Source organism: Arthrobacter sp. NicSoilB11, from assembly GCF_019977375.1.
In the GTDB taxonomy this organism is placed as follows: domain Bacteria; phylum Actinomycetota; class Actinomycetes; order Actinomycetales; family Micrococcaceae; genus Arthrobacter.
On sequence record NZ_AP024659.1, the window covers coordinates 57672 to 115342 of the forward strand.

44 protein-coding genes and 4 pseudogenes (1 of these 48 only partly in view) are annotated in these 57671 nt (G+C 60.6%); 32 read left to right on the plus strand and 16 right to left on the minus strand.

Translation table 11 applies throughout. The features are described 5' to 3' along the window. Window positions 1–791, minus strand: the 5' portion of a protein-coding gene (locus tag LDO14_RS20980; protein ID WP_223917583.1) for an IS110 family transposase. 427 nt of this gene lie to the left of the window's left edge; only the first 791 of its 1218 coding nucleotides appear in the window; its start codon is at window positions 789–791; its stop codon lies off the left edge, out of view. Window positions 792–1381: 590 nt separating this feature from the next. Here LDO14_RS20980 and LDO14_RS20985 point away from each other — a divergent pair. The 3 genes and pseudogenes from LDO14_RS20985 to LDO14_RS20995 form a co-directional block, all read left to right on the plus strand. Continuing rightward, window positions 1382–1876 (plus strand): annotated as a pseudogene (locus LDO14_RS20985) (ParB/RepB/Spo0J family partition protein); the annotation flags it as partial. A gap of 116 nt (window positions 1877–1992) precedes the next feature. Continuing rightward, complete coding sequence (locus LDO14_RS20990) at window positions 1993–3072, plus strand: tyrosine-type recombinase/integrase (RefSeq protein ID WP_223995560.1); 1080 nt, start codon at window positions 1993–1995, stop codon at window positions 3070–3072. Further along, window positions 3069–5183 carry a tyrosine-type recombinase/integrase gene (locus tag LDO14_RS20995; RefSeq protein ID WP_223995535.1) on the plus strand — a complete coding sequence of 705 codons (2115 nt, stop codon included), beginning with the start codon at window positions 3069–3071 and terminating at the stop codon, window positions 5181–5183. Before LDO14_RS20990 ends, LDO14_RS20995 begins: the two co-directional genes overlap by 4 nt. 65 nt (window positions 5184–5248) lie before the next feature. Here the strand turns inward: LDO14_RS20995 and LDO14_RS21000 are convergent, their stop codons facing one another. From LDO14_RS21000 to LDO14_RS21675, 3 genes are all read right to left on the minus strand, one after another. Continuing rightward, window positions 5249–5836 carry a beta/gamma crystallin domain-containing protein gene (locus LDO14_RS21000; RefSeq protein WP_223995561.1) on the minus strand — a complete coding sequence of 196 codons (588 nt, stop codon included), beginning with the start codon at window positions 5834–5836 and terminating at the stop codon, window positions 5249–5251. Window positions 5837–5990: 154 nt separating this feature from the next. After that, window positions 5991–6317, minus strand: a complete 327-nt coding sequence (locus LDO14_RS21005) for a hypothetical protein (RefSeq protein ID WP_223995536.1) — start codon at window positions 6315–6317, stop codon at window positions 5991–5993. A 160-nt stretch (window positions 6318–6477) separates the two neighbouring features. After that, on the minus strand, window positions 6478–6783 hold the full coding sequence (locus LDO14_RS21675; RefSeq protein WP_346656256.1) for a hypothetical protein: 306 nt from the start codon (window positions 6781–6783) through the stop codon (window positions 6478–6480). Window positions 6784–7000: 217 nt separating this feature from the next. Here LDO14_RS21675 and LDO14_RS21015 point away from each other — a divergent pair, with 217 nt between their 5' ends. Next, a complete protein-coding gene (locus LDO14_RS21015; RefSeq protein WP_223995538.1) occupies window positions 7001–8182 on the plus strand; it encodes a tyrosine-type recombinase/integrase in 1182 nt (393 codons plus the stop codon). Window positions 8183–8339: 157 nt separating this feature from the next. Then, window positions 8340–10580: a site-specific integrase gene (locus LDO14_RS21020; RefSeq protein ID WP_223995540.1), complete on the plus strand. Its 2241-nt coding sequence runs from the start codon at window positions 8340–8342 to the stop codon at window positions 10578–10580. 205 nt (window positions 10581–10785) lie between these two features. On the opposite strand, the gene LDO14_RS21025 is transcribed toward LDO14_RS21020, so the two are convergent. The 3 genes and pseudogenes from LDO14_RS21025 to LDO14_RS21035 form a co-directional block, all read right to left on the minus strand. Beyond that, a complete protein-coding gene (locus tag LDO14_RS21025; protein ID WP_223995543.1) occupies window positions 10786–11133 on the minus strand; it encodes a hypothetical protein in 348 nt (115 codons plus the stop codon). A gap of 8 nt (window positions 11134–11141) precedes the next feature. After that, window positions 11142–11621 (minus strand): hypothetical protein, encoded by a 480-nt coding sequence (locus LDO14_RS21030; RefSeq protein ID WP_223995545.1) that lies wholly within the window; start codon window positions 11619–11621, stop codon window positions 11142–11144. Between the two features lie 483 nt (window positions 11622–12104). After that, window positions 12105–13533: pseudogene (locus LDO14_RS21035) on the minus strand (IS1380 family transposase). 169 nt (window positions 13534–13702) lie between these two features. Here LDO14_RS21035 and LDO14_RS21040 point away from each other — a divergent pair. From LDO14_RS21040 to LDO14_RS21080, 8 genes and pseudogenes are all read left to right on the plus strand, one after another. Further along, a pseudogene (locus LDO14_RS21040) lies at window positions 13703–14086 on the plus strand (chromosome partitioning protein ParB); the annotation flags it as partial. A 229-nt stretch (window positions 14087–14315) separates the two neighbouring features. Beyond that, window positions 14316–15449 carry a site-specific integrase gene (locus tag LDO14_RS21045; RefSeq protein ID WP_168225750.1) on the plus strand — a complete coding sequence of 378 codons (1134 nt, stop codon included), beginning with the start codon at window positions 14316–14318 and terminating at the stop codon, window positions 15447–15449. 71 nt (window positions 15450–15520) lie between these two features. Further along, complete coding sequence (locus LDO14_RS21050; protein ID WP_141160616.1) at window positions 15521–17761, plus strand: site-specific integrase; 2241 nt, start codon at window positions 15521–15523, stop codon at window positions 17759–17761. 2451 nt (window positions 17762–20212) lie between these two features. Then, window positions 20213–20497 (plus strand): glutaredoxin family protein, encoded by a 285-nt coding sequence (locus tag LDO14_RS21060; RefSeq protein WP_223917551.1) that lies wholly within the window; start codon window positions 20213–20215, stop codon window positions 20495–20497. Continuing rightward, a complete protein-coding gene (locus tag LDO14_RS21065; RefSeq protein ID WP_223917550.1) occupies window positions 20494–20802 on the plus strand; it encodes a hypothetical protein in 309 nt (102 codons plus the stop codon). The genes LDO14_RS21060 and LDO14_RS21065 overlap by 4 nt, the downstream gene beginning before the upstream one ends. 82 nt (window positions 20803–20884) lie before the next feature. Continuing rightward, entirely contained in the window at window positions 20885–21391 is a 507-nt protein-coding gene (gene ssb, locus LDO14_RS21070) for a single-stranded DNA-binding protein (protein WP_223917549.1), read from the plus strand. Between the two features lie 136 nt (window positions 21392–21527). Then, complete coding sequence (locus tag LDO14_RS21075) at window positions 21528–22148, plus strand: DNA-binding protein (RefSeq protein ID WP_223917548.1); 621 nt, start codon at window positions 21528–21530, stop codon at window positions 22146–22148. After that, window positions 22141–22407, plus strand: a complete 267-nt coding sequence (locus LDO14_RS21080; protein WP_223917546.1) for a hypothetical protein — start codon at window positions 22141–22143, stop codon at window positions 22405–22407. Before LDO14_RS21075 ends, LDO14_RS21080 begins: the two co-directional genes overlap by 8 nt. Window positions 22408–23202: 795 nt before the next feature. On the opposite strand, the gene LDO14_RS21085 is transcribed toward LDO14_RS21080, so the two are convergent. Further along, on the minus strand, window positions 23203–23511 hold the full coding sequence (locus LDO14_RS21085) for a hypothetical protein (protein ID WP_223917544.1): 309 nt from the start codon (window positions 23509–23511) through the stop codon (window positions 23203–23205). A 693-nt stretch (window positions 23512–24204) separates the two neighbouring features. Between LDO14_RS21085 and mobC the strand changes: the two genes are divergently transcribed. From mobC to LDO14_RS21100, 3 genes are read left to right on the plus strand one after another with little or no spacing between them, the layout of a single operon-like run. After that, window positions 24205–24597: a plasmid mobilization relaxosome protein MobC gene (mobC, locus tag LDO14_RS21090; protein WP_223917542.1), complete on the plus strand. Its 393-nt coding sequence runs from the start codon at window positions 24205–24207 to the stop codon at window positions 24595–24597. After that, window positions 24597–26168 (plus strand): relaxase/mobilization nuclease domain-containing protein, encoded by a 1572-nt coding sequence (locus tag LDO14_RS21095; RefSeq protein WP_223995549.1) that lies wholly within the window; start codon window positions 24597–24599, stop codon window positions 26166–26168. The genes mobC and LDO14_RS21095 overlap by 1 nt, the downstream gene beginning before the upstream one ends. Before the next feature lie 18 nt (window positions 26169–26186). Continuing rightward, window positions 26187–26975: a hypothetical protein gene (locus LDO14_RS21100; RefSeq protein ID WP_223917539.1), complete on the plus strand. Its 789-nt coding sequence runs from the start codon at window positions 26187–26189 to the stop codon at window positions 26973–26975. 174 nt (window positions 26976–27149) lie between these two features. On the opposite strand, the gene LDO14_RS21105 is transcribed toward LDO14_RS21100, so the two are convergent. Then, entirely contained in the window at window positions 27150–27533 is a 384-nt protein-coding gene (locus LDO14_RS21105) for a hypothetical protein (RefSeq protein WP_223917538.1), read from the minus strand. Between the two features lie 470 nt (window positions 27534–28003). Here LDO14_RS21105 and LDO14_RS21110 point away from each other — a divergent pair, with 470 nt between their 5' ends. Further along, entirely contained in the window at window positions 28004–28801 is a 798-nt protein-coding gene (locus LDO14_RS21110; RefSeq protein ID WP_346656257.1) for a PDDEXK nuclease domain-containing protein, read from the plus strand. A 1-nt stretch (window position 28802) separates the two neighbouring features. Here the strand turns inward: LDO14_RS21110 and LDO14_RS21115 are convergent, their stop codons facing one another. Both LDO14_RS21115 and LDO14_RS21120 read right to left on the minus strand, forming a co-directional pair. Further along, a complete protein-coding gene (locus tag LDO14_RS21115) occupies window positions 28803–31097 on the minus strand; it encodes a tyrosine-type recombinase/integrase (protein WP_223995551.1) in 2295 nt (764 codons plus the stop codon). Further along, window positions 31094–32170, minus strand: coding sequence for a site-specific integrase (locus tag LDO14_RS21120; protein WP_223995552.1), 1077 nt, complete (start codon window positions 32168–32170; stop codon window positions 31094–31096). Before LDO14_RS21120 ends, LDO14_RS21115 begins: the two co-directional genes overlap by 4 nt. A gap of 330 nt (window positions 32171–32500) precedes the next feature. On the opposite strand from LDO14_RS21120, the gene LDO14_RS21125 reads away from it, so the two are divergent. The 6 genes and pseudogenes from LDO14_RS21125 to LDO14_RS21150 form a co-directional block, all read left to right on the plus strand. Beyond that, on the plus strand, window positions 32501–33550 hold the full coding sequence (locus LDO14_RS21125; protein ID WP_223995553.1) for a PDDEXK nuclease domain-containing protein: 1050 nt from the start codon (window positions 32501–32503) through the stop codon (window positions 33548–33550). Window positions 33551–34414: 864 nt separating this feature from the next. Beyond that, complete coding sequence (locus tag LDO14_RS21130) at window positions 34415–34744, plus strand: hypothetical protein (protein ID WP_223995554.1); 330 nt, start codon at window positions 34415–34417, stop codon at window positions 34742–34744. Then, a complete protein-coding gene (locus tag LDO14_RS21135; protein WP_223995555.1) occupies window positions 34741–35424 on the plus strand; it encodes a DUF3800 domain-containing protein in 684 nt (227 codons plus the stop codon). The genes LDO14_RS21130 and LDO14_RS21135 overlap by 4 nt, the downstream gene beginning before the upstream one ends. Window positions 35425–35683: 259 nt before the next feature. Next, entirely contained in the window at window positions 35684–36403 is a 720-nt protein-coding gene (locus tag LDO14_RS21140; RefSeq protein WP_223995556.1) for a hypothetical protein, read from the plus strand. Continuing rightward, window positions 36393–37559 carry an XRE family transcriptional regulator gene (locus LDO14_RS21145; RefSeq protein ID WP_223995557.1) on the plus strand — a complete coding sequence of 389 codons (1167 nt, stop codon included), beginning with the start codon at window positions 36393–36395 and terminating at the stop codon, window positions 37557–37559. The genes LDO14_RS21140 and LDO14_RS21145 overlap by 11 nt, the downstream gene beginning before the upstream one ends. Window positions 37560–37653: 94 nt before the next feature. Then, window positions 37654–37971: pseudogene (locus LDO14_RS21150) on the plus strand (PDDEXK nuclease domain-containing protein); the annotation flags it as partial. An 878-nt stretch (window positions 37972–38849) separates the two neighbouring features. On the opposite strand, the gene LDO14_RS21155 reads toward LDO14_RS21150, so the two are convergent. Further along, window positions 38850–39167, minus strand: coding sequence for a tudor domain-containing protein (locus LDO14_RS21155; protein WP_223995410.1), 318 nt, complete (start codon window positions 39165–39167; stop codon window positions 38850–38852). A 512-nt stretch (window positions 39168–39679) separates the two neighbouring features. Then, window positions 39680–40009, minus strand: a complete 330-nt coding sequence (locus tag LDO14_RS21160; protein ID WP_223995412.1) for an Lsr2 family protein — start codon at window positions 40007–40009, stop codon at window positions 39680–39682. A gap of 375 nt (window positions 40010–40384) precedes the next feature. On the opposite strand from LDO14_RS21160, the gene LDO14_RS21165 reads away from it, so the two are divergent. The 3 genes from LDO14_RS21165 (at window position 40385) to LDO14_RS21175 (ending at window position 44757) form a co-directional block, all read left to right on the plus strand. Continuing rightward, window positions 40385–41317, plus strand: a complete 933-nt coding sequence (locus LDO14_RS21165) for an ATP-binding cassette domain-containing protein (protein ID WP_223995414.1) — start codon at window positions 40385–40387, stop codon at window positions 41315–41317. Continuing rightward, the gene (locus LDO14_RS21170; RefSeq protein ID WP_223995417.1) at window positions 41317–42555 is read left to right on the plus strand and encodes an ABC transporter permease; all 1239 of its coding nucleotides are present in this window, start codon (window positions 41317–41319) and stop codon (window positions 42553–42555) included. Before LDO14_RS21165 ends, LDO14_RS21170 begins: the two co-directional genes overlap by 1 nt. Before the next feature lie 1101 nt (window positions 42556–43656). Continuing rightward, window positions 43657–44757 carry an ImmA/IrrE family metallo-endopeptidase gene (locus LDO14_RS21175; RefSeq protein ID WP_223995419.1) on the plus strand — a complete coding sequence of 367 codons (1101 nt, stop codon included), beginning with the start codon at window positions 43657–43659 and terminating at the stop codon, window positions 44755–44757. Window position 44758: 1 nt separating this feature from the next. Here the strand turns inward: LDO14_RS21175 and LDO14_RS21180 are convergent, their stop codons facing one another. The 3 genes from LDO14_RS21180 to LDO14_RS21190 form a co-directional block, all read right to left on the minus strand. Continuing rightward, on the minus strand, window positions 44759–45712 hold the full coding sequence (locus LDO14_RS21180; protein WP_223995421.1) for a hypothetical protein: 954 nt from the start codon (window positions 45710–45712) through the stop codon (window positions 44759–44761). Continuing rightward, window positions 45696–46679: a thymidylate synthase gene (locus tag LDO14_RS21185; protein WP_223995423.1), complete on the minus strand. Its 984-nt coding sequence runs from the start codon at window positions 46677–46679 to the stop codon at window positions 45696–45698. Before LDO14_RS21185 ends, LDO14_RS21180 begins: the two co-directional genes overlap by 17 nt. 546 nt (window positions 46680–47225) lie before the next feature. Continuing rightward, window positions 47226–47831 carry a TetR/AcrR family transcriptional regulator gene (locus LDO14_RS21190; protein WP_223995424.1) on the minus strand — a complete coding sequence of 202 codons (606 nt, stop codon included), beginning with the start codon at window positions 47829–47831 and terminating at the stop codon, window positions 47226–47228. A gap of 113 nt (window positions 47832–47944) precedes the next feature. Here LDO14_RS21190 and LDO14_RS21195 point away from each other — a divergent pair, with 113 nt between their 5' ends. Genes LDO14_RS21195 through LDO14_RS21220 form a run of 6 tightly spaced genes read left to right on the plus strand, consistent with a single transcriptional unit; the run spans window position 47945 to window position 57642 of the window. After that, on the plus strand, window positions 47945–49483 hold the full coding sequence (locus tag LDO14_RS21195) for an ABC transporter substrate-binding protein (RefSeq protein WP_223995426.1): 1539 nt from the start codon (window positions 47945–47947) through the stop codon (window positions 49481–49483). Between the two features lie 49 nt (window positions 49484–49532). Next, window positions 49533–50474: an ABC transporter permease gene (locus LDO14_RS21200; protein WP_223995429.1), complete on the plus strand. Its 942-nt coding sequence runs from the start codon at window positions 49533–49535 to the stop codon at window positions 50472–50474. Next, the gene (locus LDO14_RS21205; RefSeq protein ID WP_223995431.1) at window positions 50471–52258 is read left to right on the plus strand and encodes a dipeptide/oligopeptide/nickel ABC transporter permease/ATP-binding protein; all 1788 of its coding nucleotides are present in this window, start codon (window positions 50471–50473) and stop codon (window positions 52256–52258) included. Before LDO14_RS21200 ends, LDO14_RS21205 begins: the two co-directional genes overlap by 4 nt. After that, window positions 52255–53100 (plus strand): ATP-binding cassette domain-containing protein, encoded by an 846-nt coding sequence (locus tag LDO14_RS21210; RefSeq protein WP_223995439.1) that lies wholly within the window; start codon window positions 52255–52257, stop codon window positions 53098–53100. Before LDO14_RS21205 ends, LDO14_RS21210 begins: the two co-directional genes overlap by 4 nt. Before the next feature lie 4 nt (window positions 53101–53104). Further along, window positions 53105–54889 (plus strand): glycoside hydrolase family 3 N-terminal domain-containing protein, encoded by a 1785-nt coding sequence (locus LDO14_RS21215; RefSeq protein WP_223995448.1) that lies wholly within the window; start codon window positions 53105–53107, stop codon window positions 54887–54889. A 50-nt stretch (window positions 54890–54939) separates the two neighbouring features. Continuing rightward, window positions 54940–57642 (plus strand): alpha-L-rhamnosidase, encoded by a 2703-nt coding sequence (locus LDO14_RS21220; RefSeq protein WP_223995450.1) that lies wholly within the window; start codon window positions 54940–54942, stop codon window positions 57640–57642. Window positions 57643–57671 lie beyond the last annotated feature (29 nt).

Sequence of the window (57671 nt, forward strand, 5' to 3'; positions counted from 1 at the left end):
AGCGAAGCGAATTGGGCTTCGTTGCCCAGCCGGTCCGGGTTGTCCCCGAAAGTGATCAAGAGCTGGCTGGCTACTTCGGTCCCGACTCCTGGGAGATCACAGAGCAGCGGAGCGTAGCTGTCGAGGATTTCCTTGAGGGCCGCGTCGGCAGCCTCGATTTCTGCTCCCAGTGCTTGGCAGCGTGTTGCCAATGCCTTGAGGGTCATTAGGGTCACGTACTCGGGGTCTGCCAGGTGCCCGGAAGGTCTCGTGCGCTGCAGGGCAGTAATCAGCGCTGAGGTAGCCATCGCCCTGTATTTCGCCCGGATCTTGTCCGGGGCCGAAACGAGGAGCGCCTTGATCTGGTTGATGGCCGCGGTGCGGGCTTTGATCGCTGATGCGCGTCCGGAACGTATGATCCGTAGGCATTCCACGGGGCCGTCTTTGGCCTTCGGGATCGCCTTCGTCCGCCCCTCAAGCACGGATTTGGCGGCCTGGTAGGCATCCAGCGGGTCGGACTTCCCGTTGAGCCGGCGGGCGGCCCGGTTGGGGCGGTTTACCTCCAACACGGTCAGCCCTTCACCGCGGAGGGTTCGGGCGAGTTCGGCACCGTAGGAGCCGGTTCCTTCGACCCCGACGGCCAGGACTGTGCCGTAGGAGGTGATGAAGTCGATGATTTTCCGGTATCCGGATCCCACGGCCAGGAATTCCTTGTCCGCGAGGGGTTTGCCGTGTTCGTTGATCACGGCGACGTGGTGTGTGTCGGCGTGGGTGTCTATGCCCGCGATGACTTTTGTTGGTTTGCTTGCCAAGATGGAAATTGCCCCTCAGTCGCGTCGAATGCTGATTGCTCGGGCGCGGGCCAGGTGGGCAGACAAAACGGTAATGGGACTGGTCGTATCAGGCTCCTATGAGGTCATGTCCGCCTGGCTCGACACCCCTTTTAACGGACCTTGAGCCGGCGGACAGATCGTCGGGAAGACAGTGCCGCCTGGTACGTCAGTTTTTGGCTGGGTCACGCCGGCTCAAGGACTGTTCCAGTATTACCGTTTTGGCTGCTGTCCTGACGGATTGTACGTGTCCGCTCCGGCCGGTCTAGCCCCTCCTTCGTCGGGGCCTGCGGCGCGGGAATTTCCCTGCGGCGCTCCTTCGTCGCTGATTTCCTCCGGGAATTTCCCGCCCCTTGCCCTCACGGGTAGACAGGCCTCCGTCGGTCACAGCTCCGCAAGCTTCGCCAGCAGCCAAAACAACAACGGGGGGGAGAGGGGAAGCTGGCCGGTCACCACGGACCGCGTCGGCACCCGTTTTCACCCGCTTGACAGACATAGAAGCGTCGGGGGAGAGGGGAAGCTGGCCGGTCACCTACCGCCCCACACCCCACGTCTCTGCAAGGACAAAAACCATGACAGCAACGCCCACGCTTGAAATGCTCGATCCGGCAACCCTGACCGTCGATATTAACGTCCGGAAAGACGCGGCCCTGACCGCTGATTTCGTTGCCAGCATCAAAGAACACGGTGTGATGGAACCCGTGATTGCCCACCGCAAGGAGGACGGCACCCTGCACGTCCTGATGGGCCAGCGCCGGACCCGCGCCGCTGTACAAGCCGGACGGCCCCTGATCCCGGTCATGATCATCGAGTCCCCCGAGGAGGCCGAGCGCATCGTCACCCAGGTAGTGGAGAACATCCAGCGCGCCGAACTGAGCGAAGCTGACGAGGCCGACGCCTACCACCAGCTTTCCCTGATCGGTGTCTCGGCGGCCGCGATCGCCAAGAAGACCGGACGGACCAAGACCACCGTCGAGTCCGCCCTCAAGGCCAAGTCCACCGAGACCGGAGCCGCCGCCCTGGGCAAGGGATACACGATCGAAGAAGCCCTCATTCTGGCCGAATTCTTTCTTATGTGGACACTGCGCGCCTCACTGTCGAGTGGGCTAAGGGGTGTTGCACTGGAAAGGTGACGCAGATGCGGGTTGTTACGACCAAGTCATCCGGGACGGTTTCCGCTGTTATGCTTCTGGATCCAGACGGGGCCGCAGTGGTCCCAGTCTGCAGGTTTTTGCAACATATCCTGGATTCCGGATGCAGTCCGAACACTGCATCTGCCTACGGCTTTGACCTAAAGAACCTGTTTGAATTCCTTGAGGAGACGGGCACGGACTGGGTCGAATTCCGCCCTGCTGTGGCCTTGAACTTCTTGGGCTGGTTGAGGAGGCGACCGAGTCGGAGACCGGCACAGCGCCTTGGTCTTGCCATGACCGTCCCCGAGGGTCGGCTACTGGCCGCAGCCACCGTGGCCCGTGTGCTGGCGGCCGTTTCGAGCTTTTATGAGTGGGCCATTGTCGCCGAGATGTTCGACGCTGAGAACCCGATGCGACAGCAACCTGATCGGTCGCTGTCGATGGTGAGTGAGCGGCACCGCCCTTTCACAGGAGGTGCAAGCAGGCAGCAGCCGATGCGGCGGCAAATCAGGGTCAAGTTGCCTCTAAGACTGCCGCGTCCCTTGGCGATACCGGAAGTCGAGGCCCTGCTGGACAGCATGACCTCCCTGCGGGATCTGGCCATGGTCCTGCTGATGCTTGACGGAGGACTGCGCCCAGGGGAGGTGTTGAGCCTGCACCTTGAGGACGTATCGTACGGGCACCGGCGCGTCACTATCCGCAAACGTGACGATCATCCACGCGGCGCGAGGGGGAAATCCCGCCGAGAACGCGTTGTTGATGTGCTCGAACCCCGCACCTTGGACGCCGTCAACCGGTATGTCATGCGTGAACGCCCATCCCAATCAAACAGCCCCTTCCTCTTCCTGGTGGGCGGCCGCGGTGCCCGATCGTGTGATCCGCTGTCGTACGACGCGCTGGTACGGATGTTCGCCCGCCGGCTGAACAGGCTCGGATTGCGGGCACCTGAGAAGACACCGCATGCACTGCGTCATACGCATGCGACCCTGATGTGGGAAGCGGGCATGCGTGAGTTGGCACTCCAACAACGCCTGGGCCACGCGTCACCGGAGTCGACCCGGATCTACACCAGGGTGTCGGACTCACAGGTTCGCGACGAGTACCGCGCAGCCTTGGGTGCTCTCCAGTGAACGCCGTTCGAGGGGCAATTGCACGAGATGACGTTCCGAGGGAACGGCGCCATGCTTCGGAGGCGGATTACGGCGCGTGGGTAAAGGCGTTTATTCCGCACGACGCGGCCCGCTACGAGCGGATGGCGGCCTACCGCCGGTTTGTTCAGGCGTGGCCCGATTTGGAGGACTGGTTCCGAGCGCCTCTTCTGGTTCGGGCCGGCTTCACCGGCGGACCCCTTCGCGCCACCGGGCGCACGGGCACGTTCAGCGCCAGCGGATATTTGGTTTATCTGGCCTTCGTGCACGGCATCGGGCTGGACTACGAGTTCCTGTTTGTCCGCAAGTACGCCCGGCTCTTCAGCATCGAGGCCGGCGGCAAGGGGCTCGGAGTGGACCTGGATCTCTTTGAGGCCCACGTAACAAGGCTGGATGAGTTGGGATACAGCCCAGATTCTGCACGGACGAACCTCACCTGGGCGATCGGTCGTCTCCTTCTGCACCGCGGTGACCCCGACATTACGGCAATCACTGCCGAGGACCTGTTTGATATGGCTGAGCAGATACGGTCCTTCGGTCAGCGGGAGGACTTCGCCCAGCTGCGGGCCGCTCTCTATCAGCAGTCCCCTTGGCAGATGACCGGCGAGAACGCCGGCGAACGCTTCACCAGAGCCCATCTGGCGAAAGTCCACTGCCTGCACGTCCTGCTTTTCAACATCGGCCAGGTCACCAGCCCGCCGATTTCCGGCACCAGGCGCCGCAAGAGCTGGGAAGAAAACCTGCTCCCGGAAACCTGCCCACCCCGAATCCGGACAGTCGTTGAACGCTACCTCCTCACCCGCCTTGAAGCACATTTCGACCGACCACAAACCGTCAGGATCGCGAGGGAAGGCCTACGGCGTTTCGTGAACTGGCTCGGACGCGAACACCCAGACATCACATCCATGGCTCAGCTTAACCGGACCTTGATCGAGGAATACCTCCGCTGGCTACCCACCTACCCGAGCCAGAACACAGGGCAACCTTTGCATGTGACCACCCGCAAGCACGAGATCAACGCCATCGGCGCATTCTGCCGCGATACCAGCATGTGGGGTTGGGACGACGCTCCTCGAGGCCCACTTCTCACGGCCCGGGACGCACCCCGCAGGCAGGAGACAATGCCCCGGTACCTACCCCGGCACGAGGTGGACACTCTGATGAGCGCGATAGAAGCGCTCACCGACCCGTTGCAGCGGACGGCATTGTTGCTGCTTCGGTGGTCTGGCGCGAGACGGGATGAGATCCGGCGGCTCACCTGGGACTGTCTCGACACCTACGCGAGCGGCCACCCTCGCCTTCGCATCCCAGTCGGCAAAGGCCATTCCGAACGCCTCATCCCTCTCCACGCCGACGCCGCAGTTGCCCTGCAGGAGACAATCAACCAAGCCAGGGCAATGAACGCAGTGGCGCGACGCGATCCCACCACCGGCCGGTTGGAGAACTACATCTTCGTCCGCAAGGGCAAACTCTTATCGTCGGCGACCCTTTTCGATGACGCCTTCGAGAAGGCCTGCACCGAGGCCGGTCTCGTCGATTCCAAGGGAACCAGGACCGTCAGCGCACACAGGCTACGCCACACCCTCGGCACACAGCTCGCCGAAGGGGGAGCCAGAATTCAAACCATCATGACGATCCTCGGGCACAAAAGCGCGTCGATGTCCATGATCTACAGCAGGATCTCCGACCCTGTAGTCCGTCGACAGTATGAGGAGGCATTGGCTTCAGGTACCCGGATTGCCGGTCCGGCAGCGGAGGCGCTAATAAAAGGAAGGCTTGACGACGAATCCGTTCACTGGCTGCAAACCAACTTCCTCAAAACCGAACTCGAGCTCGGACACTGCCTGAGACTGCCAGCAGAAGGTCCTTGCGAATGCGAGCTGATGCTTACCTGCCCTAAGTTCCTCACAACCAGCGAATATGCTCCCCGGCTTGAGGCGCGACTTGGACGGGAAGAAGAACTTATAACTGATGCTGAAGCCCGTGGGTGGCAACGTGAGGCCGAACGTCATCAGGCCACACGGCAGCGCATTTTGAAGCTACTTAAAGAACTGAAACCAGATGCGCCGGAGGAGATACCGGCGCAAAGCTAGAGGGGTCAAGGCTCAGCCTTGACCCCTCTGAGACCTACTCCATGCCTTCGGGCAAGGAAAAGGGACTAGTTAATCGTTACGCTCCAAACATCCACATTTCCGCTGAAGAAGAAGCATGTGTCTCTCGGCCAGACGGGGCCGCGGTCCGGGCTGGCATAATAAGCGCCCAGCGAGCCCGAGTAGTACCAAACATGCCCGTTGTTGTTTCCCGGGCAAAGTTTATAGATCCCGGGCATGTAAAAACTCATCGTCCCCGCGTTTGCAAAACAATATTCCTTGTTATCGCCTGCCCGGACGATGCTATAGAAATCCACGTTGTTGCAGATTGGATTCGTGATCATGAGCGTCGGAGTGGAGGACGCTTCGCGCTCGATGCGCTTGACCTCATTCGCGGTTGTTTCCGGATAGTACTTTTGGATTTCTTTGAGGCTTGAGCCGCGCAGAACAAAGTCTTTGACACTGAAGGCGTTGCGGACCTCCTCAGCCGAGAGGAGCCGGCTGTTCTCGGGCGTGATCACCTGGCCGCCGTCGATCGTCTCTCTGGCGACTGATTCACCTCCGTAGACGATGGCCCCTGATGAAGAACTCACAATCGGTGCTTGGTCTGCTTTGTTCTTCGGTGACGCGTTCGCCGCGACCAGACCGGTACTCATGAGCACGGCGAGAAGAGCCCCAGTGAGCCTTAATGATTTGCGAATATTTCGCACTATTCCCCCATTAATATTATGTTTTGGATTTTGTGGCGCGCGAAAGTATGGATGCCGCGTAAGTCGTTACGACATCCATACTTGGCCGCGAGGCCGATACTTAAGGAGCGGGAGTGTATTCCGGGTAGTACTGCCGGATAGTTTCCGGACTCATCCCGTTTTTGGCCATTTCTTGGCTGCTAAATTGGGACCTAACGTCATCCGCCGTCAGGCGCTTGCTGTTCCACTCACCGATTGTCTTATAGCAGAAGTCACTAGGATCGTTGGCCTTGGCTTCGTCATAGCATTCTGGATGAGCTTCACGGTCCGACACAGAAGCAGACTTCGATGGCGCAGAAGGTTCAAGCGCACCGTAGGCAACGGCTGCGCCTGCCATCAGAAAGCCACCAGCAATCACCATGGACACGGATGCTTTGAGTTTCTTCATCTTGATTCCCCCAAATCTCTGACTTCCCTGAGTCAGTAAAGTAAAAAGTAACACATTTCGTTCTACGAACTCCCCCCGCGCATCTCATGCAGAGGGTAAACCATGGCCCAATGCTTAGGCTGCTGAAAGTGAATCTGGAACACGTCGCCATTGACTCCGGCTAGATGTCCACATAATTGATGCGGACGAGGAAGCGACCGCCGAGCTTGAATCGGTCATCATGGACGAACCTGACATGCTCCTGCACGTCGCCCAGCAGCTGCGTGACAAGCGCGACCGCGCCGCCGCGCTGGCTGCCTTCACCGCAGAGCTGGAAGCAGCGGGAACCATCGTTGTTCCCGAATGCGGGTACGGGGAGGACAGCGAAACCCTCCGCGTCACGTCCCTGAAAAGGGCAGATGGGGAACCGGCCACCGATGAGGACGGAAACGCCGTCTACATCGAGACGGACTATCGCGGCCAGCACTCCGCCGTCGCCGTCGTCACCGGTTGGAAAGACGCGGGCTTCACCCTCCGCTACTACAGCGGCTACGGCACGTCCTCGGCTCCGAAAGGCCCCATGACCGACGAGCAGAAGGCCGAGCGGAAGACCCTGATCGAGAACAACAAGCTGATGCAGTCAGTCCTGTTAACTGAACTTCATCGTAGAGTCTGGATCAGGGTTCTCCGGAGAGGTGGTACTCATGGACGACGTGCGGCTCAAACTGCTCGAGGGACGGACTGGCCTACTGGCAATAGGCGCCGTGGTCCCAAGAACGGACGGCCTCTTGCCCTACGTCGTCATCGACGACAAAGGGCAAGAGATCGAGGACTTCTCAGTGTTCCTCCGGGATCTCGTTCTGAGCGATATGAGCCCTTTGACCGTCCGCTCCTATGGCAATGACCTGCTCAGGTGGTGGCGCGTTCTTAGTCTGCTCGGCAGTGGATGGGAGCAGGCGACCCGCGCCGAAGTCGAGGTCCTCGTGGGATGGATGCGGTCCGCAGTGAACCCTCAGCGGCGGAGGACCGGTAGCCGGGGCAGGAATTCGCGCACCGGTAAGCGTCCCCTGGCCGGGGGCTATGCACCGGCAACTATCAATCACGCCCTCTCGGTAATCTCGTCTTTTTACTCCTACCACGCACGCTTCGGTCGTGGACCCCTGATAAACCCGGTCCCTGAAGCTGCCGGCCGGAGGCGCATGGTCCACCGAGGCCGGATCGCAACAGCGCCACGGGAAAATCGGGCTCCTCTGCGGCAAAAGAAGTCCGAATGGCTGCCCCGTTCCATCCCGGATGACCTTTTCGACGATTTGATGGAGGCTCTGCGGACCAACCGCGATCGTGCCCTGGTGAGTATGTATGTCTCCTCCGGAGCCCGCGCGAGTGAACTGCTCGGCGTCCACGGCGATCAGATCGACTGGGCCGGGCAACGTGTATGGGTCGTATCAAAAGGATCCCGTCTCCTGGAGCCGGTGCCTGTCTCACCGGAATCCCTGCAGTATCTGACCATGTACTTCCACGAGCACGGAAGTCCACGGCCCGATGAATTAATCTGGCGTGCACTCCATGGCAAACCGCGGCCGCTCACGTATCACGCTGCCCGCCGAATGCTGCAACGGGTGAACGCAGTGCTGGGCACGGACTGGTCACTACATGACTTCAGACACACGACCATCAATCGCATGGTCGCTGACCCTAATCTGACCTTGCCTGAAATCATGGCCGTCAGCCGGCACCGACAAGTCTCCTCGATGACTCCCTATCTACGGCCTCGGATCGATGAGGTCTTCCAAAAAGTACAAGAGCACATGGCATCCCCACGGCCCCAACCAACGCTGACCCCAGGCTACGATCCCGACGACTTCTCAGTGGTGTTCGGTGCCTAAGGCCCTTAAACGACCACAACAGCGGCCGGTAAACGCAGCTGTTCCCGGGAGAACCCGGAACCAGACCGTCATCATTGCTGCTCCGGCGGCGCGACCGGAAATTCCGCCATGGCCTCGCGGTGATCTGGACACCGCAAGTCCCGAGAGCATCATCGCCTTGACCGACACGATATGGCCACGCAGTCAGCCACGTGAATCACTGCGCCATCACGGGCTGAAATGGCTGCTGTCTTATCTCGTAAGACACTCCGGACGGACCTGGCAGGAGAAATGGATCTCGTCAGGATTCAACGATGGTCACCGCAAGATGCGCGAGTTGGCCACCGGAAATTTCCGTCTTGACGGTGAACTCGGACATTCGCTGATGCTCCTGTGCTGTCTACGTGTCATTCGCCCTTCGCTGGAAGCCTTCAAAATCAACTCGTTCGTCCGCTACCACGAGCATTTTGAGCAAGCACAAAACGATCCCGATCTCGCCCGCTTCCTTGCCCTCGTTGAACAACAGGACACATCCAACCACTTCAAACGCTGCGCTCGGATGGATGTGGCATCAGCACTTACGACGCAGGGAATCCGGTTCGCTGACCTGAGCGCGGAGGCGTTACTTCACTACGCCGTAGCCACGCGCGAAGGGGGATGGGGCGGCGGTTATGAGACGCACGTCGGTTACCTTGCCTGGCGGGTGATGTCCGAATCCGGGCACTTTCCTGCCCAGGTCCCGCCAACTCTCCGCGCGGCGATGCGATCCCCGGCTCAGACGCCGGCTGAGTTGGTCGACAAACATAACATCATCAACCCGGACATCCGCGACGTCTTCGTTGCTTACCTGACCCGGCGCAGCCACGACATAGACTTCGCCACCCTGCGCGACCTTGCAGCGGACATTTGCGGAAAGTTTTGGAACGGTCTCCAACAGATCAACCCTGGCCAGGCGACTTTCATCATCTCCCAAACGGACTACGAAAGCTGGCGCGCCGTGGTGGCCCTCCGCCGCGACGGAAAACCACGCCTTCAGCTCGAAGCCATCATGACGAACATCAGGGCCTTCTATCTCGACCTGCAGGGCTGGGCGGCCGAAGAACCCGAACACTGGGCCCGATGGGTAGCGCCTTGCCCGATCGCTGGCAGAGAGACCCGGACGGCGGGCAAAGCGGCCCGCCGGGCAAAAGAACGCATGGACTCCAGAATCCGCCTCCTCCAGCCAGTACTCCCGGCTTTCATCGCCGCTGCCACAGAACGGAAAGATCACTTCCAGGAACTTCTGAAAGTGGCCGCCGAAACCCGCAAAGACGAGGTCATCACCATCGGCGGGAAGAAGTATCAACGGCTATACACCGAAGGAGACGCCAGGCACCGCCGCTTCCACGGAGTATCCAACGTCCGCGTGCTTGACCTATCCACCAACCGCAAGATCAACGTGACATTCACCGAGGACGCCGTCTTTTGGCAGTGGGCAGCCGTGGAGACCTTGAGGCACACCGGCCTTCGGTGCGACGAATTGCTGGAACTGTCTCAGCTGAGCATCCGTCAATACATCCGACCGAACGGCGAAATTGTCGCACTCTTGGTCGTCGCTCCCTCAAAGAATGATCGGGAACGCGTCATCCCCATGACCCCTGACCTTTTCCACGTCATCGCCACGATCATTCGACGCCTGACCAGGAACAGGGAAGGCGTGCCACTGGCGACTCGATTCAATCCCTACGACAGAGTCACTAGCGAGCCGCTGCCGTTCCTCTTCCAGCGCACCATCGGACAACGCACCGAAGTGATCAACGCCGGATCGCTTCGTGATGAACTGGCCAAACTCAGCGAAGCCGTCGCCATCGATCATCCCGAGCTGGGTGGTTGCCGCTTCACACCGCACGACTTCCGCCGCCTACTGGCCACGGACCTGGTCAATAACGGTCTGCCTATCCATATCGGCGCCGCACTCCTGGGACACCTCGATATCCAAACAACCCACGGCTACGTCACCGTCTTCCGCGAAGACGTGGTCCGGCACTACCAAAAACACCTCGCCGAGCGGCGCGCCGCGCGTCCAGCCCGGGAATACAAATCTCCAACCGATACGGAATGGGCTGAATTCGAAGAACACTTCGACAAACGGAAAGTCGAGCTCGGGAACTGTGCACGCCCCTACGCCACCCCCTGCGAGCATGAACACGCCTGTATTCGCTGTCCCATGCTCCAAGTCGACCCCGGAATGCTCGGTCGGCTCGACGAGATCCATTCAGACCTGATGGCCCGACGTGAGCTCGCTCAGACGAAGGGGTGGTTGGGGGAGATAGAAGGCATCGAACTGACCGTTCAGTTCCTCAAACAGAAACGCGCCGACGCTCACAGTGCTGTCCAGCGCGGACAGGTAGACCTGGGTATCCCGGCTGTCCGTCGCTAACGGGTAATTAGTTGGCACGGCCGAACGCTGTCTGATCTTCCCAGGGCCGATTGGGAATCAATTTTCCCCTCCTGCCGGTTACACGCGTCTGGCCACGGGCTCCTTGCCCGCGGCAACCGGCAGACCCGGGACATGTGAAGAGCATGAAAAGGTCCCCGGTTCAACCGGGGACCTTTTCATGCTCAGAGTTCACGCAGCCACCCTGTCAGGGGCTGCGCGTGCTGCTTTGATTTCTGGTCTCCCATTCTTCTGACTCGAAAAACTCTTCTAGCTCCGCCCGCTGACCTTCGGATACTTCAGCGCCATCATCAGCCAAATCAAACAAAGGTAAATAACCTTTCTGCTTGGCTAAGTCGTTGGCAATGGCCAGAGATGCTTTGTCTTCCGCAGAAACTTCTTCATCTCGAAGAATGCGTTGGGCTGCGTGCTCACCTCCGGAGACCTGCAATATCACCATGAGATCGAAATTTCTTAGTTCATGACGCTTCCAGATGCTTTTCAGTTCAAGTGGTCCGTAGGTTGTTTCGCCTGCCCTGTATTCCTGACTGTTCATTCAGACCCTCACTTGTAGCACTCCGTTGTATGCCGTCCTACTTCGCTTCCGTCCTTCTTAAGGTACATCGTTGCGGTGTAACGACCCGATCCATGATTGGCCGCGTAGAACGTGGAAGTGGTCAGGAAGCCGCTGCTGCTCGCTTGCAGCGTCTGACGGGGCCAGTTGTCGTACTCGCCGGTGCCGTCTGGGAAGGTTACGGACCACCAAGTCTCATAATATGCGCCGCCCTGAAGGTCCCATGCCGCGCCGCTGTATGCAAAAGAACTTCCGGAGCACCCTACATAGACGTCAACCTCTGGCCACCACAGACCGGACGGACTGGCTTGGTCATTGTCCGGCTCTTCTTTATTGAGCGACGGCGAAGGCGATGGCAAGGTGGTGGAAGCATAGCTCGGTGCAGCGACCGAGAATAAGGCCAGCATAGTCGCAAGAACAAGTAGTGCTTTACGGACAAAATTCATTATTCCCCCAATTTTCATTCTCATGATCAAACCTCAACTCGTAAGGCCTCCCGGTTTATGGCAGCCCAACAGAGCAGTAGAAGTGATCATTCCCCCAACTTGAGACCCCGGGGATTAGCCGGTTGCGATGAGTCTAGGGCTGGCGCATAGGATTATTCAAGACCTTAGATAAAGGATTGGCGCTGTGGGGCTGTGTATAGAACAGCCAAGGGTATTGGGGTAGGCGCGCGGGCATCTCTTCTTCAAATAGGCATGCTTTTGCAAAAAGGCATCAAAGACAGTTGTGAGCATCTCTTCCGCCGGCGTATATATCGATCAGGTGAAGTAGCGCGTACTAACCCCGATTTTTCATAGTGGTGCGTGAGGGTCGCTGCGTTGAGTGGCTGGTTGATCGGTGATTGTTTTCTGTTTTCGGGCAGGCTGGTGTGGCCCGTTGGTTCGCCTCGGGCTTGGCGCCGGTTCCACTTCCGGTTGTGTGCTGGTCGTCGGGACACGATCAGCCGCGGTTCAGCCGGGAGCGGGCAGGAGTTGTTTGAGGCGGCCGGTGTTCTCCAGTAGTAGTTTCAGAAGGTCCCTTTCTGGCGCTGACTCGGGTAGCAGCAGCTGGTTCCGGCGGGCGCGGGTGATGATTTTCCCGGCGATGGAGAAGACCCGGTAGCGCCAGCGTTTGATGTCCCAGGCCTTGGCGTGATGGCCGTCCGGGAGGGCGGCGAGTTGGACCCAGGAGACCAGGTTGAAGGCGAGGGCGGCGAGGTTCGCCCAGGCCTGGTTGGCGGCGAAATCGAAGAACGGCAGTTTTCCCAGCCCGGTGTTTTTCAGGGTTTTAATCCGGTTCTCGCACCTGCCGCGGGCGCGGTGCCGGGCGTCGAGGAATGGTCCGTGCCAGCGCGGTGAATTGGTCAGCAGCGCGGTGATGCGGTGCCCGTCGGTATCGAGCAGGCTCGGCTGCGCGCCGGGGTGCAGCGGCTCGGCCCGGAGGAACAGTTTCGTGCCCGGCGGGTAATCGGTGAGCGGGATGACGTCGGTGGCGTTGATGACCCACGCGTCGGTGCGTTCGTGCCCGTGCTGGTCCACGGCCGGCTGCCAGTACTGCTTGTCGGTGATCCAGTCGATCATGTGGGCCTTGCCGAACGGGAGGGTGTAGCTGGTGGAGAACTGCACGCCGAGGCTGTGCAGGTGCCAGAGGAACTTCCTGGACGCGCCGGCGCTGTCGGTGCGGACCAGAACCTTCTCCCCGGCCAGTGCCCCGGTGTTGTCGAAGAACTTTTCGGGCAGTTGGGCGATGGCGGTGTCGAAGACCCGGATGTGGTCCTCGGCGCTGTTCGCTCCGGCGTTTCCCGGGCGCAGCACGCAGGCAAGGATTTCCCCGGAGCCGTTGCCTGTGCCGTAGTCACAGGAGGCGATAAAGGGGGCGAACCCGTAGCCGCCTTTGTAGGTGCCGGCGACGTTTTCCTTATCGGAGTGCGAGGTCACCAGGGTCGCGTCGATGTCGACGATAAGCGGATCCGCGGCTGTCGCGGAAAGGGCCGGGTCCCGGTTCCCGGCGGCGTCCCAAGCCCGGGTGCGCAATTCCCGGGTGAGGGTTTCAAAGCCGTAGCTGAACAGCTCCGGGTTGGTCACGGTGCGTTCGAAGAACCGGGACGGCGGTCGCGTTCGAGGGCACCTGACCGAAGAGCCCGGGTGATGACCTGAGGATGTCCAGGTCCGAGGCGTGTTCGCCGCCGGCGGCGAGCATCGCGGCCAGGGAACCGAGGATCTTGCCGCAGCGGTGCTTCGCGCCGGGAGGAACGAACTGGCCGAGGCGTTCCTCGCACAGCCTGCCAAATCCCAGCGCGTCCATGAAGCCGGTAAGGACCTTCACCCCGGAGTGGGAGATCAGCGACTGGCCGGTGAAAGAGACCGGGACGGACGGGAAAACACGGCTAAGATTAGACACCGGAAGGGTGCTCCTTCGCTCGGCAGAATAACGGTCTCGACAACCACTATTTTCCCAGCTCAGAGCACCCTTCCCCTGTTTAAACACGCGCCCAGGAACAGCGCCTCATGAAAAGCCGAGGCTAATCGTTGGGATCGGAGCGTACGCGGCGGTTGCAAAGTGCAGAGAAGCGACCACCGTCCGCCGCGAATGGGTCAAGGCCCTGCTGTCAAGGAAGCAGGCCCCCAAGGGCTGGCAGTACTTCACCCTCCACGCGATCACCCACCACCCCGAAACCGCCAGCGGCTACGAGGGCAAGGTGGCAGCTGACATGGTGGGCGCGAAGGTCGAGGAATCCAACCAGTGGGCGTGGAACCCGCTCAGGGACCACGTCGCCAAAACGACCGCCCGCCCGGAGTTCGGCCTGATTGCGCTGGTCTGCGCCGGCTATGAAAAGACCATCCAAAAGGACTCGTGGCGCTCACCGTCCCAAACCCACCGGGACTACCTGAACCAACTGGTTGTTTGGGGATATGTTGACCGGACTAAGGCAGGCGTCTCCTCCCTGGCGTAGGCAAACGGATCACGGGGACTAAGACACTGCAGCCCGGAGGTAATGAAATGTCAGTGCTCCGCGGCAGCATGATCCTTGTGAAGTAAGGATCTGTCAGACCCTGAGGTTGCTGGCCTCGGACGACTGAGCCAACGGAGGCTGCAGTATGGGTATTCAGAATCAGGGCATCGTGGGTGACCTCCCATCCGTTGGCAGGGTTAGAGCCTTGCCAGTATCTCCGTATTGGGAAATGTTGGACCGTGATGATGCGCGCGTGCCCAGTGTGGAGCGGTATTTGCAGGACTTCTGGGCGCGGGGGATGAGCTCGTCGAGTGTTGAGTCTTATGCGCGGGACCTTTTAAGGTGGTTCCGCTTTTTATGGGGTTCCGGCAAGGAATGGAACCGCGTGACCCGCGATGACATACGGGAATTCGTGACAATGCTTCGGGCATCGACGAAGAAGCCGGCGCGGCCACGGCGGCCGGTGCCGGCTATTAACGAAGTGTCGGGCAAGCCCTATTTGAGCGCCCAATACTCGCCACGAACTATCAATCACAACCTGTCAGTGCTCTTCGCGTTCTATGACTTCCACCGAAGAGCATTGACCGGGCCATTGCGGAATCCAGTGCCGGAGCGGGCGGGACATTACGGTCGTTTTGGGGCGCACCACAACCCAGAAGAGGAATACCGACAAGGACCTCGAGCTGACTACCGCCAAAAAGTTCCCGTCCAGGCGCCCCGCTCCATTCCTGATCAGGCCTTCGAGGACCTGTTCACCAGGCTCGGCACGGACAGGGACAGAGCCTTGGTCGCCTTCTACGTCTCTAGCGCCGCCAGACCCTCGGAGCTTGTCGGACTAACCAACGGCATGGTCGATGTGGGGCAACAATGCATCTCCGTCGTGCGCAAGGGTTCCGGGGCGGTCCAGCGGATCCCCGCGTCTAACGAGGCCTTCACGTGGTTTCGGCTTTACCAGGACTCGTTGCCCGAAGATCTCATCCAGGCAGGGTCCGCCGCCTGGTGGACTTTACGAAAGCCCTACCGGCCGCTGAACTACGAAGCCGCCAGAGGCATTCTTCGGCGTGTGAATACTGTTCTGGGTGCTAACTGGACCCTCCACGACTTCCGCCACACAGCCGCCATCCGCATGGCACGAGATCCGAACGTCTCCCTCACGGATATCCAGGCGGTTCTCGGACACGTCCACATCACCACAACCGAGAACTACTTGCGGCTCCGCGAGGACGAAGTCATCGAACGGGTGAATCAGCATTTCATCTCGCGAGCGGCAGCGAAGAGGAGTCCCGGGGCCCCTCCTGATCGTCCATCGCCGTACTCGGCTGCAGACATGACCGAACTTTTTGGAGGCAGCCAGTGGCAATAGTTCGCGATTACGTCCCCTCCTCGCCTGTTCCCATCGCACCTCCAACGCCGGAAGTCGACCCGCAAGACTGTATGCCACGCCTCTCCTCGATAGCCCAGGACGAGCTGATTGAACGCGCCAAAAGCCTCACCGGCGCCGATGCGGTTACTGTCCGGGGCGTCAGGGTCATTCTGAAAGCGTTGACTGAATTCGAGGGGCAAACATGGCAGCAACGGTGGCAAAACGCTGGCTGCCAAGACCCTGGCCGTGACTGGAAAGACCGGCTCGGCAGCCCCTGGAAAGGGATCTATCTTAACCGGGCAGCCTTCGAATCCGCGAACGGAATCGCAGACCTCATAGCGCTGGACGCGATCCGCCCCAGTTACACCTGGCTTCGAGAAGGATCACCAAGGCTTCACCGAATTCGCTTGAACAGGCACCCGGACTTCTTCACTCAGATGACCGAACATGGGCTAGGGCTGCAGGTGAGACCTTCAAACATCGAAAACGGCCTCACGGTCATGACGAAAGTACTGGCCCACACCGGCGCGCACTTGCAGGAGCTACGACCAGAACATCTGCTGGGATTCCGGGATTACCAGATCGGGCGGGGCAAGACACCGGACGGGCTCACCTATGCCTGGGCCGCGCTGAAAGATCTCGGGATCTTTGGCTCCACCACACCAGGACTATTGCAGGCAGTCGCCGGCCGACGGCCCTCCGTGTCCGAAATGGTCGACTCCTACGGCATCCGAAACCAACCGGTAAGGGACATGCTGGTGCGCTACCTCCAAATTCGAGAACCCTCGGTGGACTACTCCACCCTTCGCTGGATGGTCTACGAACTCGTCAAGAACTTCTGGCTCGATATTGAAGCTCACAACCCCCAAGCTAACAGCCTGCGTATCAGCTTCGAAGAAGGCCGAGCGTGGCTCAGCCGATTCACGCACGGATCCATCTCGACCAAGCACCGCACGCTGTTTATCGTCAGGGGCCTTTACCTGGACATCGCATCCTGGGCCACCGATGACGCCTACTGGGCCCAATGGGCCGCCCCTTCATTCCTGACGCGGGAAGATACCTCCGGGGCCACTAAACATAAGCGTCGGACCCAAGCCCGAATCCATCAAAGAATCCGGGACTTGAGCCCGATTCTGCCGAAGTTGCTGACCAGCGCCGCCCAGGAACTCAAGGATGCTCAAGCACTATTAGCCGCAGGAACAGCCGTTGATCAAGGAGAGGAGTTTGAACATCAAGGAATCACCTACCGCCGCATCGAGCTGAGGCGGCGAACGATTAATGCACCGCGAGGTTCAGGCCGCGTCTGGGTCATTGGCGGCCGCTATGAACGCCGCTTTGACCTGACTCAACTCGAGGACAACTGCTTCTGGAGTTGGGCTCTGATTAATACACTGAACGAGACAGGAGTAAGGATCGAGGAACTGGTCGAGATCACCACTCATGCGTTCTCCATTTACCGACTTCCCGAAACCGGGGAGGCGCTTCCACTTCTTCAGATCGTCCCCTCCAAGACCGACAGGGAACGGATACTCCTCATCTCTCCCGAACTCGCCCATGTCTTCGCACTCGTGAAGAGGCGGATTGCCACCGCTGACGGACGCGTTCCCCTGGCAGTCCGCTACGACGACGCAGAGCGTGTCTACAGCCCGCCCCTACCGCACCTGTTCCAGTTACACACCGGAAGCGAACGCCGAACGATGTCACCCGCCTGGGTCAGGATCGCCATCAAGGACGCGATTAGCAGGGCCGGCCTCAAAGACGAGAACGGGAACGACTACAAATTCACGCCACACGATTTTCGAAGGCTCTTCGCCACGTCGGCTTTATCTGCAGGGCTGCCCATCCACATCCTCGCCAAGCTCATGGGCCATCAAAACATCTCCACAACCCAGGGGTACGCAGCCATCCACGACGAGGAAACCCTCCGTAACTTCCGCAGTTTCCTCAACAGGCGCAGGTCCCTGCGGCCAGCCGACGATTATCTCGAACCGACGGAAGCAGAGATAAGCGAGTTCCACGAACACTTCAAAAAGAGAAAGGTCGAGCTGGGTAGCTGCGCACGAGCCTACGGGACCCCCTGCATCCATGAACACGCTTGCATCCGTTGCCCGGTGCTGCGCCCCGACCCATCACAACGCTCTCGCCTGGAAGACATAATCGAAGCCCTCGAGAGCAGGAAGATCGAAGCCGAGCAGCGCGGATGGCTCGGCGAACTCGAAGGGATAGAGATCAGTGTGAATGCGGCCCGTGAGAAGCTGGGCCAGATGGTGAGGCAGGTGTCGCTTGGAATGCCTCGCGTTTCACGCGCGTAGAGGCAAGTAATTGCAATTTCAGCTCGGATGTATCTCTAAAATCAGTTGGCACTTCTGGGGTGCGGGTTTAGTTTAGGAGCACCATTTCGCGCTGCGCTGGGGGGCTACGCGAGAACAGTATGAAAGCATGTTTGCGGATCCAGTAAGCCCAGCCGTTATCTAACGAAAGGGCGGGCCGCTGCCTTCGGCGCGGTCCTGACTGTTTGGGAATCTGCTTTAGGGGAAATCATGCTAAATCGCACCAGATTAATAACCAAATCTTTGCTAAGTGTCGGCCTCGCTTTAGTTCTTTCACTCCAAATAACCGTACCTTCCATTGCTGCGGGCGAGTCAGACAGTCCAGGCAACGGGAAGTCTTCCGCTGGGGAACGCGTGCGGCCAGGTCTTCAGCCCTGCGTCGACATGGCCCTTCAGATGAAGCTTCAGCAGTGGGTCTGCAATGCCGAGGGCCTCACCATCAACAAGGATGCCGCGGGGCAGCACTCGGAGAAGTTTATAGCGATGAAGTCAACCGACTACTATGCAAACCGGCCCGCGTCCGGCAGCGTCTCCCTTCTGGCGGCAGACGATTACGATAGTTGGTGCGAGTTTGGCACTATCTGCCATCGAAATATCAGCAGTTATATATCCGAGACTAAAGGTAATGCGGCCTATGGCAATGAGTATGGAGTTATAGGCAACTACGACGCAATCCTCAGGACGAATTTGAACGGTCGTTCGGCCCAATGGAGGGCGGTCGGCATTTGGGACAACGGGCCGCAGCTATATTTCTCATCCACCCAAGTGCAATGCATCGAAAACACGGCATTTCCTATCGTATGTGGAAATCATGGATTGCCTAACGTAACGCTAACGACGTATTCACCGACTTGGCGCTATGACTACAGCACCGTATACGGAAATTACTTGAGCAACAGCAACTACTACCACGGAGCCTTCCAAACTTTGTTCACGCCAACCGGTTACCCTACGTACAGGGCCGCCAATCTTGCGACGCTTTCCTTTAACTGCCCAGGGACGCAGAACTGCTACTTCTAATAGATGCGAGTCTGGGGTTATACGTCAAAGGAAGTTGATGTATAACCCCAGAGATCTAACAACAGGAGGAGTCCATGTGGGAGAGCGGATCTAACAACAGGAGGAGTCCATGTGGGAGAGCGTCGCGATAGCTGAGCCATCTGACCGTTGGGCCGAGTTGGACGAGACGGGTTGGGACGCCCTGATCGCTTGGGCCGCCGGACCACAAAATCTGCGTCGGTATCCGAACTCGGACGCGAGTCGCACTGTTTCAACGACGCGGGCCCGAGGTGACGCCACTGATCACTTCGATGAGCCGTTTACCGAAACCGACCGCCAAATCGTGGATGACTCCGTAGATGCATATTTAGCTGATGCTGGGATCCCCGCGAGGCCTAGAGGCTATCGTTGGTTTCTCCGCGTGCCGGATGCCTACGAGTCTGCCCACACCTTTCACCGCGAGGTCCACGCCGCTATCAACTCGGTTGAACCACCCAGTCATCCGCATCCTAGAAATTGGCGCCCCCTAATCGAGGAAGTCATAGCTGCGCTGTACTCCCTTCCAGAGGGGACGGACGCAGACCAACGACGAAAGGGCGATGACCGTTGACTGCGCTAGTCCGGAGAAGCTACACCGCATCGGAGACTGAGCAGATCATCATCGACAGCGGCAAACCGGTCGAGGACGAAACAGCGGCATAAAGACCCCTTGCCGGGCGGAACGCCGCCCGGCAAGGCCCCAGCCAATCACCACAGGCAGGGACGGAACCTTTCAGAAGTAGGGTGGTCCGCCGTCCAGGGAGAACCACAGCATCCATTCACCAGCGGCGGACCGCCGTAATCGCACCATCCAGAATCCAAGACAAGAGTCGCGCTACAGCAAAGACGCTGGCAAAAACGGCCAACATTTCAGCTAGACTGACCGTAGATTTCTTGCAGAGAAACCAGAAAGGAGCCGGCCGACGCCGGTTCCTTTTTGGGTTAAAGCGCAGACTGTCTTCCCGAGCCCAGCGGGTGCTGCGCTTACAGAACGCCCCACCTTTCCCATGGACCAGGACCTCCGCGACCCGCGCCACCTTCCCAAGGGGCATGGGATTCTTCAGGCAGGGACCACATCTGTTCATCGGGGAAGCCAATTGCCCGCAGCCCATCCAACCCCGCCTAAGGGGTCCGGGATGCAGGCACAAGGGCTGCCGCGGGCGGGAACCTGCGGAAATGACCGCAGTCGCCGGCGGTGCCAACAACCGTCAGTCCCCGCTGGTACCAGGGGATCCTTTGCAGCCCCGAAGCACCCAAAAACGGCAGAAACGAATGCAAAAAATCCCTAGAACAAGCGGCCAAATGGCTTTTCATTCAGTTGAATGATTGGTAGAATTGAAGCAGCAAGTCAGCCCGACGAACGAAACTCTTTTGATACGAAACCAGGTGCTGAAAATGACTGCAACACCGGCCGCTTACACGGTCTACACCAAGCCCGACTGCAGCAACTGTGAGAAGACGAAGGACTACTTCGACTCCAAGGGCATCACCTACACGGCCGTTGACATCACCGAAGTGCCGGCAGCGCTGGAATACATCACCGCCGAACTCGGCTACTCCCAGGCGCCCGTCGTCGTGAACAACACCGATGACCAGGACCACTGGTCCGGCCTGCGCCGCGACAAACTCGTCACCGCCGCCATGAAACACCACCACGCCCGGGAAGGGGCCACCGCATGAGCATCAGCACCGACACCATCACCGCGATCTTCGACCGCCACGACGTCCAGCACGAGTACCGACAGGACCCCGAACTCCTCGGCGCCGCCTACGCGCTGGCCTTTCTGGAGGAACCCGACGGGGGAGCGGAACAACGCTTCTACGACGCCCGGACCACACTGCCCGGCGACACCCCCGACGAGCTGTCCTACGAGATGCCCAACCGGGCGATGCTCACCGAAATCTACGACGACCGCATCCTCCGCCGCAGCCACATCCTTGAAATGGAAGACCTCATGGCAGAGGCCGATCCAACCCGCTCTTAACCCTCACCCGGCACCCCCACCCGCCGGGGGTGCCGGGACCCGTACCCGCCATACGAAACCAGCAGAAAAGGGATACGAAACCATGTCAGGCGAAACCACCACCACCGTGATCGGCAACCTCACCAGCGACCCCGAACTGCGCCAGGCAGGCGGGGCCGCGGTCGCGAACTTCACCATCGCTTCCACCCCCAGAACGTTCGATGCCGAAAGCAAGGAATGGAAGGACGGCGACACGCTGTTCCTCCGCTCCACCGTCTGGCGGGAAGCAGCCGAACACGTCGCCGCGTCCCTGACCAAAGGCAGCCGGGTCGTCGCCACGGGGCGGCTCAAGCCCCGCACCTACGAAACAAAAACGGGCGAAAAGCGCACCACCATCGAATTCGACATCGACGAAATCGGAATCTCCCTCCGCTATTCAGCTGCCACGGCTACAGGAAGCAAGCTGCCACCCACGGCCCAGGAACCCCGACTCCAGGATAAAGAACAGACGCGCGATGACCAGCCGGCACACCAGGAGACACCGCGCATCGGGTGGCGGGACCGGCTCAAAGCCCAGCAGGAAGCCGCTGCCGCCGAAGCCGCAGACTAACGCCGACGACGACTCCCGCTTCGGCAAAAACGCGGGCGTCCGCCAGTCACCACCGCGGGCCCAAAACGATCTTGCGCTCCGCGTAGTAGGCGTAGTAGTTTTACTACTACTCCTACTACTTTTTAAGGATGTCGCCGTGCCTTCGAGTGCTAAAGACCGGGTTTTTGCCGCCGCCGAGCAGATCAGCGCTGAGCGCCGCCCTACCGTGTCCACGGTCCGCGCGGCCGCCGGGGTCAGTAACGCCGACGCCACCCGCTATTTGAAGGAGTGGACCGAGGAGAAGCAGGCCGCCGGTGGCCAGGTCGCGGCGACCCCACCGGCCATCCTCGAGCAGGCCGCACGCCTGGCCGGGGCGGTCTGGGCTGAAGCGTCCTCCGCAGCGCAGGAGCGGCACGCCGCTGCCGAACAGCAATGGGCTCGTGAGAAAAAAGAGCTGACCGAAGAGGTCGCCGAGCTCGTCGCTGACCTCGACACCGTCACCACGGAGAAAGAGTCCGCCGTCGCGGCACTCACGGGCCGGGTCGAGGACCTGGAACGCCGGCTGGCCGCCACCGCCGAGCAGCTCGAGCAGGCCCGGGCAGCCGGGCAGGAAGCAACGGCCGCGGCCGCGACGGCAGCGACCCGGACCGCGGCCGCTGAAGCCCGGGCAGCCGCACTTCAGGAAGCCCACGACGCCCTGCTGCAACGCATCACCCCCGAGCAATCCACAGAGCAGTCGGGGGAGCAGTCGCCGCGCGCAGGGGAGCCACGTGCCTAAGCCCAAAAAGGTCCCGGCTTTCACCCCGTACTTCACCGAGGACCAGGCCGATCAGGTCAGGGCCGCGTTCCAGGAAACCGGCGAAGCGGAAGGCGACGCGAGCGTCTCGGACTTCATCGTCTATGCAACGATGCGTGAGGTGAAGCGCCGCCAGCGCAAGTACAACGGTGGTAAGCCGTGGCCTCCGGTGAAGGCCGGCGGGCTGCGCCGCGGCCAGCGAACGATGGACGAACTGCAGCACCGGCGCGAGGACGCCTAACCGATAGCCACGCCTATCCATTAACGCGACCGGTGACGCCGCGCATGAAGCCAGGGACTGCCCGCGGATGCTGACGCTGGATCAGGTAGAGCAGGTCCTGAATCCGGGCAAGCGTCTCGTCTACGCGCTGGTGCGCGCCGGCGGGCTGCGGACCGCCCAGTAACGGCGGCCGGGGATGTCTGGCGGGTCCGCGAAGACGACCTGATTGCGTACATTGACGCCGCGTACGCGAGGGCGGCCGAGCGGATCGCCGCGGGCCTGGTCAGCAAAGGCGATGCCTCGCTGAAGACTACCGCCGGAACCGGGAATACGCGGCCACCTTCCGTCACCTTTTCCGGGTGACTGGATCCGGTATTTTCGAGGCCGCCTCGAGATGGCCTTGGAGTACTTCCGGGTGAGCTTTGTGCCCCCCGCTTGGATCATAATGATCTGCTGGCAGCGGGTGTTGCTTGGGTGCCGTCCGGCTGCTTGTGATTGTCTCTGCCCTGTCCCGGCTCCGGGGAGTCCTCTTGTGCCACTGGAAGCCGTTCAGACTGTGGTTCCTGCGCTCCGGCTCCCTGCCCGCCGCGGCCCGGGATACGGGCCCGCGCTGCCGAAGGAAATCGGTTTTGTGGGGTCCCCTTTGCGAAGCGGCCGGTCCGTGCACGTGCCGGGGCGGTGCATAGCGTTTCTTGTCCCGCTCGTGCCACACGTACAAGGGAGGACCGACATTACGTCGGTCCTCCCTTGTGTGCAGCTACTGGGTGGCGTTTTTGCCGGCGTTGCGTGTGTGCGACGCGGTGTCGGTTGCCCTGGTTACTGTTCGCTGAGGGAGGTAAGCGCCTCTTGGCCGGTTTCCTGGTCCGGGCCGGTGGAGCGCTTTGCCGCGCGACGGCGTTTTACCGCCGAGGGTTCGAGGCCCAGTTTTTTGAGTTCGTCTGCGCTCCATCCGTCCCGCGTGGCTTGGACGTAGGCGCGCTTGTCGTCGCGTTCGGCGGCGACCAGCTGGTCCCGCAGGTCGTTGATCCGCTGGCGGCTCTTGACGAGGGCAGTGACGGATTCGATGCGGGAGTCCAGCAGCGCGCGGGCCTGGTTGCGTGTCTGTTCGATGTCGAGGGTAGCCATGGGATCCAGCCTAACGATCACGCCCGCAGGGACGGGACGTTGACGCGACTGTCGGGGCGCGCGATTCCGGCGATCCTGCGCGTGCGCCGGCCAGCAGGCCCGCGTTGCCGGGGTCGTTGAACCAGTCCCGCAGATAGTCATCGCAGTAGCTGATGGTCCGTGTCGTGAACTGGAAATAGTCCGGGCCGATACCTTGCCGTCGCCACCGACGCAGCTGCGTCGGGGAGACTCCGTATTGCCTGGCCACTGTGGGAGGTGAGATGAGAGCCAAAACTGTACCTTTCGCTAACCCTATGCCGCGTTCCTTTCGGCACGCTTGCCGAAACTTGGCCGGTGAGGGAATTGGCCAGTCGGAGTGGCCGGACCGTGGAATACCGGAGCGCAGCGAGGATATGCCGCGAAAGCCGGCCGCGCAGACTTGCCAAGGAAGGACCGGGCAGTAGCCTCACCCAGCCGAAACGGAACGACGCAGTCGTTGCTGAGCAGATCAGACGCGCAGCGTCGTCCAGGGCAGTACCCGGCCACACCCGGACGCTCTAGATTCCTGTGCTGGCAGTTTGCCGGAGCAAGCTATGTGGTTATGTGCCATAACCAGCGTGTCGATCCACGGCCCGCGGTCGTTGATCGGCGACACTGGGTGGTGTCGGCCCGGAGATTCCGGGGCGCTGCGCTGGGCATGGGGAGGGGGTCGGGATGACTGAAGAGCCGAGGCCGTCCCGCCGGTTCGCCCGTCGCCGCCGTGCCAACATTGATGGTGAGACCCAGTACGTTCGGGTGTCGATGTCGGAGTTTGAACGCGCGAAGTTGAAGGTCCTGGAGGAACGGACCGGGCGGAGCCCGTCGGAGATTTTGGTCAGCGCCGCCCTGTACGCGGAGAACTCTGAATCGCTGGCTGAACGGCGGGCGATGGCAGTGGAGTTCATTGCCGCGCGTCGTTACCTTGCTGCCCTGTCGAACAACGTCAACCAGCTGGCCCGGCACGCAAATGCCACGGACGAGTTCCCGGAAGCTGCCAGGACCGTGCTGACCCGTGTGAGGGCGGTCGCTGACCGGATCAATACGATGCTGGATGCGATGGTGCGCTGATGATTCCGAACATCACCAAGGGCACCCGCATGCATGGGTTGATTGCTTACCTTGCCGGCCCGGGAAGGGCGAACGAGCACAGCGACCCGCACCTGGTCGCGGGCTCCCCGTCGATCATGGCCTGGCACAACGATGATGAACTCAACGCCGACGCGGCCGGAGCGATTGCCAAGGAGCTTGACCGCGCCCGGAGCGTTCTGGGAGTGGAGATTCCCGGCGGCCATGTCTGGCATTGCTCCCTGTCGCTGCGTGCCGAAGAAGGCGATCTCACCGACGATAAGTGGGCGGCTATCGCCCAGGACTTCATGGATGAGATGGGTTTCACCGAGGCCAGCGGCCGCGCTCCGGCACAATGGGTCGCGATCCGTCACGGACACAGCAAAGCCGGGAACGACCACATCCATATTGCCGCGTCCATGGTCCGCGAGGACGGCACTAAATGGAGCAGCTGGCGCGACTTCCCCCGCGCGCAACACGCGGCCCGGGAGCTGGAGAAAAAGTACGGCCTGGAAGAACTCTCACCGACCCATTCCACCCGAGGGCTGCGCCCAGGGGAACGCGAAGCATCCGCACGCCGCGGCGCGCCCGAACCGGAACGCCGGTCCCTGGAACGGAAGGTCCGCGCCTGCGCGACCGCAGCCGCCGATGAAGCCGAATTCATCCGCCGGATTCGTCGCACCGGGGCGCTGGTGCGGCCACGGTACTCGTCCGGACGCGATGACGTCGTCGTCGGCTACAGCGTCGCCGAACGAGCCCCCAAGGGTGGCCGACCGGTCTGGTTCGGCGGCGGCCACCTCGCCAAAGACCTGGCCCTGCCCAAGCTCCGTGCCGAGTGGAACGACACCCCGCAAGCGGCGACCGAAGCCGTTGCCGAATGGCAGGCAGCAGCCCGCGGCCGGCGCCCGGTCACCATCGGCCGTGAAGCCCATGAACCGGACCCGCAGATGTGGGAGCACTACAGCGATGAAGTCGCGCGGCTGCGCGAGACCCTGCGGTCCGTTCCGCTGGATGACCACGCCACCTGGGCGCAGGTGGCCCGCGAAACCTCCGGCGCGTTCGCTGCCTGGTCGACGGCCACGGAACCAACCCCTGGACCCCTGGCAGCCGCAGCAGATGAACTCTCCAAGACAGCGCAGCTGCGCCGCTACCCGGCCCGGCCGATCCGCAGTGCCGGCCCGTCGGCCCGGGGCGCCTCGCTGATGCTCATGGCCGCGACCATGGGCGGGGCGGGAACAGCGGCCCAGGCCATCATGCTGCGCCAGCTGCTCAACGTCGCCAAAGCCGTCCACGACATGCATAAAGCATCCAACGACCTGCGCAGGGCACGCCAAATCAGTCACATGGTGAAGCACCACCTGAGCCAGGTCGCCGCAGCGCTGCCGAGTGCTCCTTCACCCGCCCCCGCGACGTCACCGGTCGTTGATAGCGAAGCAGCGGAGGCTGTTCGCACGAGCACCACCGGCCAGACCCAGGCACGCTTCGCCGGATCAGTACTGCCACCACAGTACGAGCAGGCACGCACCCACGCGACTACCCGTGGCGGGACCACCCGCCCGGACATTGAAAGATAAACACCAGGAGGGGGAACCATGAGTGAATCTGACGGCATCGAGGAAGCCATCGAGTCAATGTCCCGCGTCGGACTGACCGTCGCCGGACGGCTCGGTGAGCAGCTGGCCAGGACACGCGAACAGGAGCTGCGCCGCGCCCAAGCGGCCGAAGAACAACAGGCCCGGGAACTGCAGGCCCGCTTCGACGCGGAGCGGGCCGCGGCGCGCGCCCAACTCGCCCCGGTCATGGACAACCGCTGGTGGGATACCGCCAGCGGCCGCGACATCGAACGCGTGCACGAAACCGCAACAGCGTGGAAGGACCACGACCCGGCAGCCCGCGACGCGGCCGAGGTCATCCGCGACCAGGTGCAGCGCCGCTACGGCCTGGACCTGGAGCACCTGGGGGCCGACGAAGCATCCGTCACCGATGCCCTGGCAAGGGCCGAACAAAACCGCGAACAGGCCGAACAGGAACGCACCGCCGGCCGGGACGGGACCGCCCAAGCCATGGCCCTCCTGGCCGAAGCCGACAGGGAAGACAGGGACCGCGCACACGGCGTCGCGGAAGAGAATCGCCATCCCGAGACGCTGCGGGAAGAGGCCGCCTCCGAATACGACTCAGCCGAACGGCGTCAAGAGCTTGCAGCAAGCCTGGACGGTGTCGCCGACCGCGAAGCCGTACAGGCCCGTCTTAGCGCAGACCAGGACCAAGCCACCCCACCCACGGCCGCCGTCGCCAAGGCACCCGGACGGAACCCGAAAGCCCGCAAGGCACGCGGAACCACCGGACAGACGAAACTCCTTCAAAAGGGAATGAGCCGCTAAAGAAGCGCTCGGGCGATTACGGTTCGCCCCGGTCAGGGAGGCGCAGCCCCAAGACCAGGGCGACTCCTTGGCCGGCAAGCAGAGGCCAAAAGGACCTCCGCTACCAGGAGGCGGGGGAGTCAGGTCCGGGTCTGTCGGTTATTAATCTGGCGCCGCCGGCCGCGCAGACTCGCGTCAACCGGGGAACCTGTCCTCAGTCATAGCTGTCGTGGCCGCCATGACTTCTTTGGCCCGCATGTCTTTGATGGCCTCGATGGGGGAGACCTCATCCAGCCAGGGGTTAGCGCCGACAAACCACAGCCTGGTGACGTGTTCGCCTTCCACGCTTGAGACAGCCGTCCATGCGCGGTGGGCCAGCTGCAACCGGGCCTGCGCCTCGGGCCGCGGCTCAGGCCCATCCATGCGAGCCCAGCGGTAGCTGATTTTGGAGTCCTTGCCGCCGGCCAAGGCTGCGACCAACGTGGCGCCCAAACCGCTGTTCAGTTGCCGGACGATCTCCCGGATACCCAGCCGGGTCGTGCCGCTGTGGGCCGTCCCGACGTCTATGGAAATGCTCACGCCGTCCTTCCTTCGATACTCCCCGCATACCTTTTATCTGCTCATTACAAACTAAAAGACCGCATAAAAACACCTAGTAAGTGCTGTCGCTTGGGAAGCCGACTGGCGTACGGAGCCGTACGCATCAGTGGGTGTAGACCGGCTCCCCTCTCGGTCCGCGACTTCTTCTCCGGTGCCAGCTTGCCGTGGTTGTAGTTGATGGATTGGCCATGCAGCCACACCCAGAGGACGTACCTTTACCCGCCCCACCGGTACATTCCACCCACTCCGAGGACGGTGCAGAGCGCCGCGCATGCTGCACCGTTTGAGTCTCCGTCACCGCCACTGGTTCTGCTCTTCAACGTAGCCGGCGAACGCACGCCAACACAGACAGAGCCGAGACTTGCAGGGACGATACCTTGCAGGGTGGATCTCCGCGGGGGACGCAGGGACGGAAGGGTGTGTGGATGCTGGTCGGTAGGATCGAACGCATGTCTGACGCCCGTGACCTCGCCCTCCCATCCGGATATGCCGCCCTCCTCAACGAGCTCAAGACCCAGGTCAGGGCTGCCCGCGCCAAGGCGCTGCGCGCCGTCAATACCCAGGCCATCGCTTTGAACTGGGTTATCGGCAAAACCATTCTCGAACGCCAGGAGACCGAGGGGTGGGGGAGCGGGGTCATCGGGCGGCTGGCCGACGACCTTCGTGCCGAGTTTCCCGAGATGACGGGCCTGTCGCGGTCGAATCTGCAGTACATGCGCAGCTTCGCCGAGGCGTGGCCGGGCTTCGATCCAAATGTCCCACAGCCTGTGGGACATTTGCCGTGGGGTCACATCCGCATCATCCTGGACAAGCGCCTCGCCCCGGAAGCACGGGACTGGTATGCCGGTGCTGCCGTTCAGTACGGGTGGACGCGGGACGTGCTCATGAACATGATCATGAACAAGACCCGGGAACGCACGGGGACGGCGCCGTCTAACTTCGGGCAGCACTTGGTGTCCCCGGATTCCGAGCTCGCCCAGCAGGTGGCCAAGGACCCCTACAATTTCGAATTCCTCGGCCTGTCCGGCGAGGTTGCCGAACGCGACCTCGAAAACGCCCTCACGAGCAGGATCACGGAAACTCTCCGCGAACTCGGCCCCGGCTTCGCCTTCGTCGGACGGCAGGTCCACTTCGACGTCGACGGCGATGATTTCTACGTCGACCTCCTCTTCTTCCATATCGAGCAGTCTCGGTTTAACTGCACTAAGGGTTTACGTCGGCGGGAGCAGTTCGCTTTAGCTGCCTGACTTAGTATCCGGTGTATAGCTCGGCGCCACTGCTGACCCGATCGCTGATTTGGGTTGCCTGCACTTGTTTCTCCCGGATGTGGCGCAATGATTCCTCGAGCGCGGCGACTTCGCCGAGCCATGTCTTTTGCTTGGCCTCTTCAAGTCGCCTGACTGCGTTCGTCTCTAGCTCGTGAAGCCTAGGCAGCTGGGCGGGGTCGACTTGGAGCATGGGACAGCGCACACACGCATGCTCATGAATGCAGGGCGTGCCGTAGGGGCGGTGGCATGTTCCGAGGGCAACCCTCCGGAGGGTGAAGTGGTTCTCGAATTCCGCCCATTCTTCCGAGGTGGGATCCCGGTACTCCTGTGTGGGGCGGAAGACTCGCCGGTTGTCGATGAAGCCGCGGTAGTTTCTGATGACCTGTTCGGGGTAGACGGCGATGTAGCCCTGGGTCGTGTTGAGGTTCAGGTGGCCGAGCAAGTGCTGGGCAATGTGGACAGGCAGACCGCTGTTGACGGTCTCCGTTGCGAAGATGCGGCGCAGGTCGTGAGGGGTGAAGGTTAGGGGTGTTCCGTCGATGTCCTTGCAATCCGCTTTGGCGGCCAACGCGCCGAGGAGGCTTCGCGCACCGGCTGTTGAAAGTACACGGGGAACTCCGCCAAGCCTGAGCTGGAAGAGGTGAGGAAGCTTGGCTCCCCAAGTGCGTTCCAGGGGGTCGAAGCGGCTTACGAGGGGAAGGGTGTCATCCGGTCCCTTTACCCTGCGAATAATCGTGGCCAAGACTGAGGCCAGTTCCGGAGATGCCGGGATGAGACGTTCCCTGTCGGTTTTCGAGGGAGCGACGTGCAGCAGGACTGTCGCTTCTCCAGCAGTCGGATCGTAACGCCGGATGGAGGTATGGGTCAGTTCCACTAGTTCCTCAACACGCAGTCCTGTCAGGCGGAGGACCTCGAGAATAGCCCAGCTCCAGAACGCCGTTTCTTCCGCGCGGTGCAACCGTATGACAGCACCCGTCTCCAGGTTCTCAATCGATGGCCACCCGTTGTCCCGGTAGTGGCCGCGGACAACGCGGCGGTAAGTCGTCCCGTGAACGGTCAGGAATTCACCTTCCGCTGCCTGAGATGCTGCTTGGAGAAGTGCGGCCGTTTCAGCGCGCTCCTTCGCCGCTGCTGAAACGAGGGCATTGAGCCAGGGTGCGAGGGTTCGGGTGCGCTGATGCATGCGCGACTGCCGTTGGTGCTTTTGCTTGGCCAGGTTGCTGGTTTCGGCCGCGCTAACCGGCGACGGACAGGCCCACAGCGCCCATCGCTCTGGCTCGGTGATTGCCCACTGGGCAAGGTCGGTGTAGAACGCCCGCACCGCGGTCAGGTGCGCAAAGTAGTCTCGGCGTTCCCGCCCTCCAGACAGGTACCGAAGGCGTTGCTTCCAAGCTGTCGCGGTGTCGTGCGGGAGCCTGATGGTGTTCTGCCCGGGGTTATAGCGTTCAATGTCGGCCCAGAAGTTCCGGACCAGCATGCGGGTCAGCCCGGCCAAGGACGAGTAATCGAGAGCGGCAGCTCTCTCCGTAAGGTAGTCGATGAGCAACGTGCGGATCCTCGAATTGCTTACCCCGTACGTGTCGACGAGCTGTGGGACCGTGCGCTGTCCCCCCAGCTGCAGTGCACGGTAGTCGTCTGGCTCTCCTGATAGAGCCCCGCAAGCCTGGAGGGCTTGCCAGACCACTCCGACCGACCGGGTTCTCCTCAAGGCTTTCCATTCAGCTTCGGCACAAAGGAACTGTGATGCCGTGACGCTCAGCAACGGGACACCTGTACGGATCCTCAGAAGGGTCATCGCGTTCAGGGCCAACATTTTGGAGGTTTTCGACAGGTGAAAAGTGCTGAGCTTCTCATCCAACAGGGCAAACGTTTCGGAGTCGACGACGTTTCTGTAGGTGATGAACATGTGCGGCGGGGTGGCGGTCCGCAGCCAAAGCATGGAAGGCCGGACGACGCCAAGAACGACGAGAGCGATCACAGCACTGCCCTGCAGCGACTTCCTGTACGGAATGAGGTCCTGTTGCCCCCAGGATGTGCCAGCCTGGTCGCAACCTGCCGCAATCCAACGCTGCTGCCAGTTATCCCCGGGGAAAGTGCTAAGCCATTCCAAAAGGTAGGCCAAACCTTTTGCCCGTTCCACCTGTCTTTTCTTGGTGCCTGGGAGCAGCTCGGTGGAGCGGGCAGTAATTTCGTTCAGGCTCCACCGGGCGCCCTCAGGGGCGGAGAGCGACTCCCAAGAGGTCGAGGTTTCAGGGACAGTCACGGTGGTCGTCATGGCAAGGTGCCGAAGAGCTCGGCCATGTCTGATGGGTCGTATCCCCAGGCGGGTGTTGGTGTTGCCTTCGGAGGCGCATCGTGGTGCTGCAGGACGCGTTGGACCATGTCCTGGGTGTTGGTATGGATGTATTTGGACGTCGTGGTGAGGTGCTTGTGCCTTAGAACGGCCTGCACGTCGGTAAGAGGGATGGACGGGTCATTGGCCAGCCGGGAAGCGCAGGTATGACGGAAATCGTGCAGCGTAAGGCCGGTTCCCAAGGCCTTGTTTACTCGCACCAGCATTGCCCGCAAAGCAGAGTATTGCAGTGGGCGGTAAGGCCGGCGAAGGGTACGCCACAGGGCATCCTCAGGCGAGTTCAAGGGCATCTCGCCAAGGTAAAGCCTCAGCCAGGTCAATGAGCCCGGGGACGTGGGCACCCATTGGTACGCGCGAGTCCCTTTGGATACGACCGCGATTGACTGATTGCCCCAGTCGACGTCCCGGGCCTTCATTCCGAGCAGTTCGCTTGCCCGAGCACCTGTGGCCAGGTACATGGCCACCAACGCTTTGTCCCGGGTAGAGGTCAGGGCCGTGAAGACCCGGTCTACGAGGTCGTGGGAGAGCGCCCTGGGTGTTCCTGTGACGACGCGCTGCCGGTAAGGCCCCCGCTTCTGCGGCTGGTAAGGGGCCAGCGGGTTGTGATGTTCGTATCGGCGCATTCCCATGGCCGCGCTAGGTACCGGATTCGCAACCGGCCCCTGCCCTAGCCGGGCGTGATGCTCGTAGAACACAAAAAGTACCGAGAGCATGTGGTTGATCGAGGTGGGACTGTACGCGCGTCTGCCTTGCTGCTGTGGCTGCCTCATCCAGAGGACCAGGTCGCGCACGTCCTCGCGTGTCGCGGTGTCCCAGCGGATCCCGACGGCGGCCAGGAACCTCCACCAGCGAAGTAGGTCGAATGCGTAGGAACGAAGGGTCTGCGCGCTGCAGTCATTAGTAGCCAGCGTGAGCAGGAAGTCGTCGATCTCCTTGGCATCCGCGGTCAGGCCGGTGACGCGCCACGGTAAGGGGCCATCCGCCGTCCTGGTCACGCGGCCGGTCCTCGGCAAGTCCGCCCCCGGTAGAACGCGTGGAGAATAGAACTCCTGACGGGAATCGGTCCGGTCCATAGCTGAGCCTTGCAGAACGGCAGGCCACCGGCCGTACGACACTCCGACACTCGCCTAGGATGGGCTGCCATCTCCCCCCAAAGCCGAGTGATCCGTTGTCTGCCGGCCAACTGTCCAAAGTTCTTTGGACCATTTGCTGCAAGGATGGGGAGCCACGCTGGATCGGGTTCTGAATAGTCCAAAGTTCTTTGGACAATTCAGGCGAAGGCCGTGCCGAGGGGCCCCGTCGGCTCCAACGACTAAGGTGGGGGCGTGCCCCAGATAGAACCTGAACTGCCCAACGGCTATGCCGGTATCCTCGTTTCCCTCAAGGAACTCGTCAGCTCGGCACAGTTACGCGCTCAGCAGGCTGCAAGCAGTGCGATGGTTCAGATGTACTGGGAAATCGGGTCCACGATCCTCGAACGTCAGGCAGCCCAGCCTTGGGGAGGCAAGATACTGCAGCGATTGGCGACAGACTTGAAGTCAGCGTTTCCGCACATGCGTGGGTTCTCCCGTTCAAACCTCTTTTACATGCGGGCCTTCGCAGCAGCCTGGGACTTGTCCCATCCCGAGGACAAGGCTCGGGTTGGCGCCCTGCCCTGGGGCCACATCATCGAACTGCTCAAACTGAAAGACCCCGAGATTCGCAATTGGTACGCCGAACGAGCAGGCGATCACAACTGGAGGCTTGAAGTCCTTGAGCACCAGATCACCACAGGGCTGCATCGCAGGGCTGGTGCTGCACCAAACAACCTTGAAGAACGCCTGTCCGAGGACGGGGCGGCCTTGGCCCGCAGTGTAGCCAAGGATCCTTTGGTCTTCGACTTCCTCGGTTTGACCAAGGAAGTCGAAGAACTGGCCATGGAAGAGGCCATGACTCAGCGGATGTCTCAGACTTTGGCTGAGTTCGGCCGAGGGTTCGCCTTCTATGGCCGGCAGTTCCACCTCGATGTAGAAGGTGAGGACTTCTACATCGACCTTCTCCTTGTACATGTACCGACCAACCGTTTTGTTGTCGTGGAACTCAAGTCCGGCAAGTTCAGACCCGAACATCTGGGCCAGCTGAACTTCTACGTCGCAGCGGTCGATGACCTCGTGAAGTTCCCCGGTATGGCTCCCACCGTGGGCATACTCGTTTGTGGCTCCAAACACGAGCCGACAGTCAGGTACGCACTGGACGGCTCCTCGCAGCCCGTCGCCGTCAGCTCATATACCTACGACTCTCTCCCTCCGGAAGAACGAGCAGCGCTGCCATCGCCGGAAGCGATCACTGCGGCGCTCGAACAGGGCACCATTGCTGATTCCGAGACCCGTAACTGAAAGATCTGCCGCGCACCTGCGTCGTGATGGGACGGCGCGGGGCAACTTCCAACCGAGGATCATGCCCCTACCATCGCCAGTGTCCCGGAGAGCCTGGCGACCGCTCCTCAGCGTCACTTGGGGCTAGTCAGCCAACGCAACGGACAAAAACTTGAAATGGGTAGCGGGGATACGCTCACGAAACATTGAACTGAACGACCCTGGCATCGGCGCTAACTATGTGGATCGCATAGGTATCGCAGAGGGCATCGCATTGGCGTATCGAAGGCGTATCGCATTATCTGATGCGAAACGGCAATCGGTACCCTGCTACTTCTGGAATGCGTTTTCGCGTTTTGTGGCATGATCATCTCTATGCACGAAGAGGACGAGGGAGCGTTGCCCCATGAAACGCGAACGGAAATGCTCCGTCTCGCAGCACGCGGATACACTCAGCTGCGGCACGTCCTGGTACAGCTGCCAGACGCAGACCAGCCGCGCGCTTCGACCATTGCACGCATGGTGACCCAACGCAAGCATCGTGCCCTCGTCCTATACATTTTGCTCCTCGCATGCTGGCCCTGGCTGTCTGAACGGCGAGAACCCCTTCAGGGTGGGGTCTGGATTCGTGCACTCACCACAACCAAAGGACTTACTTGGACAGCATCAACCCTGTCCCGAGCCTGGAACGACCTTGAAGGGCTCGGACTCATAGCGAGGAGCCGAGAAGACCGACTCCTGCGGGTAACCCCACGACGCGAAGACGGCGAAGCGGACTACGACGCCCCGGGGGGCCGAACTGACCGTTGGAACGCTTACTTCGTTCTTCCCGACGCTTTCTGGACCGAGGAATTCTTTGCGCGCCTCAGCCTGCCAGCCCTGGCTATGCTCCTCGTCGTGGCGAAAGAAACCAATGCAAAGCCGGAGGTCTGGCTAACCTACGAAAATGCTGAGAAGTGGTATGGGCTGAAACCACAAACAGCCAAGAAGGGGCTGAAGGATCTCGAAGACGAAGGGCTGCTCCACCGCCGGGTGGAAAAAATTAGGGCGCCCCTCTCCCCAACAGGATGGACCGTCCGGAACTGGTACTCCCTCACTGGGGACTTCGGACACCTCGCGCGAAGATCGTTGCAGAAGCACGCGGCCAGCGAAAGAAAGAACCGACTGGCAAAGAAATCCACCAAGACAACCCGCAAGGAGGCCTCGGGCCAATGACCATTTCGCGCCTCATCTACGTCGACGACTCGGGATCCGTCGACAGCAATCTCATCGTCTATGGCTGGATTCAATGCTCGCCCGAACGCTGGCGCTACGCCCTCCGCGCTATTCTGGAGATGCGCAAGGCCTTGTACCGAAATCACTCCGTGCCGCCATCGCAAGAGCTGCATGCCACGAAATTCATCAATGGACGTGACCGAATCAGTACCACGGCGGACAAGACGGAGTGGAAGACCCTGGGCCGCGAAGTTGCGATCCACTGCCTTGCAACTCTGGCGAACTGCGACGACATAAGGATTGGGTCCGTCTACCGAAGGACGACCTCAACAGGGAGCAAGTATCACCGGGAGCGCCAGGACGTGTATCAGAAGCTGCTGGCCAGCCTCAACGAACAGCACGCCACTGACGGAACTTACGCATTCATGAGCATGGATGGCAACGGCTCTGACCCAACGTATTACAACGCGCACCGAGCCCTGCCTCTGGACACACGGCACATCATTGAAGATCCGATGTTCCATGACTCGGGCAGGTCCCAATGGGTACAGATGGCGGATCTGGTGGCGTACACAGTCTTTTGCCATCTCCACCAACATCCGGGCAAGAAATTTGCCTGGAACTGGTACACGGAATATCTCTCGTCCAGGGACTGCCAAGGAGGGCCCCAATCCATCTAGCCCTTAAACAGCTAGACCCGCCGATCCACGTGTGTGGGGCGAGTCCGCATCCCAACTATACAACGGACTTTTCGAAAGCGTAAACCGGCTGACGGCCAGCCAATCCTGAAGCCGGCTTGAGGCGCCGTCAACAGCGACGCTGGCTGGTCCGATTCCTGCCGTATGCGAGCAAGGCGGGCGACACGCGTAAAAGTGTCGCTTTTTGCCATTTTTCTGAAGTGTTCGAGTATCTTATGGAGTAAGGACAAAAGGAGAAGATGTGAAGAACTCGCATGAAACGCAGTGGTGGCTGGAACGCTTCGGTGCCCTCGGCCGCTTCACGCAGGAGGCTATGCTCGAAGCACTGAACACTGCACACGACGAACACATGAACGCGCAGGCACAAATCAGCGCTGGGCATCGAAGAGTGTACGGTCCCGTGAACTTTTCGGCGCAGGACTTGTTCTACAAGGCCTTAGGCAAGCGCCCGGAGGTGTCCTTCATCCAGCCCAAACGTGGCGTTCGGAAACTGCCCGTCATTAACGGTCGAGCAGTTGTCTTTTGGCGTTACGCCAACAAGGACGGGGTCGACATCCTGTTGAAGAAGTTTGCCACTTCTGACGCGCGCATCGCAGCTTTCAATATGGCAGTCGCTGCCCAGCAGGAGGTTATGGCACTGGACATCGACGAGCAGTTGCAGCTCACAGGAGCAGACCGTGCCTTCCTTGAACAGGTGGAAGACGCTGCCAGTGCTGGGGACAGCGAAGTCTATCCGGTGACCGTGGTGGCCTATTCGAGCAATGTGGCAGGACTGTACGAGATACTTTGTGCCGACGCCCAGTTGAATGCTGATGGGACTTTGAAACTGACGGACATTCATACTTTGTCGACTGCCAGGCGTGAGCCGGCTAGTGTTGCCCCCCATACGGAAGTCAAACGATTCGATAAGGCTCCACGGAAACAGTTCGACCTGAAACCGAAGACTGGAAATGAAGGATAGCTCAGGTCGCCAGCTCGAGCTTTTCTCCGATGACGTCCTCATGTCAGCCCGTGCGGTACACGACGATTTCGAACCGCTTCGGCTGGGTCAGGCACGTCGCCTAGCTGGCCTAACGAAGCAGGCATTAGGAGAAGCTGTCGGAGTTTCAGGGGCAGCCATAGGCCAGTACGAAGCCGCAGTAATGGTGCCCGGACCCACCGTAATTGCTGCCTTGGCCCGGGAATTGAACGTGCCGGTGGCCTTCTTCACACCTGGTCGCCCAATCGGACAAGTTGATGCATCCCAAGCGCATTTCAGAAGTTTGCGCGCAACACGATCGTCTGAGAAGTTGAAAGCCGCCACCTATGTCGAGTGGTTGTGGGAGCTTTCCCTGGCAATTGAAAAGCGGGTTTTACTTCCAGAAGCCAATGTTCCCTCACTTGATGACAGCTCCTCATCAATGACACCCGCTGAGGCAGCCCAGGCGCTGCGTGACTACTGGGAGCTGGGGACCGGCCCCCTCCCGCACCTAACACTCACAATGGAGCACAACGGGATCTTGGTTTCTTGTCTTGCGTTTGCTGGTGGGCGCCAGACGTCCGTGAGGGTGGATGCATTCTCTACGTCGGCGCTCGAACGTCCCGTGGTGGTCACGACAACTGAGCGAGCCAAGTCTGTCTATCGGCATCGCTTCACGTGTGCTCACGAGCTCGGTCATCTTGTCTTACACCGTGATGTCGTACCAGGGGATCCCCGGCAAGAACGTGAGGCAGACATGTTTGCTGCTGAGTTTCTGACACCGCTGTCCGAGATTGAACCCCTATTGCCAACCACGATGAACCTGGCACGCTTGGGCCGCCTTGGATTGGAGTGGGGTGTATCTACGGAGTCACTGGTCCGTCGTATGCAGGAAGTGAGAGGCGTAGCTGATGTTTCAGTGCGTCGCGCCTACCAGAAAATTCGTGAGCAAAATCGGCTGGGGATACGCCATGATCCAGCAACTGCCGATTCTCCGGGAGAACAACCTTCCCTGCTGATGGAGGCCATGGGCGTGGCTGAGCGAAACGGCTTTTCGATTGTCGACCTAGCCAATGAGCTCCGTTGGCCACTTGAGCGAGTTCGTGAGCTAGTCGGCATCCGTGAGACCCGGCCTCGACTACGATTGGTGGGCGGCTGAGGCAGTATGCGGTTGCTACGGTTCGCCACTGTAGATTGCACGCTGACAGGCTCGATGGTTGCGGTCGGTACCGCAGTTAGTGCGGTTAACGGGCTACGTCGTTATCGAGCTCAAGACCGGCAAATTCCAGCCCGAATACGCCGGGAAACTTAACTTCTATGTCGCGATTGTTGATGACGTCCTGCGGCGCGATCACCACAACGAAACGATTGGCATCCTCATCTGCGGCACTAAAAACGACCGCAGCGTCCGCTATAGCCTCGGACGCTCTACCTCTCCGATGGCCGTGGCCGCCTATACCTATGACAAACTCCCGCCGGCCGAACAAAGGGCACTTCCCAGCGAGGGGCATCTCGTCGCCGCCCTGGAATGGGCCGAGCCGGACTTGCCGATCAGCGAAGGTGACCGGTAACGCGTCCAGACCACCGCCGGCCCCAACTCCGACCCGCTGCTGGATGGGCTCCCGCATTGGATGATGGGTGAATTGTCCAAAGTTCTCTGGATAATTTGGCGTGGAGGCGTGCAGCTATAATCCGGCAGCTTGCTTGCCGGATCGATGAAGCAGCGGGCAAACATACCCCGGTGTAGAACTGCATGGATTCGGCCTGGCCGCGGCTGGAATCCTTGTGCGACGGGTCCTGTGAGTTGGGTGAGTTTGACTGCGACGGCACTCGAGGAAGGGGACAGTCCCGCCATAACTGGCCACTCATCGCATGGATGAGGGGTTCGGTCCCTAGCCGTTCCCCTCATGGCTGGCAGGCAGCGCCGGCACGGAAACCGGCAAGGATCGTTGCCGCGTCGGCCGCCAACGTATCGACCGCGTTGTCAGTACGTTGAGTCTGTCGCCGGACTGATGGGAGGTTGCCGCCGGCGGCCGGGGACGGCAGGACCTGGCAACGGTCTTGGGTGTCTTTGGCGCCGACCGTGTTGGCGGCGACCGGTCGTGGAGTGCCTGGGACAGGCCATGCCTTGGGGCTGGGGCCGATACGGCTTATGACAAGGGCACACCATCTCAGGTACCGCGGGCCGGGAAGCATTTCAAAATCCGAGATGCCTCGTTATGGTTTGACCGATCCGGGGACTCGGCGCCTACACCCCGGCTCGTCCGTTCGCGGATGCGAGGTGCACGCTACACGGGAAAGGCGCGCCCCGTTCGCTGAGCGCGCCCTTCACTTTTTCCCATTCCCCAACAGTCGATCCCCTTCGACTGACATTATGCTAAGCAGGCTTACCATGTCTGCGCAAGCTTTTCTGTAGACGAGGATTATCGGGCGGATCCGGCGCTAAGGATCATGTCGGTCCTGGTGCGGGGCGGAGCTCCTGGTGGCTGCGCCATGCCTGCTCGCCGTCGTCGTACTCCACCGTCCACTCATCGACGCCGACCCGCTCGACGATAAGGGCGCGGTCCCAGCCGGAATTGTCGTTCCTCAGTACCTCGACGGGAGTCTCGTCAGGGAAGGGGTTGTGGATGCCCAGGTACTCCTGGATGGTTTCGTCGATGGGCGTGGGGTCGCCCTCCGGGGCGGCGTTGACCCATTGTTCCAAGGGATCGGTCCGCGCCCAGTCCGCGGCGAGGCCCACGACGTAGTTTTCCTCGGCGCCGTTCATGACAGCCCGGCACGAAGCGGTGAGTCCTGCGGTTCTGTAGCCATGGTGACACCCTACGTGCCCCGCATGACATTTCCAGCGACGCCGTATCGGGGACAGCTGGCCGGGCGGATCCGAGCCCCATTCATTCATTGAAACGTCACTAAGGATGGATTTCTCTCATCCCGTTGCGGTGAGTCCCTGCCCTACGGCGCTCTTCCGCCGGAGGAACGGGCTGCACTGCCATAGCCCGAGGCGATAACGACCGCGCTTAAGCAGGGAGCAGTGCGCGGCTTCAGCGCGAGACTGAAAACCCGGTGCCCAGAATTCCGGCGAGGTTTACGTTCTGGCGGACGGGGGTAGCGCATCGCTCACGGAAGTCCCGGAAGAAAGTGCTCCCGAGTTTGACTTCCGGAGGTGGATCTATTCCTGAATAGATTTCTAGGGCGCGGTCATAGGTGCGCTGCAGAAATAAAAAGCAGGGCCGGAATTTAGCACTCAATTCCGGCCCTGCTTTTGTGTTTGTGCCACTTTTAGTGGGCGGCTTCGTACTTCTCTACTACTTCCGCTTGGATCCGTCCGCGGGTGTTGACCTGGATGCCATTGTCAGCGGCCCACATCCGTACCGCTTTCGCGTCAGGTCCCCCGTGGGAGGCCTTGGTACGGGCTGCCGGACGGCCGCGCCCGCCGGAGACTTTCCGGCCAGCGGCGGTGAAGCGGGTCAGGGCTTCACGCAACTCACTGGCGTGTCCCTCGTTGAGATCAATTTCGTATTCACTGCCGTCGAGAGCGAAAGATATCGTTTCCTGAGCTTCGGAGCCGTCAATATCATCTTCCAGCAGCACGACTGTCTTTTTTGCCATAAAACAAGACTATCAGGGTGCTGACTATGCGGCGTCACCCACGTAAGGAATAGTCTTCCGGGCTAAGAGGGCAGACGACGATCATGCTTGCCTTTTGAAATTCAGTGGCCAATAAGAAGAAAGGGGAACCTGTCGTGACGGTGCCGGGAAAGCGAAAAGACCGGTCATGCCATCCCAATTCTGGACGGTGCGAGGACTGGGACACGGCAGCCATCGATCACCACCCTTGGCAGCGCCAGGAATGGACTCCCGTCAGGATTGTCCCCGGCTGTGACAGCGATCCAACCCCGGGCTGTTCCTGGGCGATGGCGCCATCACCTGTTGCACGGTACGCCGGCCGGCGACGGTATTCCTTGCCGGAGATAGGCTTGAATCATGACGTTGGGGGACGCGGCGGAGCCGCTTGTGCACATTCAGGACTTCCGGATGGACTTCGGGGACACCACGGTCATCCGGGACCTCTCGTTCGACGTGAACGCGGGGGAGACCTTCGGGTTCCTGGGGTCCAACGGGTCGGGGAAGACCACCACGTTGCGGGCGCTGCTGGGCATCTACCAGCCCACCGCCGGGACCTTGCACATCGGCGGGAAGGTCTTCGAACCCCGGGACGGGGCACGCCTGGGCTACCTGCCGGAGGAACGCGGCCTGTACAAGAAGGAACCCGTCCTGGACGTGATGACCTACTTCGGCCGGCTCAAAGGCCTGACCAAGACCGCGGCCCGGTCCTGGTCTGAGTCCTACCTGGAGCGGGTGGGCATCCCGGAGAAGGCCAAGACCCGGCTGGACAAGCTCTCCGGCGGCCAGCAGCAGAAAGTCCAGCTCGGGGTGACCATCATGAACAACCCGGAACTGCTGATTCTGGATGAGCCGACGAAGGGTTTTGACCCGGTGAACCGGCGGCTGCTGATGGACATCATCGAAGAGCACAAGCTGGCCGGGGCGACCGTCATCATGGTCACCCACCAGATGGAAGAGGTCGAACGGCTCTGCGACCGGGTGATCCTGCTCAAGGACGGGGTCTCCCGCGCCTACGGAACCGTCGAGGAAGTCCAGGAGGAGTTCGGCGGCACCGTCTACCGGGTCACCTATGACGGGGTCCTGCCCGAATCGGACCTGTACGAGATCATCTCCGCCAACGACGGGCGGGCCGAACTGGCGCCAGGGCAGGGCGCCTCCGAGGAAAAGGTCCTGCGCGAGCTCGTGGAAACCGGTGTGGGCCTGCGGTCCTTCACCCCGGCACGGATCTCCCTGGATGAAATCTTCATCAAGGTCTACGGCGAACAGCACGAACTGGCGGAGGCACAGTGATGGCATTGGCACGACACAACCTCGGCACGGTCGTCGCGTTCGAATTCGTCCGCACGATCAAGAAGCGCGGCTTCGCCATCGCGACCCTGGCGATCCCGCTCCTCCTGATCGTCGTTTTCGCCCTGGTCTTCGCCTCCAACACCAGCTCCAAGGACAGCGCCGCCGCGCAGAAGAACGCCAAGTTCTCCTTCAGCTACACGGACGCCTCCGGCATCATCCCAGAGGCCGGCGCGCAGGCGGCGGGCGGAACCGTGGCAGCCGACCCGGACGCGGCCGTTGCCGCCGTGAAGAACGGCAGCTCCGAAGCATATTTCGACTATCCGGCCGACCCAACCAAGGAACCGGTCAAGGTCTACGGGGCCGACAAGGGCATGTTCGAGAACGGCAAATACGAGGCCGTCGCCAAGCAGCTACTGGAAGCCTCGGCCCAGTACCAGGTCAAAAACCCGGCCCTGACCGCGGCCCTGACCGGGGCCGTGAAGTTCGACTCCGAGACCTACCGGGACGGCAAAGTCGGCGCCGGCGTCGGGGGAGTGATCCCGCCCCTGCTGTTCCTCGTCGTCTTCTACATCTCGATGATCCTGCTCTCAAACCAGATGCTGAACTCCACCCTGGAAGAAAAAGAGAACCGGGTCACGGAGATGATCCTGACCACCCTGAACCCGACCACCCTGATCACCGGGAAGATCATTTCCCTGTTCATGGTCGGGCTCGTGCAGATCCTGGTGTTCCTCGCCCCGGTCGGGCTGGCCTACCTGTTCTTCCGCGACCGCCTGGCCCTGCCCGACCTGGACCTGTCCTCCCTGGCCTTCGAACCCGGGCCCATGATTACCGGCGCCTTGCTGCTCATCGGTGGGTTCACCGTCTTCACCGGCACCCTCGTGGCCATCGGCGCGATCATGCCCACCGCCAAAGAGGCAGGCACGATCTTCGGGCCTCTGATGGCCATGATGTTCATCCCCTTCTACACATTCAGCATGGTCATTTCCAATCCTGAAGCACTCATCGTGCAGATCTTCACCTACTTCCCGCTCACAGCCCCGGTCACCGCACTGCTAAGGAATGCCTTCGGTACCCTCACCCCGGTCGAGGCCGGCATCGTCATCGTCGAACTCTTCGTCGTCGGCATCGCCATCCTGCGCCTGGCCGTCCACCTTTTCCGGTACGGGTCCATCGAATACGGCCGCAAACTCTCAATCGCCGGCACCTTCCGCAGAACTGAACTCGCCACTAAATAAGTCCGTTCCTGATCCCTCCCGTGCTCTCCGGGTCCTTTGGCTGGTGCATGTTGGCTTGGACGCTGTCGACTACGGGGCCTATCGGTTCACACGGCTGGATGCCCTGATGAGAGTGGATTCAGCTTTACAGATGCGCTGTTATCGGCATTTGACGGCTTGCTCGTCCCGAACGAGGGGGCATCTCGTAGCCGCTTTGGAATGGGTAGAAACGGACACCGAAGGAGCCGCATGCGGTGAGTAAAGGGGCGGCCGGCCCAAAGAACTCTGGACAACTCAAGACAATGCGCGGCAAACCCAACTCCTACGTCGCCTTGGTCGATGACGTCCTAGTCAGGGACCTCCAGAACGAAACCGTCGTCCTTACTTGTGTGGCACTAAGAACGACCGCAGCGTCTCGTACTGTCAGCGTCGGCCGACCGACATAGCGGATGGCAGTGGCGGCCTAAGCTGGGACAAGCTCCGCGCCTATGAACAAACTGCCCTGCCCGACGAGGGTCATCAAGTAGCCGCCCTGCAACGGGTAGAACGAGCTTCCTCACGCCGACTCACAATCGCCGCTCTGGCTTCGATCGAGCTCACCCCATAGCCCTAACAAAGGCGCCAACGGTTTCATCGGGCTTGGAGTTCCAGGTCGAGGGGAATGAACCTCTGGGAAAATCACCTGCAGAAAAAGACGCATACATGACAGTGCTGCACTTGCGCGTTCCCATCCAGCACTGGGGATAGGGTTAATCCATCAGTCTGCTTCCGTTGAAGCCCGTTGCTCATGACAGAAGGCCAAAATTTGATACTCAGCTACGAGACGAACGAGCTGCAACGAACGTGTCTAGAGCCTGAGTATGCGATTCGAAAGTTGGGAGTTGAGTTGACGCGTTCACTTCAAGTCCGTCTGGCCGACCTTGATGCTGCGGATCACCTGGTCGACGTACCTCTTGGGATTGACCTCAGCGTATCCACCCTTAGCTGCATACCCGTCCACCTTCTAGACCGTCACTACGTCATGGCACGAGCAAATCATGTAACTGTGTGGGGGCCCTCATCAAAACCCGCTTGGGACAGAATCAGCAGGCTACAGTTGACTCACTTTCAGGAGATTCCGAAATGACAGCTACCGAAGAATTTGTTCCGCGATGGGCAAGCTCTCCTGGCGACACCATTAGTGATCTCCTGACTACCAAGGAGATAAGCTCCGAGGATGTCGCAAAGGCCTGTGGCTTAGACATGGAAGAGTTCGACAATTTACTTCGTGGTTCGCGCCCTGTTACGAAGTCCATAGCCCATTCTTTGTCTACATGCTTAGGCGGAAGCGTTCCCTTCTGGCTACGGAGGGAAGAACGCTTCCGTGAGATGCAGGCAACGGTCGAGGCGGATCATTGGGCGCAATCCCTTCCCTTGAGCTCAATGAAGAAGCTTGCTTGGCTAGAGGTACCCAAAGATTGGCGGGACCGAATCGATGCATGCCTGAATTTTTTCGGAACTGACAGTCTAGACGCGTGGCGGAATGCCTACGCGGTGCAGCTCCAGGGTGTTCGTTTTAGAACTTCTTCAACATTTCCCAACCAGGTCCCAGCAGTCTCCGCTTGGCTGCGGGCGGGAGAGCTCGCCCACAAGGGGTTTGAAGGCGCCAAATTCGATGCCAGGGCATTTTCGGATGCGCTACCTAAAATCCGGGAGTTGACCAGAATGGCGGATCCGGAGGAGTTCCTTCCGCGTTTGAACTCTATAGCCCGCGAATGCGGCGTTTCATGCGTTATTGTTCCTGCTCCCGAAGGCTGCGCTGCTAGTGGCGCGAGCCGTATCTTGGCTGACGGGTCTGCGCTCATACAACTCAGTGGACGATATCTTGCCGATGATCAATTCTGGTTTTCCTTTTTCCATGAGGCCGGTCATCTCCTTTTGCACCAAGATGAGAACATTCACGTGGACGGTGACCCTGCGGCGTTCGAATCAAGTGAGGCAGAGTCACAGGCCAACACGTTTTCGGCTGATGTGTTATGGCCGATAGAGAGCCGGCCGCCAAGTATGGACCGGAAACCGACGCGTCGTGCGATCTTCAAAATGGCTTCAGAAGCAGGCACAAGTCCCGGGATAATCGTGGGCCAACTGCAAAACACCGGGATACTCGAACATCACGAGTGCAACTACATGAAGCGGCGATATGTGCGTGCCGGGGCAACGCTTCGACTGAAAAAGAAGAGTTGATCTATAAAACGAACTTTTTGAAAGTTCCGGGGCTCTTCTGCCAGTTACAAACCGCGTCTTCAATCACGTCGAAAGATACTCCTACAACGGACGAAAATTCCCGCAGGACGCGCTCTAGGTCCCTGGCACTGGTATTGGACTGCGGTCCACTAACCAGTAAACGCGCCCCCTGAAGCGGCCCAGTAGCATTTTGCAGGTAGGCGCATCCCGGTGCTACGTCAAGAAACTTCAATCTCGACAGAGTCATCAAGTAGTCAAACCTGGCGATTCGGCCAAAGTCCATGACGACACGCATTGCTTTATAGATCGCGTCAAACTTCTCTTCTGGAGAAGGGAGATGTGAGTACACGCCAAAGAGTTTGGCGTGGCTTCCATAGGCCATCACCCACTCGATATAGCTCTCGAAGACTGAAGCTGTTCCACGCGGACTTTCGTGGCTCAAGCTGGCATACTTACGGTGGTTACCGAAACCCCTGGGTTGGTCTCTCCGCAAGAGTTGCGCTTGGCTTTCACCCAGCCATAGGCGGAACTCAGGCGTGTTTGCCGAGATCTCATCCCAAGACCAAATTGGGTGAGTGTCCAAGCGGCCGTAGACTTCGCGAACGAAGCGCCATCCGGCGGTGGGATGTTTTCCAAAATGCACGAATTGAAAAACTAACCAGTAAGCTTCATCATGATTTCCCGCGTTCCAATGGTAGATAGCAGCCTTGAGCGGGTCGAAGTGTGTTAGATGTGGATCAATCGAATCCGATGGGAGGGAACGAGTCAGCATACGTTCGAAGTGGTGGTTTCTGCGTTCGCTGTCGATGAGTTGATTAATCAGAACTTCGCGCTCGGCGTCGCCTACGATGCCCGGCAATGGGACGTTTACCTTCTCAAAATCGCCTATCCGCTCAGCGAGCTCGTCAAATCTGCGCTGGTACCGCGGTCGTGCTGCCTCACCGACAAATGCCATGATTTTCCCTAATCCACTCTTCTTTGTCTATGCGCTCTAGTACGATTTCACGAAAATATTTGCTGTCTATCTCATCGGCAAGACCGATTATGTCGGACAGGCGCTTTTCAAGCAAAAGCTTTCGAGTACAGAGCAGCAGAGCCAGATCCCTCCAGTATCTCACCTTTGGAAGCTCAAGACTGGTCAGATCCAATCGTTCAGCAACTCTAATGGCTTCCTCAAGGCTCAGGAGATTGTTGATCTCTGACCAAGGGTCCCCCATAGGCATCGCTGGCATAGCGGCACCATCCTGCCATCCCTCGTCCATATAGGACTGTGCAGACTTTCGGTTTGTGCCGTACAGGTGCAAACTGCCTACTGAATGAAAGTAGCTGCCAATTTCGGCATCGATCGACCTTGCCACGATTTCTTGAAGCATTGTAAAAGCGAAAATATCGTGAGGAAGCCCCAAAAAGACGTCATTCGAACGCATGCTTGTCATCAGGATCAACTTGTCTTCACGGACCGCGAACTGCAACGCGAGCGTGCACGGAGCGTTTTCTGTATCCTGGTGGTCAAATAGTTGGATCACCGCATTGCGCGAGTCCTTATTAGACCTCAGTGTGTCTATGACATTCTTGAGCTGATTGACATGGTCGAAAGCAAAAAGGCGGGGACCGTAGGCGCCCGTTACATGACCTTCGATTGAAACACCCGTGCCCTTGTAGTAGTCGACGTAGTAGCCGATGTGGTCAACGTCGTCCGATCCTGACAAGTACCAGAGAAGCTCGCCCAGGGCGCTAAATACGCGCTGACGTGTCTGGCTCCTGCTGAGTCGGGCCCGAGGGTTCTTGAGTTCGAGGAGGAATCCGAAGACTTCTTGCGCGTCCCCCCTGGAAGGCGAAATGGCAGTGCCCTCTTCGAGAACGCGAGAAAATGCACAGCGCATAAGATTATCTATCGTTTCAGCTGCCAGGAATCGATCCACTATCTCCCCAATTGTCTATATTTGGGACATCCTACCTGCCGAACTGCCCCGAATCGTTTCGGGAGCGACATAGGACCCGCTCCGGCCGATCGCAGTATGACGTGTGGGGGTTATCTCAATGTTCGGGGGACCTAAATGAACGCTTACCCCTAGACATGGCACCTCCTGCCTGGCGGTTTTGTCGTTATCTAAAGTCGCATTGATACCGAAGTCAGCAGGATCGGGAGTCGGCGCGGTTTACTTAACAGTCTTTCGGTTCTCGTGTCAGGGGAGGCGGCGGGATTCCCCGGCTGATAGTGGTCTACTACGTCATGATCGAAGCAGGGCGCGTGGCCTTCACCCCGCTGTCAGCTTGGCATCTAAGGCTGTTCCTAGTAAGCGTCCGGCATGTGCTCCGGCGACCCTAGCCTGACAGCTTTTTACGGCCTTTCTGACGTCAGGTTGAGGTGTAGTCGAAGTAGACGCAATAATCTGCCGGCGGTTGGGAGCAGCAGCCGTTTGCGCACTGTGGACATTCAAGTGCGGGAAGGCTACCAAGGGCTTGACTCATGGCGAAAGAGGATGAATCAAGAACGATTCGAGGAGTTTTCGCGTGATTTGGGGCAGTGAGAAGGCGCCGGGTTGGTAGAGGCCTTGGACCTGCAGGCCGTCTGACAGCGCTACATATGCGCGCGCTGCTTCGATTGGTTCGATTCCAGGACGAAGTGCGCCTTCCTCCTGCGCATCCCTAAAGGCCCCTTCCACATGGCTGAGAATCGCCTCATACCGCCTGCCGAAGTATTCATTTGCTGGATGATCGCCTGCCGTCGCCTCTGCTGACATGATCGCGAAGAAGCGTGTAACGGAGGGGTTGGCTTGGTCGCGTTCAGCGACATCGATCAGGCCCTGCAGCAAGGCCAGTCCCTTGCCCCCCTCAAAAAACGTTTCCGCTTCAGCATCGCGCTGTTCAAAGACTGCTTCCAACAACAAGGTTTTGGTCGGGAAGTGGTGGTTCAAACCAGCGACACTCATGCCCGCCAGGGAGGCTATCTCGCCCAGGGAAGCGTTCAAAAAGCCTACTTTCGCGAAGATGACCGATGCGGCGTCAACGATCTGCTGCCGCCGTTGTGCAGTTTTCGCGTACTCCCCGCGCCGGGGCGTTTTGGTACTCATCCCCTGACAATATCAATTTTTCGACAAAAACCGGATGATCATCCGCTTTTTGTGTTACCGTCGATGTATCGGGCGTCACACCGATCACCTTCTTAACGTCGAAAGGACGTGCAATGAAGCACAACACAAGCAAGCTTTGGGCTGTGGGGGTGGGGCTTTCATGCGCTCTTGCCCTCTCTGCCTGCACCGGAGGAGCCGGCAGCGGGGGAGGTTCTGCAGAGCAGCAGACCACCCTCCGTTACGGGTCGGCGGCCGCGCTGAAGTCTTTTGCCCCGTGGGAAGCCCGCTGGGCGGGCGATGTCGCCTACCTTCAGCCGGTCTATGACACGCTTCTTCGGGAAGACCCGGACGGCAATATCAAGCCCGGCCTGGCGACTTCGTGGGAGTGGGACCAGACGCGGACCGAGCTCACCCTGAAATTGCGTGACGACGTGAAGTTCAGCGACGGCCAGGCCCTTACCGCTGACGTGGCCGCGGGGGACCTCACCCGGTTCCGTGATGGCACCAGCGACAACGCCTCATTCCTGCGTGCACTGAAGACGGCGCAGGCAACCGACGCGCATACTCTCGTCCTGACGCTGTCGGAGCCCGATCCGGCGTTCCTCGTTTACCTGTCGCAGAATGCCGGCATCATCGGAAGCCCTTCCATGTGGAACTCGCCTGACGCGAAGACATCTCCGGTCGGCTCGGGCCCGTATGAACTCAGCAAGGACGAGTCTGTCGTGGGATCGAAGTACGTCTTCAAAAAGAAGGCCGATTATTGGGATCCTGAGTCTGTCCGTTACGACCAGATCGAGGTGAACGTCTATCCCGATTCGACTGCCCTTGTCAATGCGCTCAAGAGTGGTCAGCTCGATGTGAGCGCATCAAACACGCCTACCCAGATCCCGGATGCGAAGGCTTCGGGTTACGAAGCCAACCTCACGGAGTTGAACTGGGCCGGGTTCCTGCTGGTTGACAGGGAGGGAAAGACAAATCCGGCCCTTGGCGACGTCCGTGTTCGCCAGGCCATTAACCACGCTCTTGACCGGAAGGGCCTGGTGCAGGCTCTCGCGGCCGGCTATGCCACCCCGACAACCCAGATTTTTTCCGCCGGCAGCGACGCCTATGTCGCTGACCTGGACAACCGCTACCCGTATGATCCCGACAAGGCCAAAAAGCTTCTTGCTGATGCGGGCTACCCGGATGGGTTCACCCTGGTGATGCCGCGGAACAACTTCGTGCCCGAATCCGAGTTCGCTGTCTACGCTGAGCAGCTCAATGCCGTCGGCATCAAGGTCCAGTGGGAGCAGACCGGAGATGATCTTTTCCCGAAGATGCTTGGCGGCACCTGGTCGGCGTTCCCGTTCCAGCTGCAGTCTGACCCGACGGCGTGGCAAACCCTGCAGTTCGCCGTACTGCCGTCGGCTACCTGGAACCCGTTCCACGTCACCAACCCCGAGTTGGCGGCGCTGGCCGCGAAACTGCAGACTGCAGAGGGCGAGGAAGCTACTGCTGTGGCGAAGCAGGTCAACGAATGGCTCGTGGACCAAGCATGGTTCGCACCGAGCTACCGTCTTCAGAGTGCATTCTTCAGCGATGCCGACACGAAAGTCGTGATGCAGAAGGACAACATCGCGCCGTATCTCTGGAACATCGAGCCCAAGAAATGATCGGTTGGGGCGGCGTGATTCACGCAGCCCCAACCCGGACGGGACCCTCATGATTGCTTTCATCCTTCGTCGGCTTGGAGCCGGCATCGTCACAGTCGCGACCCTCTGCGTACTTGCGTTCTTTCTGCTTTACGTGGGAGCGACGGACACTGCACGCAACATCGTTGGCCAGTCGGCGTCTGCCGAGATCGTAGCTCGGAAAGCCGCCGAGCTCGGCATCGACAAACCGCTGATCATACAGTTCGGTGATTGGCTGGGGCACGTTATGGCCGGCGATCTTGGCCGGTCGTGGTTCTCCGGGGAACCGGTAGTGCAAACGCTCGCGGTGCGGGTTCCGGTGACTCTTTCGATCACTATCGGCGCCACGCTGGTATCGGGGCTGCTGGCGGTCCTGCTGGGCGCCCTCGCAGCCGGACGGCGTGGCTGGCTCGACCGTACCATTCAGGTCGGGTCGGTTATCGCCGCTGCCGTGCCCGGGTTTCTCTTCGCCCTTGCCCTGGCCACGGTTTTCGGCCTGATGCTGCGATGGCTGCCGGCCACCGGCTACATCTCCGCTTCGAAGTCCATCACCGGTTGGTTGTCGACTGTGACCCTGCCGATCATCGCCCTTGCGATCGGGGCGACAGCCGGGGTGGCCCAGCAGGTCCGCGGCTCGATGATCGACGTGCTCAGAATGGACTACGTACGCACCCTTCGCTCCCGTGGCCTTCCCACGCGCAGGGTGGTCTACGGCCACGTCCTGCGGAACGCAGCAGGGCCAGCGCTTGGCGTTCTTGGGCTTCAGTTCGTGATTGTCTTCGGCGGCGCCGTGATCATCGAACAGGTCTTCTCGCTCCCAGGAATCGGACAGGCAGCAGTGAAGGCCACCACCCAGGGGGACCTTCCGGTCGTCATGGGCGTCGTCATCGTCACCGCCATCCTCGTTGTTCTCGTAAATCTCGCCATCGACCTACTGCAAGGCTGGCTCAACCCCAAGGTGCGACTCTCATGAGCGAAGTCGAAGCACAAGCTCTTCCCATCCCCAAAGAACCAGCGCCGCTGCGGCGCGGGCTCTTCAGCAGGCTCATGGGTAACCCCATCGGCATGATCGCCATCGCCTATCTGGCACTGCTGGCGCTGGTCGCAATCGTGGGTCCATTCCTGGTTCCTTTTGATCCCAACGATGCAAAATTATCCAACGTCCTCGCCGGCGCGGGTAACGGGCACTTCCTCGGCAGCGACAGTGCCGGCCGTGACGTGTTTTCACGCCTCATAGTTGCCAGTTCTGTCAGTCTTGCCGGGGCGCTGCTGACCGTGGTCATTGCTGCCCTCGTTGGCATCCCGGCGGGCCTGGTCGCCGGTTACTACGGTGGCTGGTTCGACACGGCCGCGGCCTGGGTTTCCGGACTCCTGATGGCTCTGCCGGCACTTGTTGTCCTGCTTGCTGTCCGGGCCGTGGTTGGCCCCTCCATGTGGCTGGTGATGGCAGTTCTCGGTGTGCTCATTTCGCCCTCGTTTTACCGCGTTGTTTCCGGCTCGGTGCGGGCCGTGCGCGAAGAACTCTATATTGACGCAGCGAAAGTCGCCGGCCTGAGTGATGCCCGGATTATCGGCCGCCACGTCCTCACAGCCGTCCGTGCCCCCGCTATCCTCCTGGTGGCCGGCATCTTCGCAGTCGGCGTCGGGATCCAGGCCATCCTGGACTTTCTTGGCCTTGGCGACCCTTCCCTGCCAACCTGGGGCGGAATGCTGGGGGAGGGTTTCTACAACATTTTCCGCGCCCCTTCGCTGATGCTCTGGCCCAGCCTGGCCATCGGCATAACTTGCATCGCGCTGACCCTGCTGGGTACGGCGCTGCGGGATGAACTCGAATTCACCGGGGACCGCGCATCCCGGGCCCGCGCTGCGTGGGAACAGCCCCAGCCGCGCCCGGCCGCACCGATCGTCCACGGGGATCCCGCCGCTGATCCGCCCCTGCTGAAAATCACCGACCTTGCCGTGGCGTACCCGTCAGAGAACCAATGGACGACGGTGGTTGATGGAGTCTCCCTCAGCATCGCTTCCGGCGAAGTCCACGCCCTTATAGGCGAGTCCGGTTCAGGTAAGACACAGACCGCATGGGCCACGTTGGGGCTCCTGCCGGAGGGCGGAAGCGTGGTGTCCGGGTCGATTCAGCTCGACGGGGAGGAACTAACGTCGAAGAGTGCTGAGGAGCTTGGGAAACTGCGGGGTCGGCGCATTGCCTACATCCCGCAGGAGCCTCTTTCCAATCTGGACCCGTCCTACACCATAGGCTTCCAGCTCATCGAGCCCATGCGGGTGGTCGGAGGGCTGTCCAAAGACCAGGCGCGGCGGCGGGCGCTGGAACTGCTGGATCGGGTAGGTATCGCCAACCCGGAACGAACGATGGACTCCTACCCGCACCAGATTTCCGGCGGAATGGCGCAACGAATCCTGATCGCCGGAGCGGTCTCCTGCAACCCGGCGTTGATCATTGCCGATGAACCCACCACGGCGCTTGACGTCACCGTCCAGGCGGAAGTGCTCGAGCTTCTGCGTGAGATCCAAACCGACCTGCAGGTCGCAGTCTTGCTGGTCACCCACAACTTCGGTGTGGTCGCGGACCTCGCCGACCGGGTCTCGGTCATGCGCGCCGGAACCGTTGTCGAGTCCGGAACGGTTGCCGACGTGTTCGCCAGCCCGAAGCATCCCTACACCCGGGGACTGTTCGAGGCAGTTCTTGATCACGCACCCACTCGCCAGCCCTGGTCATCGAAAACGGAGGCACGGCAATGAGTTTGCTGGATATTCAGGATGTCTCGGTCACATATCCCCGGCGTGGTTGGCGAAGGCCCCCTTTCCAGGCCTTGCATCGGGTATCACTTGACGTCCGTGAAGGTGAGACCGTCGGCTTGGTCGGTGAATCCGGTTCCGGAAAGTCGACGCTCGGACGGGCCCTCCTCGGACTTGCACCCGTCAGCGGAGGAAAGATCCTCTTCGACGGGCGTGACCTCGCCCAGGCCAGCGCTCAAGAACGCCGAAAGCTTGCATCAGGGATTCAGGTCGTTTTCCAGGACCCTTACTCCTCGCTCAGCCCGTCGCTGACAGTCGGTGAGACTCTTGCCGAGCCGTTGCGGGTGCGTAACGTCAGCCGGAGTGATGCAAATGCACGGATAGCGGAAGCGCTGGACCTTGTCCGGCTTCCGTTCAACGCGATCCAGCGGCTTCCACGCGAATTCTCCGGCGGGCAGCGACAACGCATCGCCATCGCGCGTGCACTCGTTCTTGAACCACGCCTCATCGTCTGCGACGAACCTGTCTCGGCCCTGGACCTGACGACACAAGCCCTGGTCCTTCAACTCTTTCTTGAAGTTCAGGAGCGCACCGGCGTTTCATACCTGTTCATTTCCCACGACTTATCGGTTGTCCGGGTCATGAGCCACCGCATTGCCGTCATGCGCGGCGGAAAAATTATCGAGAGCGGGACAGCCGGCGAAGTCTCCTCCAACCCCCGGCATCCGTATACGCAGCAACTCCTGCTCGCAGCGCCGGTAGCGGATCCAGCCCTTCAATCGGCACGCCGCGCCGCGTACTTTCAATCTCTGAACACCCGGCAATCCGCCGGAGAAATGATTTGACCCCGTGACTCACGCACATACGTCCGCGGCCCGTGCCCTGGCAGAGACCCTGACACTCGAGCAACAGGTGGGTCTGCTTCTGCACCCCATCATCATCCTTGACGAGGCGGGCGACCCGGATGCCTCCTCAGGATTCGGCGGCCCAACACTCCGCCAATTGATCGAGGACTACGGCATCAGGTTCTTTTGCCTTGGCAGTATTCCCGACCCTGCTTCCACAGCCAAGGTCCTGGCCCGGCTGCAGGACATCGCGCGGGGCAGCGGGTCACGGCTTCCGCTTGTGTTTTCGACAGATCCCCGCCATTCGTTTATGCAGAATGACGGGGCCGCGCACCGTGCCGCCGGCGTCTCCCAATGGCCTGAAAACTTGGGCCTGGGCGCCATAGGCGACACTGAGCTGGTCCGCACCTACGCCGACATCCTGCGCAAGGATTACCTCGCGATGGGCATCAGAATGGCGTTGCATCCACAGGTCGACCTGAGTACCGAGCCGCGCTGGGCACGGCAGGCACAAAGCTTCGGCGCGGATCCTGCCCGGACCACCGAGCTGCTCCTGGCCTTCCTTGAAGGGCTGCAGGGTCCGGCCCTCGGGCCGGAAGGCATCGCCGCCACCGTGAAGCACTTTCCCGGGGGAGGACCTCAGCTCGCCGGCGAGGACCCGCACTTCCCCTATGGCCGCGAGCAGGTGTATCCCGGAGGCAGATTCGAAGAACACCTCGCGCCATTCCGCGCTGCCATCGAAGCGGGCGCAGCAGCGATCATGCCGTACTACGGCATGCCCATCGACCTGACCGTGGACGGGGAACCCATCGAGCCTGTCGGATTCGCGTTCAATCGCCAGATCATCACAAACCTCCTGCGGGAGAAGCTTGGCTACGACGGCGTCGTCCTGAGCGACTTCGGACTGGTGACCGACATCGAGATCGCCGGCAAGCCCTTCCCCGCCTGCGCATGGGGTGTAGAGCATCTCTCACCGCTCGAACGAGTCGGACGCCTCTTCAACGCGGGGGTGGATCAGCTCGGGGGTGAGCTGGACGCTCCGCTTATCCTGCGCGCTGTAGCCGAAGGGCTCGTGAGCCCCGAACGGGTGAAGGTCTCCGCGACGCGGCTGGTAAAAATGATGCTCGACCTTGGCCTCATCGACAACGAAACGGACACCAGGACCTCAGCGGCGCTGCTCCCGCTTCCACAAGACGTGTCCTTGGGAAAACAAGCCCAAGCCCGGGCAGTGACAGTGCTGACAAACGGAAGTGACGACCTTCCCGTCCTGCCCCTTGCCGGGCCCCGCAAGGTGCACCTGGTCAACCTGTCCGAGGAAGCCCTTCCGGCCGGGTGGTCCGCCGTGGACGCGGACACGGCTGAAGTGGCCATTGTTCGCGTATCCGCCCCGTACGAACATCGTGACCGATACTTTCTCGAGGCCGGGATGCAGCAGGGCTCGCTCGACTTCCCGGAAGAGGAAGTTCAGCGAATCGCCGCTTTGGGACGGCGTCTTCCCACAATCCTCGTTGTGACATTGAACCGCCCGGCGATCCTGACACCACTGGTGGATGCTGTCGATGCGCTCTTGGTGGAATTCGGCATCGCAGATGACGTTCTCCTGGAAGTCCTGACAGGTGTGCGTGCCGCAGAAGGCCAACTGCCGTTCGAGTTGCCCAGGAGTATGGCAGCGGTCGAAGCCAGCAACCCGGACGTGGCAAATGACACGGCGGACCCGTTGTTCCCGGCAGGGTGGGGACTATCGCTTTCCAGCCGTAACCCAAAGCTGAGCAAAGCAGGAGCACAATGACCGGGAGCGGACTGCAACTAAGTGCCGAATACCGGCGGGACAGTTCGTGGGTGGCAACACCGAGGCCGCGCCTGAGTTGGGTCTTCACCCAGGCGCCGCCAGGTTGGTCCCAGGCCGCAGCCGAACTGCGTCTCAACGACGACCGGATGGAGCAGATCAACGGACCCCTGAACGTGTTCGTCGGCTGGCCTTTTGAGGACCTCGTAGCCCGTGAAACATACCAGGTGCAGGTTCGGCTCCAAGGCACAGATGGGATCTGGACCGCTTGGAGCGACCCACTGGATATCCGGCTGGGTACACTCGGCCCGGGGGAGTGGCAGGCCCGTTTCAGCGCACTGACCGCACCACGTCAAGAGGCCCAACCCTTTATTATCCGCCACCGGTTCCTGCTTGACCGGAAGCCAGCACGGGCCACCTTGTACTGGTCAGCCCTTGGTGCGGTAAAAGCCCGGATTGATGGAGTCGAGGTTGACGACTCTGTTCTGGCACCGGGCTGGACGAGCTATGCAGACAGGGTGCTCCATGAGACAACAGATGTAACTGCCCTGCTGGAGCCTGGATGGCGCACTATCGGGCTCGAAGTCACAGGCGGCTGGTATACAGAGGTTTACGGCTTTGCCGACGAGGCCCGTCGGGTCTACGGAGAGCAACCCTGCGCCGCGGCACAGCTGCACCTGCTGTTCGACGACGGGTCAGAAGAAATCATTGCCTCGGGTGATGACTGGGAGACGACTGAGGGTGGCGAAGTGGTCGCCTCCGGCATATACGAAGGCGAAACCATTGACCACCGCCGAAGCCTCCGCTGGTGGGACCCTCAGGAGGGTGACTGGGAGGCTGCCGCCGTCGCACCCGATCAGCCGGTTCCCGTCGCCCGCATGAATGAGCCCGTCCGGCGGGTAGACACCTTGGCGCCCGTAAAGGTGTCATCCTCCGCCGCCGGCACCATCCTCGATTTTGGTCAGAACCTCGTTGGACGACTTCGCATCGAGGTCCAAGGTGAGCCCGGCACAAGGATCGAGATCCGTCACGCCGAGGTCCTGGAAGACGGGGAACTTGCAACCCGGCCGTTGCGCCGGGCGGCGGCGACGGACACGTTTATTCTCTCCGGTACCGGAACCGAGGTGTTCGAACCCGTTGGTACTTTCCATGGCTTCAGATACGCAGAGATATCAGGGTACCCAGGAGAAGTGGACCCTGAGCGGGTGCAAGCCATTGTGCTTCAAAGCGACCTGCGCCGCACCGGTTGGCTGGAAACCTCCAATCCGCTCCTGAACCAGCTTCACGAAAACATTGTCTGGAGCATGCGGGGGAACTTCCTCAGCCTGCCCACGGATTGCCCGCAGCGTGACGAACGACTCGGATGGACTGGAGACGTGCAAATATTCGCTCCGACCGCTGCGACACTCTTCGACTGCAACGGCTTCCTCGCCAACTGGCTCGTCGACCTCCGCGCCGAACAGGATAGGGCTGGCGGCGTCGTTCCAAACATTGTTCCCAACGTTTTTGGTTTCGCTTGGCCTGCCGCGGCATGGGGAGATGCCGCAACCGTGATCCCGACCGTGCTGGCCGAACGGTTCGCCGACGATGACCTGCTCACCAAGTCCCTGGACAGTATGAAGGCGTGGGTCTCATCCGAGCTGGCAGCGGCGGGAGGTCCGGGGCTCTGGGAAACGACCCTCCAGTTTGGTGACTGGCTCGACCCCGACGCACCCGCTGACATGGCCGGTGCGGCCAAAACGCAGCCCGGACTGGTGGCAACCGCGTACCTGTACCGCTCGCTTGACCTCCTATCCAAGGCAGCGGCGCACCTCGGCGAGGACGAATCTGCAGCCCGTGCCCGTGAGTCAGCCGATGACGTCCGGGCAGCGTTCGCAGCCGCCTACCTCACCAGTGAAGGCCGGCTGGTCTCGGACGCCCCGACTGCCTATGCCTTGGCCCTGCAGTTCGGCCTGATCCAGGGCCTGTCCACACGGGAAGCTCTCGCACGTCGTCTCGCACACGTCATAAAAAGGGATGCTTACCATATCTCAACCGGGTTCATTGGTACCCCATTGGTACTCGACGCGCTCACAGACTTCGGGTACGACAGCCATGCAGCAGCACTCCTGCTCCAAACCCGCTGCCCATCCTGGCTCTACCCCGTCACCATGGGCGCCACAACCGTATGGGAACGCTGGGACTCAATGCTCCCCGACGGATCAGTCAACCCAGGCGAAATGACCTCATTCAACCACTACGCGCTGGGGGCAGTAGCCGACTGGATGTATCGACGTCTGGCAGGAATTGCCCCCGCAGCCCCGGGCTACTCGCTTATCCGCTTCGCCCCCATCGCTCTTCCTGGCCTGGACCACGCCACAGCAACCGTGGACACCCCCGCGGGCCGTGTCGAAGGAGGCTGGCGGCGTGAAAAGGGAGCCATCCTTTGGAAGCTAACCGTGCCCGCCCACGCGACCGCCGCGGTGCGCCTGCCAGGGCTCGAACTCGAAGTCGGGCCTGGCGTCCACGAATGGACCACCACCGAACCCACACGGACGACCGCCGCCTCCGTGCACATGTGGTCACCAGTGTCCGAGGTCGTAGACAACCCGGAGGCGTTCGCAACTGTCATGAAGGTACTCGCCAGCCACGACGGCCACCTCGCCGAAATGGTCCGCCGGCGCACCGACTGGACCTTAAGCACGCCCTTGCAGATCGCGCTGTTTTCGGTACCACCCCACGTGATCAATCAAATCGCGAAAGAGTTGGACGCCTGACCTGAGCGGTTCTAAGCCCTTTCGCCACG

What these genes read in the sequence shown, in the direction of transcription:
- LDO14_RS21060 (WP_223917551.1), top strand. Translation starts at nt 20,213, where the DNA reads ATGACTGCAACACCGGCCGCTTACACGGTCTACACCAAGCCCGACTGC.
- LDO14_RS21100 (WP_223917539.1), top strand. Translation starts at nt 26,187, where the DNA reads ATGAGTGAATCTGACGGCATCGAGGAAGCCATCGAGTCAATGTCCCGC.
- LDO14_RS21170 (WP_223995417.1), top strand. Translation starts at nt 41,317, where the DNA reads ATGGCATTGGCACGACACAACCTCGGCACGGTCGTCGCGTTCGAATTC.
- LDO14_RS21130 (WP_223995554.1), top strand. Translation starts at nt 34,415, where the DNA reads ATGCTCCTCGTCGTGGCGAAAGAAACCAATGCAAAGCCGGAGGTCTGG.
- LDO14_RS21085 (WP_223917544.1), bottom strand. Translation starts at nt 23,511, where the DNA reads ATGGCTACCCTCGACATCGAACAGACACGCAACCAGGCCCGCGCGCTG.
- LDO14_RS21205 (WP_223995431.1), top strand. Translation starts at nt 50,471, where the DNA reads ATGAGCGAAGTCGAAGCACAAGCTCTTCCCATCCCCAAAGAACCAGCG.
- LDO14_RS21030 (WP_223995545.1), bottom strand. Translation starts at nt 11,621, where the DNA reads ATGAGAATGAAAATTGGGGGAATAATGAATTTTGTCCGTAAAGCACTA.
- LDO14_RS21110 (WP_346656257.1), top strand. Translation starts at nt 28,004, where the DNA reads ATGTCTGACGCCCGTGACCTCGCCCTCCCATCCGGATATGCCGCCCTC.
- LDO14_RS21005 (WP_223995536.1), bottom strand. Translation starts at nt 6,317, where the DNA reads ATGAAGAAACTCAAAGCATCCGTGTCCATGGTGATTGCTGGTGGCTTT.
- LDO14_RS21200 (WP_223995429.1), top strand. Translation starts at nt 49,533, where the DNA reads ATGATTGCTTTCATCCTTCGTCGGCTTGGAGCCGGCATCGTCACAGTC.
- LDO14_RS21135 (WP_223995555.1), top strand. Translation starts at nt 34,741, where the DNA reads ATGACCATTTCGCGCCTCATCTACGTCGACGACTCGGGATCCGTCGAC.
- LDO14_RS21210 (WP_223995439.1), top strand. Translation starts at nt 52,255, where the DNA reads ATGAGTTTGCTGGATATTCAGGATGTCTCGGTCACATATCCCCGGCGT.
- LDO14_RS21160 (WP_223995412.1), bottom strand. Translation starts at nt 40,009, where the DNA reads ATGGCAAAAAAGACAGTCGTGCTGCTGGAAGATGATATTGACGGCTCC.
- LDO14_RS21025 (WP_223995543.1), bottom strand. Translation starts at nt 11,133, where the DNA reads ATGAACAGTCAGGAATACAGGGCAGGCGAAACAACCTACGGACCACTT.
- LDO14_RS20990 (WP_223995560.1), top strand. Translation starts at nt 1,993, where the DNA reads ATGCTTCTGGATCCAGACGGGGCCGCAGTGGTCCCAGTCTGCAGGTTT.
- LDO14_RS21175 (WP_223995419.1), top strand. Translation starts at nt 43,657, where the DNA reads ATGACAGCTACCGAAGAATTTGTTCCGCGATGGGCAAGCTCTCCTGGC.
- LDO14_RS21190 (WP_223995424.1), bottom strand. Translation starts at nt 47,831, where the DNA reads ATGAGTACCAAAACGCCCCGGCGCGGGGAGTACGCGAAAACTGCACAA.
- LDO14_RS21000 (WP_223995561.1), bottom strand. Translation starts at nt 5,836, where the DNA reads ATGAGTACCGGTCTGGTCGCGGCGAACGCGTCACCGAAGAACAAAGCA.
- ssb (WP_223917549.1), top strand. Translation starts at nt 20,885, where the DNA reads ATGTCAGGCGAAACCACCACCACCGTGATCGGCAACCTCACCAGCGAC.
- LDO14_RS21195 (WP_223995426.1), top strand. Translation starts at nt 47,945, where the DNA reads ATGAAGCACAACACAAGCAAGCTTTGGGCTGTGGGGGTGGGGCTTTCA.
- LDO14_RS21145 (WP_223995557.1), top strand. Translation starts at nt 36,393, where the DNA reads ATGAAGGATAGCTCAGGTCGCCAGCTCGAGCTTTTCTCCGATGACGTC.
- LDO14_RS21155 (WP_223995410.1), bottom strand. Translation starts at nt 39,167, where the DNA reads ATGAACGGCGCCGAGGAAAACTACGTCGTGGGCCTCGCCGCGGACTGG.
- LDO14_RS21045 (WP_168225750.1), top strand. Translation starts at nt 14,316, where the DNA reads ATGTTGGACCGTGATGATGCGCGCGTGCCCAGTGTGGAGCGGTATTTG.
- LDO14_RS21115 (WP_223995551.1), bottom strand. Translation starts at nt 31,097, where the DNA reads ATGACGACCACCGTGACTGTCCCTGAAACCTCGACCTCTTGGGAGTCG.
- LDO14_RS21065 (WP_223917550.1), top strand. Translation starts at nt 20,494, where the DNA reads ATGAGCATCAGCACCGACACCATCACCGCGATCTTCGACCGCCACGAC.
- LDO14_RS21165 (WP_223995414.1), top strand. Translation starts at nt 40,385, where the DNA reads ATGACGTTGGGGGACGCGGCGGAGCCGCTTGTGCACATTCAGGACTTC.
- LDO14_RS21095 (WP_223995549.1), top strand. Translation starts at nt 24,597, where the DNA reads ATGATTCCGAACATCACCAAGGGCACCCGCATGCATGGGTTGATTGCT.
- LDO14_RS21180 (WP_223995421.1), bottom strand. Translation starts at nt 45,712, where the DNA reads ATGGCATTTGTCGGTGAGGCAGCACGACCGCGGTACCAGCGCAGATTT.
- LDO14_RS21050 (WP_141160616.1), top strand. Translation starts at nt 15,521, where the DNA reads ATGCCACGCCTCTCCTCGATAGCCCAGGACGAGCTGATTGAACGCGCC.
- mobC (WP_223917542.1), top strand. Translation starts at nt 24,205, where the DNA reads ATGACTGAAGAGCCGAGGCCGTCCCGCCGGTTCGCCCGTCGCCGCCGT.
- LDO14_RS21015 (WP_223995538.1), top strand. Translation starts at nt 7,001, where the DNA reads ATGGACGACGTGCGGCTCAAACTGCTCGAGGGACGGACTGGCCTACTG.